55 protein-coding genes, 6 tRNA genes and 2 other annotated features (1 of these 63 only partly in view) are annotated in these 57,420 nt (G+C 51.5%); of the genes, 5 read left to right on the top strand and 56 right to left on the bottom strand.

Features of this window, described 5'->3' with window-relative positions:
- The 40 genes from tuf (PHF27_RS00305) to PHF27_RS00110 form a co-directional block, all read right to left on the bottom strand.
- Positions 1–22: the 5' portion of an elongation factor Tu gene (tuf, locus tag PHF27_RS00305; protein ID WP_300064661.1), read on the bottom strand. It extends 1,166 nt beyond the left edge of the window; only the first 22 of its 1,188 coding nucleotides appear in the window; its start codon is at positions 20–22; its stop codon lies off the left edge, out of view.
- Between the two features lie 39 nt (positions 23–61).
- On the bottom strand, positions 62–2,140 hold the full coding sequence (gene fusA / locus PHF27_RS00300; protein WP_300064697.1) for an elongation factor G: 2,079 nt from the start codon (positions 2,138–2,140) through the stop codon (positions 62–64).
- Between the two features lie 34 nt (positions 2,141–2,174).
- Positions 2,175–2,645 (bottom strand): 30S ribosomal protein S7, encoded by a 471-nt coding sequence (gene rpsG, locus PHF27_RS00295; protein ID WP_018704746.1) that lies wholly within the window; start codon positions 2,643–2,645, stop codon positions 2,175–2,177.
- Between the two features lie 32 nt (positions 2,646–2,677).
- Positions 2,678–3,061: a 30S ribosomal protein S12 gene (gene rpsL, locus PHF27_RS00290; RefSeq protein ID WP_300064692.1), complete on the bottom strand. Its 384-nt coding sequence runs from the start codon at positions 3,059–3,061 to the stop codon at positions 2,678–2,680.
- A gap of 98 nt (positions 3,062–3,159) precedes the next feature.
- Complete coding sequence (locus tag PHF27_RS00285) at positions 3,160–3,411, bottom strand: ribosomal L7Ae/L30e/S12e/Gadd45 family protein (RefSeq protein ID WP_300064689.1); 252 nt, start codon at positions 3,409–3,411, stop codon at positions 3,160–3,162.
- Positions 3,412–3,709: 298 nt separating this feature from the next.
- Positions 3,710–7,741, bottom strand: a complete 4,032-nt coding sequence (gene rpoC / locus PHF27_RS00280) for a DNA-directed RNA polymerase subunit beta' (protein WP_300064686.1) — start codon at positions 7,739–7,741, stop codon at positions 3,710–3,712.
- Positions 7,742–7,764: 23 nt separating this feature from the next.
- Positions 7,765–11,559, bottom strand: a complete 3,795-nt coding sequence (rpoB, locus tag PHF27_RS00275) for a DNA-directed RNA polymerase subunit beta (protein WP_300064683.1) — start codon at positions 11,557–11,559, stop codon at positions 7,765–7,767.
- Between the two features lie 442 nt (positions 11,560–12,001).
- Positions 12,002–12,370, bottom strand: a complete 369-nt coding sequence (gene rplL / locus PHF27_RS00270; protein WP_300064681.1) for a 50S ribosomal protein L7/L12 — start codon at positions 12,368–12,370, stop codon at positions 12,002–12,004.
- 74 nt (positions 12,371–12,444) lie between these two features.
- A complete protein-coding gene (rplJ, locus tag PHF27_RS00265; protein ID WP_300064678.1) occupies positions 12,445–12,975 on the bottom strand; it encodes a 50S ribosomal protein L10 in 531 nt (176 codons plus the stop codon).
- 21 nt (positions 12,976–12,996) lie between these two features.
- Positions 12,997–13,148: a sequence feature (ribosomal protein L10 leader region), on the bottom strand.
- Entirely contained in the window at positions 13,144–13,851 is a 708-nt protein-coding gene (gene rplA, locus PHF27_RS00260; protein ID WP_300064675.1) for a 50S ribosomal protein L1, read from the bottom strand. (Overlaps the previous feature by 5 nt.)
- A gap of 54 nt (positions 13,852–13,905) precedes the next feature.
- Positions 13,906–14,331 (bottom strand): 50S ribosomal protein L11, encoded by a 426-nt coding sequence (gene rplK / locus PHF27_RS00255; protein ID WP_300064672.1) that lies wholly within the window; start codon positions 14,329–14,331, stop codon positions 13,906–13,908.
- Positions 14,332–14,387: 56 nt separating this feature from the next.
- Positions 14,388–14,915 carry a transcription termination/antitermination protein NusG gene (nusG, locus tag PHF27_RS00250; protein WP_300064669.1) on the bottom strand — a complete coding sequence of 176 codons (528 nt, stop codon included), beginning with the start codon at positions 14,913–14,915 and terminating at the stop codon, positions 14,388–14,390.
- A 38-nt stretch (positions 14,916–14,953) separates the two neighbouring features.
- Positions 14,954–15,166, bottom strand: coding sequence for a preprotein translocase subunit SecE (gene secE / locus PHF27_RS00245; protein ID WP_300064666.1), 213 nt, complete (start codon positions 15,164–15,166; stop codon positions 14,954–14,956).
- A 32-nt stretch (positions 15,167–15,198) separates the two neighbouring features.
- Positions 15,199–15,274: transfer RNA gene (locus PHF27_RS00240), tRNA-Trp, on the bottom strand.
- Positions 15,275–15,294: 20 nt separating this feature from the next.
- Positions 15,295–15,444, bottom strand: coding sequence for a 50S ribosomal protein L33 (rpmG, locus tag PHF27_RS00235; RefSeq protein ID WP_018704734.1), 150 nt, complete (start codon positions 15,442–15,444; stop codon positions 15,295–15,297).
- 218 nt (positions 15,445–15,662) lie between these two features.
- Positions 15,663–16,850, bottom strand: coding sequence for an elongation factor Tu (tuf, locus tag PHF27_RS00230; RefSeq protein WP_300064661.1), 1,188 nt, complete (start codon positions 16,848–16,850; stop codon positions 15,663–15,665).
- 142 nt (positions 16,851–16,992) lie between these two features.
- Positions 16,993–17,069 (bottom strand) — tRNA-Met (locus PHF27_RS00225).
- Between the two features lie 8 nt (positions 17,070–17,077).
- A tRNA-Thr gene (locus tag PHF27_RS00220) sits at positions 17,078–17,153 on the bottom strand.
- A 10-nt stretch (positions 17,154–17,163) separates the two neighbouring features.
- Positions 17,164–17,239: transfer RNA gene (locus PHF27_RS00215), tRNA-Met, on the bottom strand.
- A gap of 7 nt (positions 17,240–17,246) precedes the next feature.
- Positions 17,247–17,331: transfer RNA gene (locus PHF27_RS00210), tRNA-Tyr, on the bottom strand.
- Between the two features lie 19 nt (positions 17,332–17,350).
- A tRNA-Thr gene (locus PHF27_RS00205) sits at positions 17,351–17,426 on the bottom strand.
- A 166-nt stretch (positions 17,427–17,592) separates the two neighbouring features.
- Entirely contained in the window at positions 17,593–18,402 is an 810-nt protein-coding gene (locus PHF27_RS00200; RefSeq protein WP_300064658.1) for an undecaprenyl-diphosphate phosphatase, read from the bottom strand.
- Positions 18,403–18,503: 101 nt separating this feature from the next.
- A complete protein-coding gene (gene brxF / locus PHF27_RS00195) occupies positions 18,504–18,965 on the bottom strand; it encodes a BREX-3 system P-loop-containing protein BrxF (protein ID WP_300064654.1) in 462 nt (153 codons plus the stop codon).
- Positions 18,966–19,194: 229 nt separating this feature from the next.
- Entirely contained in the window at positions 19,195–19,923 is a 729-nt protein-coding gene (sigH, locus tag PHF27_RS00190) for an RNA polymerase sporulation sigma factor SigH (protein ID WP_300064651.1), read from the bottom strand.
- A gap of 196 nt (positions 19,924–20,119) precedes the next feature.
- Entirely contained in the window at positions 20,120–20,860 is a 741-nt protein-coding gene (gene rlmB / locus PHF27_RS00185; protein WP_300064648.1) for a 23S rRNA (guanosine(2251)-2'-O)-methyltransferase RlmB, read from the bottom strand.
- Between the two features lie 8 nt (positions 20,861–20,868).
- Positions 20,869–21,804 carry a PfkB family carbohydrate kinase gene (locus PHF27_RS00180; protein WP_300064645.1) on the bottom strand — a complete coding sequence of 312 codons (936 nt, stop codon included), beginning with the start codon at positions 21,802–21,804 and terminating at the stop codon, positions 20,869–20,871.
- 12 nt (positions 21,805–21,816) lie between these two features.
- Positions 21,817–22,497, bottom strand: a complete 681-nt coding sequence (gene thyX, locus PHF27_RS00175; protein WP_300064642.1) for an FAD-dependent thymidylate synthase — start codon at positions 22,495–22,497, stop codon at positions 21,817–21,819.
- The gene (locus tag PHF27_RS00170) at positions 22,494–22,964 is read right to left on the bottom strand and encodes a ribonuclease III domain-containing protein (RefSeq protein WP_300064639.1); all 471 of its coding nucleotides are present in this window, start codon (positions 22,962–22,964) and stop codon (positions 22,494–22,496) included. The genes thyX and PHF27_RS00170 overlap by 4 nt, the downstream gene beginning before the upstream one ends.
- On the bottom strand, positions 22,961–24,403 hold the full coding sequence (gene cysS / locus PHF27_RS00165) for a cysteine--tRNA ligase (RefSeq protein WP_300064636.1): 1,443 nt from the start codon (positions 24,401–24,403) through the stop codon (positions 22,961–22,963). Before cysS ends, PHF27_RS00170 begins: the two co-directional genes overlap by 4 nt.
- Positions 24,400–25,071, bottom strand: coding sequence for a serine O-acetyltransferase (gene cysE / locus PHF27_RS00160; protein ID WP_300064633.1), 672 nt, complete (start codon positions 25,069–25,071; stop codon positions 24,400–24,402). The genes cysS and cysE overlap by 4 nt, the downstream gene beginning before the upstream one ends.
- A 55-nt stretch (positions 25,072–25,126) precedes the next feature.
- Positions 25,127–25,333: a binding site (T-box leader), on the bottom strand.
- Positions 25,334–25,379: 46 nt separating this feature from the next.
- Positions 25,380–26,843 (bottom strand): glutamate--tRNA ligase, encoded by a 1,464-nt coding sequence (gene gltX, locus PHF27_RS00155; RefSeq protein WP_300064630.1) that lies wholly within the window; start codon positions 26,841–26,843, stop codon positions 25,380–25,382.
- 152 nt (positions 26,844–26,995) lie between these two features.
- Positions 26,996–28,165 carry a 2-C-methyl-D-erythritol 4-phosphate cytidylyltransferase gene (gene ispD / locus PHF27_RS00150; protein WP_300064628.1) on the bottom strand — a complete coding sequence of 390 codons (1,170 nt, stop codon included), beginning with the start codon at positions 28,163–28,165 and terminating at the stop codon, positions 26,996–26,998.
- A 3-nt stretch (positions 28,166–28,168) separates the two neighbouring features.
- On the bottom strand, positions 28,169–29,302 hold the full coding sequence (locus tag PHF27_RS00145) for a PIN/TRAM domain-containing protein (RefSeq protein WP_300064625.1): 1,134 nt from the start codon (positions 29,300–29,302) through the stop codon (positions 28,169–28,171).
- Positions 29,303–29,403: 101 nt separating this feature from the next.
- Complete coding sequence (gene radA / locus PHF27_RS00140) at positions 29,404–30,774, bottom strand: DNA repair protein RadA (protein WP_300064622.1); 1,371 nt, start codon at positions 30,772–30,774, stop codon at positions 29,404–29,406.
- Between the two features lie 125 nt (positions 30,775–30,899).
- On the bottom strand, positions 30,900–33,341 hold the full coding sequence (locus PHF27_RS00135; RefSeq protein ID WP_300064619.1) for an ATP-dependent Clp protease ATP-binding subunit: 2,442 nt from the start codon (positions 33,339–33,341) through the stop codon (positions 30,900–30,902).
- A gap of 33 nt (positions 33,342–33,374) precedes the next feature.
- Positions 33,375–34,454: a protein arginine kinase gene (locus PHF27_RS00130; protein ID WP_300064616.1), complete on the bottom strand. Its 1,080-nt coding sequence runs from the start codon at positions 34,452–34,454 to the stop codon at positions 33,375–33,377.
- A 13-nt stretch (positions 34,455–34,467) separates the two neighbouring features.
- Positions 34,468–34,977, bottom strand: a complete 510-nt coding sequence (locus tag PHF27_RS00125; RefSeq protein ID WP_300064613.1) for a UvrB/UvrC motif-containing protein — start codon at positions 34,975–34,977, stop codon at positions 34,468–34,470.
- Positions 34,977–35,432, bottom strand: a complete 456-nt coding sequence (locus PHF27_RS00120; protein WP_300064610.1) for a CtsR family transcriptional regulator — start codon at positions 35,430–35,432, stop codon at positions 34,977–34,979. The genes PHF27_RS00125 and PHF27_RS00120 overlap by 1 nt, the downstream gene beginning before the upstream one ends.
- A gap of 396 nt (positions 35,433–35,828) precedes the next feature.
- Complete coding sequence (locus PHF27_RS00115; RefSeq protein ID WP_300064607.1) at positions 35,829–37,025, bottom strand: FprA family A-type flavoprotein; 1,197 nt, start codon at positions 37,023–37,025, stop codon at positions 35,829–35,831.
- Between the two features lie 36 nt (positions 37,026–37,061).
- Entirely contained in the window at positions 37,062–38,000 is a 939-nt protein-coding gene (locus PHF27_RS00110) for a nitronate monooxygenase (RefSeq protein ID WP_300064604.1), read from the bottom strand.
- Positions 38,001–38,281: 281 nt separating this feature from the next.
- Between PHF27_RS00110 and speD the strand changes: the two genes are divergently transcribed.
- On the top strand, positions 38,282–38,737 hold the full coding sequence (gene speD, locus PHF27_RS00105) for an adenosylmethionine decarboxylase (RefSeq protein ID WP_300064601.1): 456 nt from the start codon (positions 38,282–38,284) through the stop codon (positions 38,735–38,737).
- A 44-nt stretch (positions 38,738–38,781) separates the two neighbouring features.
- Here speD and PHF27_RS00100 read toward each other — a convergent pair whose 3' ends face one another.
- From PHF27_RS00100 to metG, 3 genes are all read right to left on the bottom strand, one after another.
- The gene (locus PHF27_RS00100; protein WP_300064598.1) at positions 38,782–39,387 is read right to left on the bottom strand and encodes a carbonic anhydrase; all 606 of its coding nucleotides are present in this window, start codon (positions 39,385–39,387) and stop codon (positions 38,782–38,784) included.
- A 149-nt stretch (positions 39,388–39,536) separates the two neighbouring features.
- Complete coding sequence (locus PHF27_RS00095) at positions 39,537–40,304, bottom strand: TatD family hydrolase (protein ID WP_300064595.1); 768 nt, start codon at positions 40,302–40,304, stop codon at positions 39,537–39,539.
- A gap of 2 nt (positions 40,305–40,306) precedes the next feature.
- Entirely contained in the window at positions 40,307–42,247 is a 1,941-nt protein-coding gene (metG, locus tag PHF27_RS00090) for a methionine--tRNA ligase (protein ID WP_300064592.1), read from the bottom strand.
- 347 nt (positions 42,248–42,594) lie between these two features.
- Here metG and PHF27_RS00085 point away from each other — a divergent pair, with 347 nt between their 5' ends.
- Positions 42,595–42,840: an AbrB/MazE/SpoVT family DNA-binding domain-containing protein gene (locus tag PHF27_RS00085; protein WP_018704391.1), complete on the top strand. Its 246-nt coding sequence runs from the start codon at positions 42,595–42,597 to the stop codon at positions 42,838–42,840.
- On the opposite strand, the gene rsmI is transcribed toward PHF27_RS00085, so the two are convergent.
- The 5 genes from rsmI to PHF27_RS00060 are packed head-to-tail and all read right to left on the bottom strand — an operon-like array spanning position 42,837 to position 46,696.
- Positions 42,837–43,700: a 16S rRNA (cytidine(1402)-2'-O)-methyltransferase gene (gene rsmI, locus PHF27_RS00080; protein ID WP_300064588.1), complete on the bottom strand. Its 864-nt coding sequence runs from the start codon at positions 43,698–43,700 to the stop codon at positions 42,837–42,839. The genes PHF27_RS00085 and rsmI overlap by 4 nt on opposite strands.
- A 21-nt stretch (positions 43,701–43,721) precedes the next feature.
- A complete protein-coding gene (locus PHF27_RS00075; protein ID WP_300064585.1) occupies positions 43,722–44,468 on the bottom strand; it encodes a methyltransferase in 747 nt (248 codons plus the stop codon).
- On the bottom strand, positions 44,465–45,274 hold the full coding sequence (locus PHF27_RS00070; protein ID WP_018704388.1) for a stage 0 sporulation family protein: 810 nt from the start codon (positions 45,272–45,274) through the stop codon (positions 44,465–44,467). The genes PHF27_RS00075 and PHF27_RS00070 overlap by 4 nt, the downstream gene beginning before the upstream one ends.
- Positions 45,246–46,253, bottom strand: coding sequence for a DNA polymerase III subunit delta' C-terminal domain-containing protein (locus PHF27_RS00065; RefSeq protein ID WP_300064577.1), 1,008 nt, complete (start codon positions 46,251–46,253; stop codon positions 45,246–45,248). Before PHF27_RS00065 ends, PHF27_RS00070 begins: the two co-directional genes overlap by 29 nt.
- A complete protein-coding gene (locus tag PHF27_RS00060; RefSeq protein ID WP_300064574.1) occupies positions 46,250–46,696 on the bottom strand; it encodes a YaaR family protein in 447 nt (148 codons plus the stop codon). Before PHF27_RS00060 ends, PHF27_RS00065 begins: the two co-directional genes overlap by 4 nt.
- Before the next feature lie 159 nt (positions 46,697–46,855).
- Here PHF27_RS00060 and PHF27_RS00055 point away from each other — a divergent pair, with 159 nt between their 5' ends.
- Entirely contained in the window at positions 46,856–47,086 is a 231-nt protein-coding gene (locus PHF27_RS00055) for a hypothetical protein (protein WP_300064570.1), read from the top strand.
- Here PHF27_RS00055 and PHF27_RS00050 read toward each other — a convergent pair.
- Both PHF27_RS00050 and PHF27_RS00045 read right to left on the bottom strand, forming a co-directional pair.
- Entirely contained in the window at positions 47,083–47,763 is a 681-nt protein-coding gene (locus tag PHF27_RS00050) for a thymidylate kinase (protein ID WP_300064567.1), read from the bottom strand. The genes PHF27_RS00055 and PHF27_RS00050 overlap by 4 nt on opposite strands.
- Positions 47,760–49,208 carry an aminotransferase class I/II-fold pyridoxal phosphate-dependent enzyme gene (locus PHF27_RS00045; RefSeq protein ID WP_300064564.1) on the bottom strand — a complete coding sequence of 483 codons (1,449 nt, stop codon included), beginning with the start codon at positions 49,206–49,208 and terminating at the stop codon, positions 47,760–47,762. Before PHF27_RS00045 ends, PHF27_RS00050 begins: the two co-directional genes overlap by 4 nt.
- 99 nt (positions 49,209–49,307) lie before the next feature.
- Here PHF27_RS00045 and PHF27_RS00040 point away from each other — a divergent pair, with 99 nt between their 5' ends.
- Entirely contained in the window at positions 49,308–50,387 is a 1,080-nt protein-coding gene (locus PHF27_RS00040; RefSeq protein ID WP_300064561.1) for an ATP-dependent 6-phosphofructokinase, read from the top strand.
- Between the two features lie 77 nt (positions 50,388–50,464).
- Here PHF27_RS00040 and PHF27_RS00035 read toward each other — a convergent pair whose 3' ends face one another.
- The 4 genes from PHF27_RS00035 to PHF27_RS00020 all read right to left on the bottom strand — a co-directional run bounded on the left by PHF27_RS00035 (position 50,465) and on the right by PHF27_RS00020 (position 54,538).
- Positions 50,465–51,625 carry a sensor histidine kinase gene (locus PHF27_RS00035; RefSeq protein ID WP_300064558.1) on the bottom strand — a complete coding sequence of 387 codons (1,161 nt, stop codon included), beginning with the start codon at positions 51,623–51,625 and terminating at the stop codon, positions 50,465–50,467.
- A gap of 343 nt (positions 51,626–51,968) precedes the next feature.
- Positions 51,969–52,388: a hypothetical protein gene (locus tag PHF27_RS00030; RefSeq protein ID WP_300064555.1), complete on the bottom strand. Its 420-nt coding sequence runs from the start codon at positions 52,386–52,388 to the stop codon at positions 51,969–51,971.
- The gene (locus tag PHF27_RS00025; protein WP_300064831.1) at positions 52,385–53,008 is read right to left on the bottom strand and encodes a YqaA family protein; all 624 of its coding nucleotides are present in this window, start codon (positions 53,006–53,008) and stop codon (positions 52,385–52,387) included. The genes PHF27_RS00030 and PHF27_RS00025 overlap by 4 nt, the downstream gene beginning before the upstream one ends.
- An 87-nt stretch (positions 53,009–53,095) precedes the next feature.
- Complete coding sequence (locus PHF27_RS00020) at positions 53,096–54,538, bottom strand: HD domain-containing protein (RefSeq protein ID WP_300064552.1); 1,443 nt, start codon at positions 54,536–54,538, stop codon at positions 53,096–53,098.
- 262 nt (positions 54,539–54,800) lie between these two features.
- Here PHF27_RS00020 and PHF27_RS00015 point away from each other — a divergent pair, with 262 nt between their 5' ends.
- Positions 54,801–55,784, top strand: a complete 984-nt coding sequence (locus PHF27_RS00015) for an efflux RND transporter periplasmic adaptor subunit (protein ID WP_300064549.1) — start codon at positions 54,801–54,803, stop codon at positions 55,782–55,784.
- Here the strand turns inward: PHF27_RS00015 and PHF27_RS00010 are convergent.
- Both PHF27_RS00010 and hemL read right to left on the bottom strand, forming a co-directional pair.
- Positions 55,774–56,196: a gamma-glutamylcyclotransferase family protein gene (locus PHF27_RS00010; RefSeq protein WP_300064546.1), complete on the bottom strand. Its 423-nt coding sequence runs from the start codon at positions 56,194–56,196 to the stop codon at positions 55,774–55,776. The two genes, PHF27_RS00015 and PHF27_RS00010, sit on opposite strands and share 11 nt — an antisense overlap.
- A 74-nt stretch (positions 56,197–56,270) precedes the next feature.
- A partial coding sequence (gene hemL / locus PHF27_RS00005) for a glutamate-1-semialdehyde 2,1-aminomutase (RefSeq protein ID WP_300064543.1) occupies positions 56,271–57,420 on the bottom strand: 1,150 nt, incomplete at its 5' end.

The following is a 57,420-nucleotide window of genomic DNA, read 5'->3' as shown; positions in this document are numbered from 1 at the left end:
TTTCAAACTTCTGTTTTGCCATTTGTGATTTGCCTCCTTGCTATAAGCTAATATGGCTCGCTTAGACGCCGCGCACTTTGGCGACAATCGCTTCGGCGATATTTTTCGGCACGTCTTCGTAATGGTCGAATTCCATAGAGTAGTTACCACGTCCTTGCGTCTTAGAACGCAAGTCAGTAGCGTAACCGAACATTTCCGCCAGCGGCACGAAGGCGCGAATGGATTGAGCGCCGTTGCGGGCTTCCATACCTTCAATGCGTCCGCGGCGAGAGTTCAAGTCGCCAATGACGTCTCCCATGTAATCTTCCGGTACGATGACTTCCACTTTCATATATGGTTCAAGCAATGCAGGCTGAGCTTTCGCCGCCCCTGCTTTAAAGCCCATGGATCCGGCAATTTTGAAAGCCATTTCCGAGGAGTCAACATCATGGTAAGAACCGTCAAAGACAGTAACCTGAATGTCTACCATCGGATAGCCAGCAATAACACCATTTTCCATAGCTTCCTTGATACCATTTTCAATCGGCTGAATATATTCGCGAGGAACTACGCCGCCGACGATTTTGTTGACAAAAGTAAAACCAGCACCAGGTTCTTGCGGGTCCAATTTGAGCCAGCAATGACCATATTGGCCGCGGCCGCCGGACTGACGCACAAACTTGCCTTCCGCTTCGACACTCTTGCGAATGGTCTCGCGGTAAGCAACCTGCGGTTTGCCCACGCTGCAATCGACTTTGAACTCGCGCAGCATACGGTCAACGATAATTTCCAAGTGCAGTTCGCCCATGCCGGAAATAATGGTCTGCCCTGTTTCAGCATCCGTAAAGGTCCGGAAAGTCGGATCTTCTTCCGCCAAACGCGATAAAGCAATACCCATTTTTTCCTGGTCAGCCTTGGTCTTTGGTTCTACCGCTACGGAAATAACCGGCTCGGGGAAAACCATCGTCTCAAGGATAATGCTTGCTTTCTCATCACAGAGAGTATCACCAGTCGTTGTGTCTTTCAGTCCCACCGCAGCAGCGATGTCGCCAGTGTAGGCGATTTCGATTTCTTCACGACGGTTAGCATGCATTTGCAGGATGCGGCCAATGCGCTCCTTTTTGCCTTTCGTCGAGTTGAAAACGTAAGAACCGGAAGCCAGCGCGCCGGAGTAAACCCGGAAGAAAGAAAGACGGCCCACGAAGGGGTCTGCCATGATTTTGAACGCCAATGCGGAGAAAGGCAGTTCGTCGCTGGCAGCGCGCTCATCTTCTTCGCCGGTATCGGGGTCAACGCCTTTGATCGCCGGAATATCCAGCGGCGAAGGCATGTAATCCACAACGCCGTCCAAAAGAGGCTGTACGCCTTTGTTCTTGTAAGAAGAACCGCAGAAAACCGGAGTCATTTTGCAAGCAATGGTCGCTTTACGAATGCCTGCTTTGATTTCTTCCTTGGTCAGCTCTTCGCCTTCCAAGTATTTCATCATCAGCTCGTCATCGTTTTCAGCCACTGCATCCAGAAGCGCCTGGCGATATTCTTCCGCCTGCTCCTGCATGTCTTCGGGGATCTCGCTAGCTTCACTGGTCTTGCCCAGGTCGTCCGTATAAAAGACGGCCTTCATGTCGACGAGGTCTACAAAGCCCTTAAAGGTATCTTCATAGCCAATCGGCAGTTGCAACGGCACCGGATGGGCGCCGAGGCGGCTTTTCATCATATCCACAACACGGAAGAAATCCGCGCCGAGAATATCCATTTTGTTAACATAGGCCATACGAGGCACGCTGTACTTGTCAGCTTGCCGCCACACCGTTTCCGACTGCGGCTCAACGCCACCCTTTGCGCAGAAAACGGCTACCGAGCCGTCCAGCACGCGCAAGGAACGCTCCACTTCTACCGTGAAGTCCACGTGACCAGGTGTGTCAATGATGTTGATGCGATGATCATTCCACTGGCAGGTAGTAGCAGCCGAGGTAATGGTAATCCCACGCTCTTGCTCCTGTACCATCCAGTCCATGGTCGCAGCGCCATCATGCACTTCGCCGATTTTGTGTACCCGACCGGTATAGAAAAGGATGCGTTCAGTAGTAGTGGTTTTGCCGGCGTCGATATGTGCCATGATGCCGATGTTCCGTGTTTTCTCAAGAGGAAACTTACGGGCCACTGTTTTCACTCCTTATCTTGAACACAACCCTGTTTTACCAGCGATAATGTGCAAACGCTTTATTGGCTTCCGCCATTTTATGCGTATCTTCTTTTTTCTTGATCGTAGCGCCAGTGCTGTTCGCTGCATCCATCAGCTCGGCAGCCAAACGCTCCATCATGGTTTTTTCGCCGCGCAGACGCGCGTAGTTTACCAACCAGCGAATTCCCAGGGACAGGCGACGGTCAGGACGCACTTCCACAGGAACTTGGTAGTTCGCACCGCCAACACGACGAGCGCGTACTTCCAGGACCGGCATGGCATTTTTTAGAGCCGCTTCGAATACTTCCATCGGATCTTTGCCAGTTTTGGCGCGCATTACTTCGAATGCATCATATACAATGCCTTCGGCAACGCCTTTTTTGCCATCCAACATAACTTTGTTGATGAACCGGGTTACAAGCTTGGAGTTGTATACCGGATCTGCCAACACGTCACGCTTCGGCACAGGACCTTTTCTCGGCATAATACCCCTCCTAAACCTTACTCATGCGAAATTTATTTTTTCGCAGCCTTCGGACGTTTTGCACCGTATTTAGAACGGCTCTGGTTGCGATTGGCCACACCGGCGGAATCAAGAGCTCCGCGCACAATATGGTAACGCACACCCGGCAAGTCCTTAACACGGCCACCACGAATCAGGACCACGCTATGCTCCTGCAGGTTATGACCAATGCCAGGAATGTACGCTGTTACTTCGATCGAGTTGGTCAGACGCACCCTTGCTACTTTCCGAAGAGCAGAGTTCGGTTTTTTCGGAGTTGTCGTATATACTCTCGTGCAAACGCCACGCTTTTGCGGGCATTCCTTCATGGCGGGAGCAGTCGATTTCTTCACCATTTGTTCTCTGCTTTTACGAACCAATTGGTTAATTGTCGGCATTACTGTTGCACCTCCTTCCCCATCACTGGGATTTAGAATTTAAAACATCCCGCGTCGGCAAGCCGCCACGGAAGGTTTAACAAAAAAAGAACGCCCTCTCACATATCGCGGAGAAGCGCCACAGCCGAAGCGCCGACTTCAATTCCACACGCTCGACCCAGCTCTTGCATCGTTGCCGATTCGTCCAGGGATACATTGTGCTTTTCCACAAGAGCCAATAGCCCTTGTACTAGCCGCGGTTCCGCATCAGCCGCCACATATACCGTGACCGCCTCATCCCGCTCTACCGCTTTGCTTACCTGTTTAATCCCGACAACCTTGCGGTTTACCTTGAAAGCATCCGGTTTCATCTCACTCACCTCGCTTGAAAGACTTCTTTCAAAAGGCAGATTTACACTTCCATTTCAAGGCACTACCTAATATTATCACTCGCCTTGTGGAGTGTCAATAAAAAACAACGAAGAAAATGCCATTTTTCTCATGTTTTTCGCCTTGTTTTATTCCCACGGTTCCAGGTGTTTCTTTTTGTTGTTTTTTGCCGCTAATTTTCAGGCAAATAACTCCATTATGCAAAACACGCACGTCTTTTTTCGACGTGCGTGTTTTATACACAACTAGCTTTTTTTAGGGTAAATGAAGTTTTTTTGTTTACTCTTCGCCATTGTCCAGCAAATTAGCCACTGCATCATCCGCCATTTCGTCCGCTGACGCCATAACAGGACGCTCGCGATCAATGACGCGAATATTGCGGTAGCGGCTCATGCCGGTACCGGCAGGGATTAATTTACCGATAATCACGTTTTCCTTAAGACCCAGCAAGGGATCAATTTTACCCTTGATGGCAGCTTCCGTCAACACGCGAGTCGTTTCCTGGAAGGACGCAGCCGACAAGAACGAATCCGTAGCCAAGGAAGCTTTAGTAATGCCCAGCAAAATGGGACGACCCACGGCCGGTTCGCCGCCGGTTTCCACAACCAACGCATTATCCTCTTCCAAGGTGTTAACATCCACATATTCACCCGGCAGTACTTCCGTATCGCCGGACTCTTCGATTTTGACCTTGTGCATCATTTGGCGCACCATAACTTCAATATGCTTGTCGTTAATTTCAACGCCCTGGGATTTGTAAACTTTCTGCACTTCATACACCAAGTAGCGCTGGGTAGCGCCGACGCCGCAAATACGCAAAATATCATGCGGATTGGCGGAGCCTTCGGTCAGATGAGTCCCCGGCTCCACTGCTTGTCCGGTTTGCACGATAATACGCGCACCATAAGGAATGGGATAGATGTGCTCTTCCCCTTCGGGCGTAATGATAGTAACCTTGCGAGCGCCCTTGACGTCTTTGACATCCGCTGCGCCGGTCACTTCACTCAAAATCGCCTGACGTTTCGGTTTACGCGCTTCAAACAATTCCTCAACACGCGGCAGACCCTGGGTAATATCATCGCCAGCTACGCCGCCAGTATGGAAGGTACGCATGGTCAGCTGCGTGCCAGGTTCGCCGATGGACTGCGCAGCAATAATGCCTACTGCTTCGCCGACATCGACAATATGCCCAGTCGCCAGGTTACGGCCATAGCAGTGAATACATACGCCATAACGAGAGCGGCAAGTCAATACCGAGCGAATCTTAACGGTTTTGCGCACCTTGACTACTTCATCCGCCAAAGCCTCATCAATCATCGTATTCAAAGGCACAATGACGCGACCGGTTTCCGGATCCGCAATCTCTTCAGCCACAATACGGCCGACAATGCGGTCTTTCAACGGTTCAATAACACTGTTGCCTTCGGTAATCGCCGATACTTCAATACCTCTGATGTCGTTGCAGCGGACTTTAACCTCGCGGACATCGCTGTCCAAAATCGTATCCACCATCGCTTCCGTAAGGATTTCTCCTTTAGGCAGCAGTTCTTCACCTTCGGTCGTACGTACCGCTTCTTCCGTAGGCCGTCCCGCCATATCGCGAATCATCGAAGTCCGAATGGCGCTTCGGATGTTAACATCGGTCTCGCCTACGGTAGTGGTTACATACTCGTCTTCTTCACCTTCATTGATGCTCCAGACGGTAACATCCAGAATATCGCTTTCATAAATAAGCTGCAGTTGCTCGTCTTCCAGCAGCGTTTCCGCTTCCACAACCGCTTCGCCTGTTTTATAATCCAGCACATCCTGCGCCGTTACACGGCCGCTAAGCTTTTCTTTTAATTCAATGAGATTCAGACGTCCTTGCTTAGCCAGACGCGCCCGTTCACGCACCAAGTTAATGCCGACTACGTCGCAGTCGTCTTCGCGGACGATGACATCCTGCGCCACATCGACCAGCCGGCGGGTCAAATAGCCGGAGTCCGCCGTACGAAGCGCCGTATCGGCCAAGCCTTTACGAGCGCCATGGGTAGAAATAAAGTACTCCAACACGGTAAGGCCTTCACGGAAGTTAGCTTTGATCGGCAAGTCGATGATCCGACCGGACGGATCCGCCATCAGACCACGCATACCAGCCAGCTGACGAATCTGCTGGATGTTACCGCGCGCACCAGAGTTAGCCATCATATAGACCGGATTATTAAAGCGGTCCAAGTTTTCCATCATGGCTTTAGTAATATCATCGGTCGCTTTCGTCCACAGTTTAATCACTTTTTGATACCGCTCGTCATCAGTAATCAAGCCGCGGCGGAACAGCAAGTCAATCTTGTCGACCTGCGTTTCCGCTTCGGCCAAGATTTCCTTTTTCTTCGGCGGGATTATAATATCCGAAATGGCAACAGTTACGCCAGCCAAGCAGGCATAATGATAGCCAAGACGCTTGACGCTGTCCAAAATGGAAGCGGTGCGCGAATTGCCGAACATGCGATAGGACTCAGTCACCAGCTTGCCTAGTTCCTTTTTGTCCATGAGCTTGCCCAGGTGAATAAAGCCGTCTTCCAGATAGTAGTGACGGATCTCTTCGGGCAGCTCTTCATTAAAGAGCAACCGCCCAAGAGTCGTAACAACCAGGAGCTCTTTCTCGGTCACTTCCATGCCTAGCTTTTCCCGAACAAACGCCGGGACCTGCATACGCACTTTAACTTCCGCTTGCAAGGAAAGTTCCTCATGCTGATAGGCCAACAGGGCTTCGTTAATATCAGTCAGCACTTTGCCTTCGCCTTTTTGGTTTTCCTTGACAATGGTCAAGTAATAGGCGCCCAAAACCATATCCTGCGTCGGTACGGCTACCGGCTTGCCATCTTTCGTCGAAAGAATATTATGAGCCGACAGCATCAGAAGACGAGCTTCTGCTTGCGCTTCCGCGGACAACGGCACGTGGACAGCCATTTGGTCACCGTCAAAGTCAGCATTATAAGCAGTACATACCAAGGGATGCAGCTTAATAGCGCGGCCTTCAGTCAAGACAGGTTCAAAGGCCTGGATGCCTAATCTATGCAACGTCGGGGCGCGGTTCAAAAGAACAGGATGTTCCTTAATAACTTCTTCCAATACATCCCATACTTCCGGTTTCACCCGTTCCACCATGCGTTTGGCGCTTTTAATATTGTGAGCATGGCCAGCATTGACCAGCTTTTTCATCACAAAAGGCTTAAACAGCTCCAGGGCCATTTCTTTAGGCAAACCGCACTGATGCAGCTTGAGCTCCGGACCGACAACAATAACGGAACGGCCCGAATAGTCAACACGTTTACCCAGAAGGTTCTGACGGAAGCGGCCCTGCTTGCCTTTGAGCATATCGCTCAACGACTTAAGCGGCCGATTTCCCGGACCGGTAACTGGACGGCCGCGACGCCCATTGTCAATCAAGGCGTCTACGGCTTCCTGCAGCATACGTTTCTCATTGCGTACAATAATATCGGGAGCGCCCAAATCCAGCAGACGCTTCAATCGATTATTACGGTTAATAACGCGACGATACAGATCGTTCAAATCCGATGTGGCAAAACGTCCGCCGTCAAGCTGCACCATCGGGCGCAGTTCCGGCGGAATTACCGGCACCACGTCCATAATCATCCACGAAGGACGATTACCGGATTTACGGAATGCCTCTACCACTTCCAAACGGCGAATGGCGCGCACTCGCCGCTGGCCGCTGACTTCTTTCAGCTCCCGGCGCAGTTCTGTGCTCATGGATTCCAGGTCCAGCTCATCCAGTAATTGTTTGACCGCTTCCGCGCCCATACCCACTTTGAAAGCTGCCCCATATTTGTCCCTGGCTTCGCGGTACTCATTTTCGCTGAGCAGCTGCTGCTTCATCAGCGATGTTTCACCCGCATCCAACACCAGGTAGGAAGCAAAGTACAATACTTTTTCCAAAGAGCGGGGAGAAATGTCCAAAATCAACCCCATACGGCTAGGGATGCCTTTAAAATACCAAATATGCGAAACCGGCGCTGCCAGTTCGATATGTCCCATCCGTTCGCGGCGCACTTTAGAGCGGGTCACTTCGACGCCGCAGCGATCGCAGACAATTCCTTTGTAACGAATGCGCTTGTATTTTCCGCAGTGGCATTCCCAATCGCGCGTAGGTCCGAAGATTTTTTCACAAAAGAGACCGTCCCGTTCCGGTTTTAAGGTCCGGTAGTTGATTGTCTCTGGTTTCTTCACTTCCCCATAGGACCACTTGCGGATTTGCTCCGGCGAAGCCAATCCAATACGCATGGAGTCAAAATTATTCACGTCCAACAAAGGGTGGTCACTCCCTTCCCAAATTACTCGTCGTAATTTTCTAGATCAGCCAGAAAATCTTTTTGACTGAGCTTTTTTTCTTTTAATTTCAGTTTTTTGGAGGCACCCTTTTGGCCATCTTCATCCGACTCGCCGTGTTCTGGTTCGGCAGAAGAAAGATCTCCCAATTCGGCAATAATATCAAAGCCCTCCAGCACGTCCGGCTCATCGCTTGCTTCTTCCGCTTCCTCGCTGGGCGAATCGGCGTAATGACTTTCCGGGTGGGCCGGGGCATGCGGCGCTTCGCCCGCCAGGTTCAGCTCCAACTCTTTGGCCGTTTCCTGAATATCTTCGTCGGTATCACGAATCAAAATTTCCTGTGCGTCTTCTGTCAAAATTTTGATATCGAGACCGATGCTCTGTAATTCTTTGATCAAAACCTTGAACGATTCCGGCACGCCAGGCTCCGGCACATTTTCGCCTTTGACAATGGCTTCGTACGTCTTAACACGGCCAACCACGTCATCGGACTTAACCGTAAGCAATTCTTGTAAGGTATAGGCTGCGCCATATGCTTCAAGCGCCCACACTTCCATCTCGCCAAAACGCTGGCCGCCAAACTGAGCCTTGCCGCCCAGAGGCTGCTGCGTCACCAGTGAATACGGACCGGTGGAACGAGCGTGGATTTTGTCGTCAACCAAGTGAGCCAGTTTCAGCATGTACACAAAACCAACCGTAACCGGATTGTCGAAGGGTTCCCCGGTACGTCCGTCATACAACACCGTTTTGCCGTTGTCAGGCAGACCCGCCGCACGCAACGTTTGGAAGATTTCGCTTTCCCCTGCGCCGTCAAAAACCGGCGTTGCTAAATGCAAACCAGCAACATCCGGCTGCGGCATGCCTTTGGCTTTGACATCATATCCCAAACCTTCAAGACGTTCGGCAATATCCGGCGCTCCTTGCTTAATCTGCATGCCCAGCGCGTGCGCCGCCATCCCTAAATGCGTCTCTAGAATCTGGCCGATATTCATACGCGATGGTACGCCCAAGGGGTTAAGCACAATTTGCACCGGCGTGCCGTCCGGCAGGAAAGGCATGTCTTCTTCGCGCATAATGCGTGAAACAACACCCTTGTTACCATGACGGCCAGCCATTTTATCACCCACGGAAATTTTCCGCTTTTGAGCGATATAGACGCGCACCAATTGGTTGACGCCTGGCGGCAGCTCGTCGCCATTTTCACGGGTAAACACCTTCACGTCGACAATTTTACCGGCTTCGCCATGAGGCACTTTCAAAGACGTATCGCGAACTTCGCGGGCTTTTTCACCGAAAATGGCCCGCAGCAGGCGTTCTTCCGCGGTCAGCTCTGTCTCACCCTTAGGGGTAACTTTACCGACAAGAATATCTCCGGGCCGTACTTCGGCGCCGATGCGGATAATACCGCGTTCGTCGATATCCTTCAACGCTTCTTCCGCCACATTGGGAATATCGCGGGTGATTTCTTCCGGCCCCAGTTTGGTATCCCGAGCCTCGCACTCATACTCTTCAATATGAATGGATGTATAGACGTCCTCTTTCACCAGCTTTTCGCTCAAAAGGATGGCATCCTCGTAGTTGTAGCCTTCCCAGGGCATATATGCCACCAGAACGTTAAAGCCCAAGGCCAGTTCGCCCCGGTCAGTAGCGGGTCCGTCCGCCAGTACCTGGCCGCGCACCACGCGCTCATCTTTGCGCACAATGGGTTTTTGGTTAATGCAAGTTCCCTGATTGGAACGCATAAATTTGGTCATCCGGTAGCTTTCCAGACGTCCGTCATCACAGCGCAGACCAATCTCCAAGGCGCTAACCCGTTCAATCACGCCGTCGCTTTTCGCTAGAATTACAACGCCCGAATCGCAGGCAGCCCGATATTCCATGCCAGTTCCGACCAGCGGAGCCTGAGTCCGCAAAAGCGGTACTGCCTGACGTTGCATGTTCGCGCCCATGAGAGCACGGTTGGCGTCATCGTTTTCCAAGAACGGAATCATCGCCGTAGCAATGGACACAACCTGTTTCGGAGACACGTCAACATAGTCGACCTGCTCGGCAGGGACAACCAGCGTATCATGGCGATAACGAACCGTTACGCGCGGATGGGCAAACCAGCCTTCGGGCGTAATTTCCTCGTTCGCCTGAGCGCAAATGCCCTCGTCTTCTTCATCGGCAGTCAAATAGACCACTTCTTCGGTAACAATGCGATTAACTTTGTCGATTTTCCGATAAGGAGTTTCGATAAAGCCAAAAGCGTTGATACGGCCAAAAGTAGACAACGAGCCGATCAAACCGATATTCGGACCTTCCGGCGTCTCAATCGGACACATGCGGCCATAGTGAGAATGGTGAACGTCGCGGACTTCAAAGCCAGCGCGCTCACGACTCAAACCGCCAGGTCCCAAGGCGCTGAGACGACGTTTATGCGTCAATTCCGCCAAAGGATTGGTTTGGTCCATAAACTGAGAAAGCTGACTGGAGCCGAAAAATTCTTTAATTGCCGCTACAACAGGGCGAATATTAATCAAAGCCTGCGGATAAATGCCTTCGACCTCTTGAATGGTCATACGTTCTTTAACAACCCGTTCCATACGAGAAAGACCGATACGGAACTGGTTTTGCAAAAGCTCGCCGACGGAACGCAGACGACGGTTGCCTAAATGGTCAATATCATCGGTATTACCGAATCCATCCATCAAGTTCAATAAATAGTTAATAGCAGCAATAATATCCTGGCGAGTAATCGTCCGGTGCTGATACGGCAAATTCGGGTTGGCAATGACTTTAATAGCCTGGCCTTCCTTATTGCGAATATAAGCCACATTCAGACGATCGCCTTCAAACAAACCGGAAGCCTCTACGGCATTCAGAGCCTGCTCGTCAAGAACAGTCCCCTCTTCCGCTACAATTTCCCCGGTAGACTCGTCAACCAGCGGCTGGGCCAAGGTCTTGCCCATCAAGCGCCGCCGCCAGCCGAGCTTCTTGCCTAGCTTGTAACGACCAACTGTTGCCAAATCATACCGTTTAGGATCGAAAAACAGCGATTCCAACAACTGCTGCGCATTTTCCACTGTAGGCGGTTCACCCGGACGCAGACGTTTATAAATTTCCACCAGCGCTTCTTCTTTGGAGCTGGTGCTGTCACGTTCCAAAGTGGCTTGAATGCGCGTATCTTCAGCAAAAAGTTCTGCTATTACACTATTCGATGCATAGCCTAAAGCACGCACCAAAATAGTCGCCGGCAATTTTCTAGTCCGGTCAACGCGCACGGAAATCACGTCATTGGCATCTGTTTCCAGTTCCAACCACGCGCCACGATTCGGAATGACTGTTGCATGATACAGTTTTTTGCCGCTGGTATCGATCGTTTCCCCGTAATAAGCACCAGGAGAACGCACCAACTGACTAACAATAACACGTTCTGCACCATTAATAATGAACGTGCCGGTTTCCGTCATCAACGGAAACTCGCCCATAAACACTTCTTGCTCCTTAATCTCGCCGGTTTCCCGGTTGATTAAACGAACATTCACCTTGAGCGGCGCCGCAAAGGTAACGTCCCGCTCTTTGCATTCCTCAACGGAATACTTTGGTTCTCCCAGGGAGAAGCCTTCAAAGGAAAGCTGCAAATTGCCCGTAAAATCCTGAATGGGCGAGATATCCTGGAAGATTTCCTGCAATCCTTCTTCCAAAAACCAGTCATACGACCTCTTCTGAATCTCGATCAGGTTGGGCATGTCAAGTACTTCGTCAATCTTTGCGTAGCTGTACCTGACTCTCTTTCCTACAGGAACAGGTTTGAACATGAACCCCTTCACCCCTTACACGAAATGAATAAATTCCAAGGCACCAGGCGTCGCTGCAGTCCTAAGACCGGCATAGCACAACAAAGCCGCCAAAGACATGTGGTAATGGAAAACGAAAAAAGACAAGGTATCGTTCTTTTCTACATACCTTGCTTTTTCAAACGCAAGGAGTTGCTCCTCGCGCATGTCGTTCTGCTTTGTTAATCTCCATTCCATTTAGCTTGGCGACGCCAATCCCAGATACTGCTATTCTTTATTGCTTGGTAAAAGATATCGCGTTTTATTATGCTACCATCATTTCTTTAATTTGTCAATCATTTTTGCAAAAAACATCTATTCATTGCCGAAAGCACGAACTCTGCAACACGACTTAGCAAACCGAACTTTCCTCAAAAAAGCAAAAAAGGCCATCCTGTTAAACAGGATGGCCTTTTTAAAAAGCTTACTTTACTTCAACAGTAGCGCCGGCTTCTTCCAGCTTAGCTTTCAGAGCGTCAGCGTCAGCTTTGGCAACTTTTTCTTTGATAGCTTTCGGAGCGCCATCAACCAATTCTTTGGCTTCTTTCAAGCCCAGGCCGGTAGCTTCGCGAACTACTTTGATAACGTTGATTTTGCTAGCGCCAGCGCTGGCCAAAATCACGTCAAACTCGGTTTTTTCTTCAGCAGCGGCAGCGCCGGCAGCCGGAGCAGCAGCTACAGCTACAGGAGCAGCAGCGCTAACACCGAATTTTTCTTCCAGAGCTTTCACCAGCTCGGACAGTTCGAGAACGCTCATGTTCTCAATAGCTTGCATAATTTCTTCTTTAGTCATTTAATATACCTCCAAACATAATGTTTAAATTTTTGCTAACAGAAACTTGGAAGACCATAGGCCTTCTTTATGCCTTACGCCGACTCTTTTTGTTGGCGAACTGCATCCAATGCATAGACCAAATTGCGGACGCTTCCTTGGAGCACGTTGACCAGGCCCGTGATCGGGGACTGCATGCTGCCGAGCATCTTGGCAATAAGGACCTCCCGGGACGGCAAGCTGGCAAGGGCTTTGACACCGTTTTCATCGATGACATTACCTTCCACCAAGCCCGCTTTGACTTCCAATACCTGCAGTTTATGCTCTTTGACAAAATCAGTAATGATTTTAGCAGGAGCTACAGGATCGGTCGTGGAAATCGCCATGGCGGTCGGACCTTCCAGATAGACGTCCAACCCTTCCAGGCCTGCTTCCTGAGCAGCAATGCGGGTCATCGTGTTTTTAACAACACGGTAGTCCACGCCAGCTTCGCGCAGTTGACGACGCAATTTAGTGTCTTGAGCAACAGTCAGACCACGATAGTTTACCAATACAGCGCCTTTGGCACCGGTCAGTTTTTCTTTCAGTTCTGCTACTATTGCCTGTTTTGCAGCGGTTATGGCCATTTCATCCACCTCCTTTAGATTGCTGAAATAGAAACGACCTCTCGGCTGAAGCCGAGAGGTCGTAAAATACGAAATTACTTTCATACCTATACAACCGCCTCAACCTCTGCAGGCGGACTAACGTCCTTACGCGCAAAAGCGCCTGCCATCTACAGCCGAGATAGTCAATTATTCTTTTTTGCCTGCTACAGCACGGGTAGGATTGATTTTAATTCCAGGTCCCATGGTCGTGCTGACAGTAATGGCCCGCATGTACTGTCCTTTAGCAGCAGAAGGTTTCGCCTTGTTCAAGGTGTCAATAAGAGTCTGGAAGTTTTCCTGCAGCTTAGCGCTTTCGAAAGAACCTTTGCCGATCGGAGCATGGATATTACCAGCTTTATCGGTACGGTATTCGATTTTACCAGCTTTAATCTCATTGATAGCACGAGTCACGTCAAGCGTAACCGTACCAACCTTAGGATTCGGCATCAAACCGCGAGGTCCCAAAACTTTACCCAAGCGACCTACAAGGCCCATCATATCAGGCGTAGCAACAGCTACGTCGAAATCGGTCCAGCCACCTTGGATTTTTTGCACCAATTCCTCAGCACCAACAATGTCAGCGCCAGCGGCTTCGGCTTCTTTAGCTTTTTCGCCTTTAGCAAAAACCAAAACATTTTTGGTTTTGCCTGTGCCGTGCGGCAATACTACTGCACCGCGCACCTGTTGATCCGCATGTTTAGGATCAACACCTAATTTTACAGCCACTTCAACGGTTTCGTCAAACTTGGCAGTAACAATTTTTTTGACAAGTTCAAAAGCTTCTGCAACTTCATACAGCTTGTCAACTTCCACCAATTTGGCGGCTTCTTGATACTTCTTACCGAATTTAGCCATTTAAAATTCCTCCTGTGTGGTACTTACGGAATGATCCTCCCACAAGACACCTTCTTAGTCGACGATGTCAATGCCCATGCTGCGAGCAGTACCTTCAATCATACGCATTGCAGCATCCACATTAGCGGCGTTCAAATCCGCCATTTTGCTCTCTGCAATCTCGCGTACTTTATCGCGCTGCAGTTTCGCAACTTTCTTTTTGTTCGGCTCACCAGACGCCTTTTCAAGACCAGCCGCTTTTTTGAGTAATACAGCAGCCGGAGGAGTCTTAGTAATGAAGGTAAAGGAACGATCTTCAAAAACAGTGATTTCAACTGGAATGATCAGGCCCGCTTGCGCGGCTGTTCTTTCATTGAAGTCCTTTACAAACGCCATGATGTTCACACCAGCTTGACCTAACGCAGGGCCTACCGGAGGCGCCGGAGTGGCTTTCGCTGCGGGAACTTGCAATTTTACGAGTTTGATTACTTTTTTTGCCATTTTTTCCACCTCCTCATTGTGGTTACAACGATCTATCTAAAGGATAATTTCAAAGATTATATTTTTTCAACTTGAGTGAAATCAAGCTCTACAGGGGTTTCCCTGCCAAACATATCGACAAGCACGCGCAATTTCCCCTTCTCAGGGTCAATATGCACAACTTTAGCTTCCCAACCTTCAAATGCTCCGGATTTGATCCGAACCATCTGCGAAAGTTCCAAGTCCACCTTGGGCTTTTCTTCCATTCCCATAGAACGAAGAATCTGACGCGTTTCCGCTTCACTCAAAGGAATCGGCTTAGTCCCCGAGCCAACAAAGCCTGTCACTCCCGGTGTGTTGCGCACAACATACCAAGAACGATCGTTTACGATCATTTCCACCAGGACATAGCCTGGAAAGACTTTGCGCTTGATTACTTTTTTACGGCCGTCCTTGATTTCCACTTCATCTTCCATCGGCACAAGAATATTGAAAATCTCATTCTCCATGCCCATGGACTGCACTTTGCGCTCCAAGTTGGCTTTCACTTTGTTTTCATAACCAGAATAGGTATGGATTACATACCACATCTTTTCAGAATCCATCGCCTTTTCACACAGGGGGCCTTCCCCCTATCTCCTAGTTACTTGATCACCGCACGCAACAACCCGCTGAAGCCGGCATCGATGATCCAAATCAGCATGGCTACTGCCACGGTGGCAACAAACACTACGCTTGTATACGAAAGCAGTTCCTTGCGAGTCGGCCAAGTTACTTTTTTAAGTTCTGCCCGAACTTCGCGGATAAAGCGTTTCCACTGCGCAGTTCCTTGCGCCGCAGTCTCCTGAGCAGCCATCGTTTCACATCCTCGTCTTCCAAGCAATAGGTTGGCAGGGGCGGCAGGAATCGAACCCGCAACCAACGGTTTTGGAGACCGCTACTCTACCAATTGAGCTACACCCCTATCCAATTACGAGCCTGACCTTACTTTGTTTCTTTGTGTACGGTATGTTTCTTGCAAAACTTGCAATACTTGCTCAGTTCAATACGATCAGGATCGTTTTTCTTGTTCTTATTGGACTGATAGTTGCGTTGTTTGCATTCCGTACAAGCCAACGTAATCGCGTTACGCATCGTCTGTACCTCTCTTACCTGCAAAAATCATTATATTGCAAACGTTACTAATACAATTTAGCACACTTCCCCTGGGCTGTCAACAACATTCCATACGTCTTTACGCCCGGCAAAGAACAACCCAGGGAGTTGACACTCCCCGGGTTGGCGCTTGCCGCAACGCAGTAACCACGCTCAGGCAAAGCATGCGTTTATTGCACTGTAACAACTCACCAAAGTTACGCGTTGATTGCGGTAACTACGCCGGCGCCGACGGTGCGGCCGCCTTCGCGGATAGCAAAACGCAGACCTTCTTCAACGGCGATGGGGGTAATCAGTTCGATGGCCATCTGCACGTTGTCGCCAGGCATAACCATTTCCGTGCCTTCAGGCAAGGTGATCACGCCGGTTACGTCGGTCGTACGGAAGTAGAACTGCGGACGATAGCCGTTAAAGAACGGAGTGTGACGGCCGCCTTCTTCTTTGGACAGTACGTATACTTCGCCCATGAATTTCGTGTGAGGCTTAATGGAACCCGGCTTAGCCAAAACCTGGCCGCGCTGGATGTCTTTGCGCTCAACGCCGCGCAGCAGCGCGCCGATGTTGTCGCCAGCTACAGCGGAGTCCAGCAATTTGCGGAACATTTCCACGCCTGTGCAGACCGTTTGTTTCGCTTCTTCCATCATGCCTACGATTTCAATCGTGTCGCCCACTTTGACAACGCCACGTTCCACACGGCCCGTAGCCACGGTGCCGCGGCCGGTAATCGTGAAGACGTCCTCGACAGGCATCAGGAATGCTTTGTCGGTATCGCGTTCAGGAGTAGGGATGTAGCTGTCAACAGCTGCCATCAAATCAAGGATTTTCTGCTCATACTCGGCGTCGCCTTCCAGCGCTTTCAAGGCCGAGCCGCTGATGACCGGGATGTCGTCGCCGGGGAATTCGTAGCTCGAGAGCAATTCGCGAACTTCCATTTCCACCAGTTCCATCAATTCCGGATCGTCAACCATGTCCGCTTTGTTCAAGAATACAACCAGAGCCGGCACGCCAACCTGGCGGCTCAGCAGGATGTGCTCGCGGGTCTGGGGCATCGGGCCGTCAGCGGCGCTTACCACCAGAATGCCGCCGTCCATCTGCGCAGCACCGGTAATCATGTTTTTAACATAGTCAGCATGACCAGGGCAGTCCACGTGAGCATAGTGACGGTTAGCCGTCTCGTACTCAACGTGGGCGGTGTTGATGGTGATGCCGCGTTCGCGCTCTTCCGGCGCCTTGTCGATCATGTCGTAACCCATAAACTGAGCGCCACCTGTTTTGGATAATACTTTCGTGATGGCTGCGGTCAGAGTCGTTTTGCCATGGTCAACGTGACCGATGGTACCAATGTTCACATGGGGCTTGTTTCTTTCAAACTTCTGTTTTGCCATTCTTCTACTTCTCTCCTTTAAAAAGAGTTTTCGCCAGCTTGCTTAGCGAATGTACGATTATTCTTTTCGCTCTGGCGGTGGAAAATCCTGCTGCCTTTGAGAAAAAAGAAAAAACCGCGTAATCGCGGTTTCATGCCAATACTGGTGGCGGCGCAGGGACTCGAACCCCGGACACTGCGGGTATGAACCGCATGCTCTAGCCAACTGAGCTACGCCGCCTAATATTATGGAGCTGATGACCGGATTTGAACCGGTGACCTTATCCTTACCAAGGATACGCTCTACCGACTGAGCTACATCAGCATCAAACCATTGGTTGCGGGGGCAGGACTTGAACCTGCGGCCTTCGGGTTATGAGCCCGACGAGCTACCAACTGCTCCACCCCGCGTCATTAGTGGTGGAGAGGGAAGGATTCGAACCTTCGAAGGCAGAGCCGGCAGATTTACAGTCTGCTCCCTTTAACCACTCGGGAACCTCTCCACGGTACGATATTGAGTTTTGGAGCTGGCGAGAGGAATCGAACCCCCAACCTGCTGATTACAAATCAGCTGCTCTGCCAATTGAGCTACGCCAGCGTTTCTGCCGCGCCCCTCAGTGACGAAATTGATTGTACATCATTTCCTTTTCCCTGTCAACCGCTTTTTTTGCTGCGGTTTCAAAGTTCAGGAGTGTCACCTGCTCGACGCTTATGTATATTATCACGTCCTCCGCAACTTGTAAAGACTTAATTTCGCACTAATTTTAAATACCGTAAAAGAAGTAGTAACTGACTGCCGCCAAGACAAACCGATAATACGCAAACGAAGCCAAGGTAGATTGATTCAAGAAGCGCAAAAACCAGATCACCGAGGCATACGCTACAATAAAAGCGGTAACAAACCCGACGCCAATCATAAACAAATGGTCAGCGTTTAATTGTCCCCACACTTTTAGCAAGTCATAAAAACACGCTACAAACATCAACGGCACGGAAATAATAAAAGAAAAGTCGGCCGCAGCTTTGCGGCTAAGTCCGACGAACAAGCCTCCTGAAATAGTAGAGCCAGAACGTGAAAAGCCTGGCCACAAAGATAAAATTTGGAACAACCCTACCCAAAATGCCTGTTTTAAGGTTATTTCATCCACGTCGCACGTTCTGGGGCGTCGCATTTGGGCCCACTTTTCTGCAGCCAACATCAAAACAGCGCCTATTACTAACCCAACAATAACCGTAAAGGGAGAAAACAAGTACGTCTTAATCGCTTTGTGCAACAAATACCCCACGCCCATAACCGGAATAATACCTACCGCTACGTGCTGCCACTGCAAGGCCGAGCGAAAACCTGTCTTCCGACCATTTCGCGGCATCATAGCTGCAAACTTATCCCGATAGAGGAACAATACCGACAAAATAGCGCCCAATTGGATAAACACTTCAAATACGCTGGCAACTTCCCCTTCAAACCCCATTAGATGCCCGGCTAAAATCATATGTCCAGTCGATGAAACCGGTAAAAATTCAGTAACTCCTTCCACCACGCCAATAATTACTGCAATAAGCAAGTTCTCCACAAAAAGGCCTCCTCGTTGTAAGAATACCTCCTTATATTACCCTTCATCGCCTAGACCGTCAACGAAGCATAATAAAAAAGCGCGGCTTACGCCGCGTTTTTTTAGTCGATTTGAATAACCGTAATATCGGTCAATGGATATTCCAGCCGCTCGCCAGTCGCTCCCCGCAAGTGTGAAATTACGCCCTCGTGATATTCTCCGGGCCAAGCCACCAACAGCGTCTGTTTTTTGCTAATAGTCCGCAGCAATTCTACCGGTTGCAATTCCAGCTCGGCTGCGAAAAAATTCCGCATATTATCCAGCAGCACTACGTCGGCGCCTAGCGCCGCCAACGCCTTGGTTATCGCCCGAGCCGCTTCCGCCTGCCGTGACACATGAGCCGTCGGCCGCCATTCCTTCGGCAATACCTCTTTACCTTCAACATATTTCCAACCGCGCATGCTGGCTAACTCTCGCAAAATCTTGCTTTTCCCGCTTCCAGGGGCGCCGATGAGCAACACCATTTTATCCGTGGTTTGGGCTGCATCATGAACACATTCCACAATTTGCTGTACAATGGCCATCTTATTTCCCCCTTTTTTTAAATCCGCCGACCTATTCAACGATTCTTTACTACACTGCTCTTTCGATTCGGTCTTCTCTTGCCGCTAAAAATCTCTAGCGTGAATTTTCCGGAATGAAAAATTGCCGTTTATACTTTCAAGGATTTAGATTCGACAACTTCGTCAGAAAACCCTTTCCTCCCTGCCGGAAGAAGTGCAAAGCAAAAGCTCCCCTACGGGGGAGCCAGTTTCATGTCTTATCTCGAAAATCAGGTCCCAAAAATTCCACGCCCAACTCCCGCGTCGGAAGGGTGCGGCTTATGGCATCCCCGTCTTCACCTCGATTGTCCAAATATCGTTCCAGTTTCCGTTTGACCCGCTGCAAGGCGTTGTCGATCGATTTCACATGACGGTCCAGCTCCACGGCGATTTCCTGATAGGACTTGCCGTCCAAGTACGCCATGAGAACCTTCCATTCCAAGTCACTGAGAATTTGTCCCATTTTTTCTTCAATGTCGCTGAACTCTTCCCGGCTGATTACAAGTTCTTCCGGATCTGAAATTTTCGAACCCGAAAGCACATCCAGCAGCGTCCGGTCGGAATCTTCGTCATAGATTGGTTTATTTAGGGAAACATAGGAGTTCAATGGAATATGCTTTTGCCGCGTAGCCGTCTTAATCGCCGTAATAATTTGGCGAGTAACGCAAAGCTCTGCAAAAGCCCGGAACGAAGATAGCTTATCACCGCGAAAATCACGAATGGCCTTATATAGACCAATCATGCCTTCCTGAATAATATCCTCGCGGTCTGCGCCAATCAGAAAATAGGATCTAGCCTTGGCTCTTACGAAGTTCCGGTATTTATTGATTAGAAAGTCAAGTGCAATGGAATTTTCTTTTTCTTTTGCATCGGTGACGATTTCTTCGTCGGTCATATTTTCGAATACGCCGTACAAATCATTTTGCGAATGAAACCGCATGCGATCGCCCCCCAGTTTTTCCTTGTTCCTTCATTCGAGCCTTCCCATCTAACCTAACGGTATTTCTGGCGACGACTGCTCAAGGTGTTTCGAGGGCGTGTCAGACAATAATCCCTCATCAATAACCGAACTTCTACCAGTAAAAAAATTATACCGTATTCCTGCGGCCAGCGTCAAGCAAGACTGCATTTGTGATTCAGACGTTTTGCAGACGCTGCCGCACAGCTTCATACAAAACAAGAGAGCAGGCTACCGACGCATTTAGTGAATTAACATGTCCCTGCATGGGAATACGTACTAAAAAATCGCAATGTTCTTTCACGAGACGCCCCAGCCCTCTTCCTTCGCCCCCGATTACCAAGGCCAACGGCCCCTTAAGAGATGCTTCAAAATAATTTTCCGTGCCGTCCATGTCGCAGCCCGCTACCCAAATGCCGGCTTTTTTCAATTTATCCAGAGTCTGCGCTAAATTAGACACCCTGGCAACAGGCACATATTCCACCGCACCGGCGGACGTTTTGGCTACCGTCGTCGACAAAGGACAGCTGCGCCGTTTGGGAATAATGACGCCATGGGCTCCAGCGGCGTCGACGCTGCGCAAAACAGCCCCTAAATTATGGGGGTCCTCTAGTTCATCCAGCACCACAAGCAAGGGCGCTTCTCCCTTTGCTTCAGCCGCTGCTAAAATGTCCTCCACTTCCGCATACTCTACTGGCGAGGCCATCGCCACTACGCCTTGATGCCGTTGTCCGGGAGCCAGTTGAGCCAGCCGCTGCGGCTCGACTTCCTGTACCAGAATGCCTTTATCTTTGGCAATTCCCGCCAATTCTCTAAGAGAACCCTGCCGCTCGCCTTTGGCGATGAACAGTTTATTTAAGGGGCGGCCGCTTTTTAGCGCTTCGCCAACGCTGTTACGTCCGGCAATCACATCTTCCATCGTACTCCTCACTTTCTAAAAAGCGCCGAATATCCTTTTCTTTTCGGCAAATCAGGGCAGGTATTTTCTGCACACGCAATGGTCCAAGCCGCAACCTGGGTGCCGCAGACAACCGCCTGTCCTAGTGTTTTTCCTGCAGCCAAGCCATAGACGGCGCCGGAAAAAAAGGCGTCTCCTGCGCCGGTTGAATCAACCACATCGGTCTTAAATACCGGCTGATACCCCATTTCTTGATGAACCGCATCATAATAGACGGCCCCGCGAGCGCCCAGCGTGATGACCATAGACCGCAGGCCCTGGGCATCTGCGTATATCCGAAGCGCTTCGGCAATCTCTTCCGGCGCCAACACAGATAATTCGCGTTTCAACAACCGGCCTGCTTCCACATCATTGCAGATAAACGAGGCTAAGCGCGGTAAAATATCGGGCTTTTCCAAAATCACAGACAGATTTCCCGGTATGCCATGTACCGGCACCCCCTGCTCTGCCGCCAATTCCAGCACGCGCAGCGTCAAGGCTGCATTCAAATCCAATTCCAAAACCACATGCTGCGTCTTTTCCAGCAGCGCCGTTCCCTGCTCCTGTACCAGTTCGCTCAAAGCAGTTAGGTCCGGCATCTGCGAAATAGAACCCAAAAGTTCGCCGTCCGCACCAAGAACAGCCAGCCACATCCCCATGCCCCGGCCTACTGCCGGCACGCACTGCATGTCCACCCCCGCCTCTCGCAGACGGCTGCAAACGTCTTCCGCCAGAGCGCTTTCGTCAACAGTACTGACAAAACGTACGCCCACTCCCAAATGCGCTAAGTTTTCCGCGACATTGCGCGCCACGCCGCCATGAAAAAACTCTATGTGTCCCAAATTGCGCCCTTGGGGATTATAAGCTTTTTGCGCAAAGCCTTTACAGTCAACAAATACGGTACCAAATACAGCCACAGTTCCCATTGCTCATCCCCCTCAGCTTTGCGTCGGCAACGGTTGGGCCCGGCCGCAGCTCATTTTGCCCTCACTGCAATAACCGGCAGACAGGCAGGTAGGACCTGCTTTAGCAAAAAGCAGCGGCGCCGCCTGACGCGCTTCTTTCAGCATGGCTTCCGCCATCGCCCGAATCTCCCACTGCGCCCGCATACAGCAGCGCAGCGAAAAAAAATGCAACAACGTACGAGCGTTCATGGTAATAACCACTTTGGTTTCCGTCGCATTGGCCAGCACATACCGTGCGTCCTCTTTAGGAATCCCCAAGTCGGTCAATTCTTCATAAGCCGTGCGTATCTGCGCCATCAAGGCCGCAAACTTCGCCGCCGCTTCCGGACGCGCAGCAATCGACGGCGGTACAATGGCCTCAAAGTCATGTTCGCCCACATAACGCTGCGACTGCTGCGAATACGAGGCAATGCGGTGCCGCACCAGCTGGTGGCTCAAGACCCTTGAGATCCCCTCCACTGCAAAGGTAAAGTTTACGTGTTCCAACGTCGACAAATGTCCCAGCTCGACAATCTTGCTCACAAGGCCTGCCACTTGAGACTGGCTCATTTTCTCCGCAAGTTCCTCCGCACCGACAGCCGAGTAGCACAAGCGGGCCGCCATGGCCACCGTTCGCTCCGGTTCCGGCGTATATTGCATCAATTTTACTTTCATTCGCCTTTTCCTTTCTTCCCTGCCTGCAAGGCGGCAAAAGCAATCGCAAAAGACTGCTCCGCCAATTGCTCCAGACGTTCCTCCTGCCCGGAAAGCAGCAAATAACCAAATAAGGCCTCTAACGCCGTGCTTTGGCGGTATTCCTTGACACTGGCGCTTTTCGGCACGGAGGCTTTCGTGTTCCGCCCTCGTCTTGCCACGGCGCCTTCCGCTTCTGTTAAGTCCTCTTTCAGCGCCTCGTAGGCTTTAGACTGATATACAGCCGAAACCAGCCGCATGCCTGCTTCGTGAACCACCCGCACCTGGCGCTGCTCTTTTTCCAACAGACGCAGTCTTACATAAAGAGTGTAATACGCGTCCCCCACATACGCCAAGACCAAAGGATGGGCCGCCTCAGTCAATGTCGGTTCCCCCCCGGCGTCTTGAAGCAAGCGCTCTTTTAAAAACTGAAACTGCGAAAATCTCATTTGCGCTTCCACCGCGTTCCCTGCGGAGAATCTTCAATGACAACCTCCAAGGCCTGCAAAGCGTCCCGAATTCGATCAGCCGTACCCCAATCCTTATTCTGCCGGGCCTGCTGGCGCAGTTCCAGCACCAATTCCATCAAGCCGTCTACCAGACCGTTATCTTCGGCCGCGCTTTCCGTCGCCGCAGGCACAATGCCCAACACGTCCTCCAGCAGAGCAAACAGAGCCACTGCTTCGTTTACTGCTTTGACGGAAGCCGCTTCCTTGCCGGACGCCACCAGCGCCTGATAGGAATTGACCTCTTTACCGAAGGTAAAAAACGTACTAATGGCCAAAGCCGTATTAAAATCATCATCCATGGCCGCGTAAAACTCTTCGCTGGCTTTCTGCGCCGCCGCCAACAGCTGCTCAGCGCCAGCGCCGCCACAGTCCGTCGCAGCAGCCGCCGCCAGCTCCGCCAGGTTTCGTTTCACTGTAGCTAGTCGCTCCAAGGCCCGCTCCGCTTCAGTCAGACGTTCATCGCTGAAATCCAAGGGACTGCGGTAATGAGTGGACAGAATGAAGAAGCGCAGCACTTCCGGGGCATAATGCGCCAAAATATCCTGAACCAAAAAGAAGTTCCCCAGGGACTTGCTCATTTTTTCCTGATTTACCGTAATAAAGCCGTTATGAAGCCAGTAGCGCACAAAAGGGGTTACCCCCGTAAAGGCCTCCGACTGGGCCACTTCATTTTCATGATGTGGGAAAATCAAATCACTGCCGCCGCCATGAAAATCAAACTGTTCACCCAAGTATTTATGCGACATGGCCGAGCATTCAATATGCCAACCAGGCCGTCCTGCGCCCCAGGGGCTTTCCCATGAAGGTTCTCCTGGCTTGGCGCTTTTCCACAAAGCAAAGTCCATAGGATGGTTTTTGCGCTCGTCCACTTCTACCCTTGCGCCGGCTTTCATGTCGTCCAGCGAGCGTCCGCTCAGCTTGCCATAGTCTGCAAACTTTTCCACCGCATAATACACATCGCCGTCAACGACATAGGCAAAGCCGTCTTTGACCAGCTTAGCCACCATATCGATGATTTCCTGCATATGTGTAGATACTTTGGGGTAGATCGCCGCCCGGCGCACATTCAGCTTGTCCATCACTTCAAAATAGCTGGCAATATAGCGCTCGGAAATAGCATGCCACGGCACTTGCTCCTCATTGGCAGTCCGAATAATTTTATCATCCACATCGGTGAAGTTTTGCACATGCATCACTTCCCAGCCTTGCTGCTCCAAATAGCGGCGAATGACATCCCAGGTCACAAACGGCCTGGCGTTGCCGATATGGGGATGATTGTACGGAGTAACGCCGCAAACATACATTTTAACTTTTCCTTCTTCTAATGGAACAAAGGCCTCTTTTTGTTTAGTCAACGTATTGTATACACGCAAATTCATTTTTTCTTCAACTCCTCTTCTAATTCACCAATGCGTTTTTCCATGCGATGCATATTGCGCTGCATGCACATCATCATTTCTACAATCGGGTCCGGCAAGTCGTTATGGTCCAAATCGATGAGGTCTACGGTCTGAGTATTATCAATGCGACGCCCTTCATGCCAAACAATGCGGCCGGGAATGCCCACCACTGTTGAATTGGGCGGCACTTCCTTGAGCACGACCGAACCGGCGCCGATTTTAGAATTGTCTCCCACCTTGAACGATCCCAGCACTTTAGCGCCGCTGGCAATAACTACATTATTCCCTACCGTAGGATGGCGCTTTCCCTTCTCCTTGCCTGTCCCGCCAAGAGTAACGCCTTGATACAAGGTGACATTGTCGCCGATTTCGGCGGTTTCGCCAATTACAATGCCTGTGCCGTGGTCAATGAACAAGCCTTCGCCAAGAGTCGCCCCCGGATGAATTTCTATGCCTGTCAAAAACCGGGCCAAATTGGAAATCAGACGCGCCGCCAAAATCCAGCCGCTCAAAAACAAGCGATGCGAAATTCGATGCATCCAAATCGCATGCAAACCGGAGTAGCAAAGAAGCACCTCTAGCACGCTCCGCGCCGCCGGATCGCGTTCAAAAACAACCTGGATATCTTGCTTGATGCGTTTGAACATGAACACTCTTCCTTTCTTTACTCTAAAAAACAACGTAAAAAAACCACCATCTCCTGACAGAGACGGTGGTTCCGTGGTTCCACTCTGCTTGGACAGCACTTGCCATCCCTCTAGGCGCAATAACGGGCGCACCCGTGAAGAGTTTAGCTCTCCCCAGCTCCCGGACGCATTTCCGCTGACCGCTGCCTGCAGATGCTCTCAACCTAGGCATCCACTCTCTGTAAGGACGTTTCTGCGTACTTTTTCCGTTCTTCGCCGTCATCTATTCGTATTGCCTGCAGTATATCCCGTTCCGGCATCGCTGTCAATCAGATTTTTGCCAGCATGCGCTCCATCCGGGCCAGTGTACGTTCCCGCCCAATCAGCGGCACAATATGAATGAGCTCCGGTCCGTGCATACACCCGGTCAAGGCTACGCGCACCGGCATAAATACCTTTTTACCGCCCAGCTTCAATTCTTTCGTAATGCTTTTCAGCAAGGCTTTTATGGCAGGGGCATCTACGGTCTCCAACGCCAGCAGTTTCGTCTTAAACAAATCCATCACCGGCGGCACATCGGCATCACGCAAAATTTCGTGAGCGTCTTCGTTTTCAAAGTCAATCTCATCTTGAAAGAAAACACCCGCATGATCGACAATTTCCGCGCCATAACTGATATAGTCCCGCAGCGCTTCCACCATCTGCTCGACCCAGGCTCGCTGCTCCTCATTCAGTGACTCCGGTACATAACCAGCCTTCACCAAGTGCGGCAGCACCAAGTCGGTAAGCTCCGCCAAGGTCAGCTTCTTCAAGTAGCAAGCATTAATATAATTTAGCTTGTCCACATCGAACACAGCCGGATTTTTCGCCACTCGATCCATAGAGAATTTTTCAATCAGTTCCTGGCTGGTAAAAAGTTCTTCCTCTCCAGGAGGCGCCCAGCCCAGAAGAGCCAAGAAATTCACAATCGCTTCCGGCAAATAGCCTAACTGGCGATACTGTTCCACGGAAGTCGCGCCATGACGCTTACTCATTTTCGAGCGATCCTTACCCAAAATCAAGGAAATATGTCCAAACTGCGGCGCTTCAAACCCAAGAGCTTTGTAAAGAAGCCATTGGCGCGGCGTATTGGATAGATGCTCTTCCGCTCGAATAACATGGGTGATTTTCATCAGCATGTCATCAATTACCACGGCATAGTTATATACAGGAATGCCATCCGATTTCACAATAACAAAATCGCCTACGCCAGCCGACTCAAAACGCACCGTTTCACGAACCATGTCTTGAAAAACAATATCCTGACCTTCTGGAACGCGAAAACGAACCACTGGCTTGCGGCCAGCTGCTTCCAGCGCCGCTTTTTCTTCTTCCGAAAGATTACGACAGCGTCCGCCGTAACGAGGTGTTTCGCCCTTAGCCAGCAACGCTTGACGTTCTGTTTCCAGCTCTTCTTCCGTACAATAGCAATGGTACGCTTGCCCGGAAGCCAAAAGCTGCTCCGTATACTGGCGATAAATATCCAAACGCTGCGTCTGATAGTAGGGTCCGTAAGGACCGCCTACTTCCGGCCCTTCATCCCAATCCATACCCAGCCAGCGCAAAGCTGCTTTGATGTTTTCTTCCGATTCTTTGGAGGACCGTTCCAGATCCGTATCCTCAATACGCAACACCAGCTTACCGCCGTGTTTGCGGGCCAATAGCCAATTAAATAACGCCGAACGGGCGCCGCCGATATGAAACGGTCCCGTAGGACTCGGCGCAAAGCGCAACCGCATTTCTTTCTCTACCATCAATATTCCCTCCAACAACGTCCATTTTAAGGCCAAATTATTCTTTTATGATAGCAGATTCCTCTCGTTTGTGCAAAAGTCATTCCTGCTCAGGATCCAAGACTACGTTTCCTCACCTTTTTCCCTGCAATTCCTGAGGAGCATCTATTTTTCTATTTTCTAAGCATTGCCACCGCATACGCGGACATGCCTTCCTCGGTTCCTACAAAGCCCAATTTTTCTGTTGTTGTGGCTTTGATATTGACACGCTCCTCGGACACCTTCAATGCCGCCGCTACGTTTTTAACCATTTGCGGAATATGCGGCGCCAGCTTGGGCCGCTGCGCCGCCACCGTCACGTCTACGTTATTGACGATCCAGCCTGCCTGTTCCAGCAAGGCCTGCACCTTATCCAGCAGCAGCAGACTGGAAATACCGCGATATTGTTCTTCTGTATCTGGAAAATGACGGCCAATATCGCCCAAGCCCGCCGCGCCCAACAGTGCGTCCTTCAAGGCATGCAGCAACACATCCGCATCAGAGTGACCCTCTAAGCCCAACGAATGGGGAATGTCTACGCCGCCCAAAATCAGCTTGCGCCCCGGCGTCAGTCGGTGCACGTCATAGCCCATGCCTGTTCTCCACTCCACTTGCCGTTCCTCCCCTCGCTGCTGCAAGATAGCTTCCGCCACGATCAAATCCTCTGGTGTCGTGACCTTTAGGTTGCTGTACTCGCCCTGAACCAAATGCACAGGCACGCCCAAGCGTTCCACCAAGGAAGCGTCGTCGGTCCCTAAAAAGCCCTCCGCGGCGGCCTGATCGTAGGCTTGACGCAACAGCGCCGCTTCAAATACTTGGGGCGTCTGTATGGCCCAGAGGCGTTCCCTCGGCGGAGTAGCCACTACACAACCATCTGCATTGCTTTCTTTGATCGTGTCCTTGACCGGCACCGCCAAGCCGGCCGCCCGCTGTCGCTGCGCCACTTCCACCACGGCCGTGACCGATTCCGGCAGTACCAGCGGCCGCGCCGCGTCATGCACCGCCACATAGTCAGTTCCAGCCGGAAGAGCCTTGAGGGCATTGGCAATGGAGTATTGCCTTTCGCTGCCGCCAGCCACTACCTGCCAAGGCTTTAACGTTCCATCCTGCGACAGAATGCGTCTGACCTCAGCTGCTTCTTCCGGCGCTGCTACGATAATCATTTCATCAATTTTATTGCTGGCCGACAAAGCCTGGGCGCTGCGCAAAAGCATGGGACGTGAAAGAAGCGGGAGAAAAGCCTTATTGCTCCCCCCGCCCATGCGCCGTCCCTGTCCTGCCGCAGCCAAAACAGCTATATTCATGCCTTAAGCGCCTCTTTCTCCATTCTTCAACTTAGCAAAAATCATGCGTCCCGCCGCAGTTTGCAGCACCGACGTTACCAAGACTTCCAGGTGCTCGCCTACATACTTTTTCCCGCCGTCGACAACAATCATCGTACCGTCGTCGAGATACGCCACTCCCTGGCCGAATTCTTTGCCGTCCTTCACCAAATGCACATGCATTTCCTCGCCAGGCAGCACCACCGGCTTGACTGCATTGGCCAGTTCATTAATGTTCAAGACGGCAACGCCGTGCAGCACAGCCACCTTGTTCAAATTAAAGTCATTGGTCAAAATCTTGCCGCTTGTTTCCTTAGCCAGTTGAATTAGCCGTGAATCCACTTCTGCAATTTCTTCATAATTGCGGTTGTCAATCTGCACAGCCAGGCCCAGTTCCTTCTGCATGCGATTTAAAATATCAAGTCCTCTGCGCCCCCGATTGCGTTTCAGGGGATCTGAAGAATCCGCAATATGCTGCAGCTCTTCCAAGACAAAAATCGGTACCACTAGCCGACCTTCTACAAAGCCGCTTTGACAGATATCTGCAATACGTCCGTCAATAATAACACTTGTATCGAGAATCTTCGGCGCGCAGACATCCGCTTGCGGCACCTGCTGCTTGGACGCCTTTTCTCCTTTACTCAGCCACGGCAGATAGGACACCAAAAAACCAAGCTCATCCCGCTTGCGCACGGCAATATTCATCCCTAAATAGCCCAGAAAAATACTCAAAACAATAGGAATGTATTTCCCAATAATCGGAATCGGTAAAAAAGAAGAACTAATTAAATTAGAAAGTATAAGTCCGATAGATAAACCAGCCGCTCCCGCCAATACGTCGTTTAACGGCATCTTGTTCAACCGCGCTTCTACCCAGTCATTAATGCGCCACAAATAACGCACAAAAAGCGGAGATAGTAGAAAGCCCAGCAACCCGCCCACAAAAGCGCCCGCAAGCAAGGATAAAATGGTAGCCAGCGTACTGCCGAACAAGCCCATGCGCAGCACTTCCGCGCTCACCAACACCGCCAGCACCTGATTAATCCATTCCGCCATAGTCAAAAGGCCCGCGATCACACCCAAGCCAGTAATTACAAAGCGCAATACCCTATCCAGCATGCTTTCGCCTCCTTTCGCGTTTATTGTATCTATTTCTTATGCCATGTTGCCATAACAATAGAACGCCCTCCTTTGGCTTGTTAAAATACCGCCATACCGGTTTATTGTAACACAGCGGCCAACGCTTCCGCTACCTGCCTAACGCCAATATACTCCGCTTCCGCTTTGCGCTGCTTTAGCGCCGTCAGATTGCCTGCAGGCAAAACAAAGCGGCGAAATCCCATTTTCCAAGCCTCTTGAATACGCAATTCCGCCCGGGGGACCATACGTATTTCTCCGGTTAAACCAACTTCACCCATGACCACCGTATGAGGATCAACCGGTCGATTGCGAAAGCTTGAAGCAATGGCCACCGCTACCGCCAAGTCCGCCGCAGGCTCCGCCATGCGGATGCCTCCGATCGTGTTAACATATACATCCTGATCGCCCAGCACCAAACCGACTCGTTTTTCCAGCACTGCCAACAAAAGCAGCGTTCGATTGTAATCAAAGCCCGCCGCTGTCCGCCTCGGCATACCGAAGCAGGTAGTGCTGACAAGAGCCTGCACTTCAAGCAACAAGGGCCGTACTCCCTCCAGATGCGCCAAGACGACGGACCCCGGCGAATTCACCGGCCGTTCCGCCAGCAGCACCGCTGATGGGTTTTCCACTTCGACCAGCCCGTCTTCTTCCATGGCAAAAAGACCGCTTTCCTGGGTAGAGCCAAAACGATTTTTAATGGCTCGCAGCACGCGGAAGGTGTAACTGCGCTCCCCTTCAAAATACAAAACCACATCCACCATATGCTCCAATAAACGCGGCCCGGCAATTTGACCGTCCTTGGTTACATGGCCAATAATAGCGATGGAAATGCCTTCCTCTTTAGCCAGCCGCAGCAGCCTGCCTGTGCATTCGCGCACTTGTCCGACGCTGCCGGGCGCGCTGGGCAGTTCCGGACAATACATGGTCTGAATGGAGTCTATCACCAACAAAGCCGGTTTGCACTCCTGCGCTGTGCGCAAAATATCATCCAGCCGAGTCTCGTTCTGCACCCATAAGCGCGGCTGCAGACGCCCCAAGCGCTCGGCCCGCATGCGGGTTTGCGCCGCCGACTCCTCGCCGGAAACATAGAGCACCGGCGCCTGACCTTGGCTTAAATGCGAGGCCACCTGCAACAGCAGCGTCGATTTGCCGATTCCCGGATCGCCGCCCACAAGCAGCAGCGAACCAGGCACCAAACCACCGCCTAAAACCCGATCCATTTCACCGCTGCCTGTAGACATGCGAGGCAGCGCGCTAATATCAACTTCGGTAATGGGACATGGCCTAGATACTGCCGCTGTGGCGCTCCCCAAGCCAGGACGACTGGCCTCTTTGCGAAGCACTTCTTCGCTAAAGGAGTTCCATGCGCCGCATTCTGGACATTTCCCCAGCCACTTGCTTGAATCATAGCCGCAAGACTGGCATACATAACGAATTTTATCTTTTGCCATTACTTTCAATTGCCTCCCTGACGCCTGCCCCAAAATGCCGAAAGCACTTTGGATAAGGCATACCCAAAGTGCTTTCGCGCCGCCCGGCGTCATTTCCTGCTACAAAACCCGAGTAAATACCTTTTTTAGTTTTTTTTCGCGAAAGTCAGCTTCCCTGCTTCGTCGGCGTCAATAGACACCGTATCTCCCGCCCCGATACCCCGGCGCAGCATCATCTCCGCGATTTCATCCTCGACCAGTTTCTGAATAGCCCGCCGCAGCGGCCTGGCTCCGTAGGTGATGTCCAGGCCTTCCTTGATGAGCTCCTCTTTCGCCTTTTCGCTGACTTCCAAGGCGATCTCATTTTCTCCCAAGCGTTTAGACACATCGGCAAGCATGATTGCAACAATCTGCTTAAGCTCTTCATCGTTCAGGCTGGAGAATACAATCAACTCGTCGATGCGGTTCAAAAATTCCGGTCGGAATAGTTTTTTCACTTCTTCCAGCACGCGTTTCTTGCCTTCGCTATCGTCTTTCTTTTTCTCATTGCCTGTAATAAAGCCCATCGTCCCGCCGCCTTGGCGCTGCAAATGTTTAGCGCCTACATTGGAGGTCATGATAATCACGGTATTCTTAAAATCAACCGTCCGCCCCTGACCATCGGTCAGTCGGCCGTCTTCCAGTACTTGCAGCAACATGTTAAACACATCCGGGTGGGCTTTTTCGATCTCATCCAGCAGCAGCACGGCATAGGGTTTACGCCGTATTTTTTCCGTCACCTGACCGCCTTCTTCATAGCCCACATAGCCAGGAGGCGCTCCCACCAGACGGGACACCGTGTGTTTTTCCATGTATTCGGACATGTCCAGGCGAATCATGGCGTTTTCATCGCCAAAAAGCGCTTCCGCCAAAGCCCGAGCCAACTCGGTTTTGCCCACGCCGGTAGGCCCCAGGAAAACAAAAGAGCCAATAGGACGCTTCGGATCCTTCAACCCCGCCCGGGCGCGGCGCACGGCACGAGCCACAGCCTGTACCGCCTCGTTCTGACCGATAACTCGTTTATGCAAAATTTCTTCCAGCTTCAACAGCCGCTCGGACTCTTCTTCCGCTAGCTTTCTGACGGGAATGCCAGTCCAGCCTGCCACAACTTGGGCGATATCATCCGCTGAAACCACAATTCGCTCGCCACCGCCCTGCTTCCACGTGCGCTGTTTTTCTTCCAGCTGCATTTTTAAAGTTTGTTCTTGGTCCCGCAGCTTGGCGGCCTGCTCGAATTCTTGGGCAATAATGGCCGCTTCTTTTTCCGCTTGAATGCACCCTAGTTCCTTCTCTAAGCCTTTCACATCTTCCGGCTTGGAAAACGCTCCTAAGCGCACCCGCGAGGCCGCCTCGTCCATCAAATCAATCGCCTTATCCGGCAGATATCGGTCAGAGATATAACGATGAGACAGTTTTACCGCCGCCTCAATGGCTTCATCCGTAATTTTAGCTCGATGAAACGCTTCATACCGATCCCGAATTCCCTTCAAAATGGCAATGGCGTCCTCTACGCTGGGTTCGCCGACATTCACCGGCTGAAAGCGCCGTTCCAACGCTGCATCCTTCTCAATATGCTTTTTATATTCCGACAAGGTTGTCGCACCGATCACCTGAATCTCGCCGCGAGCCAAAGCTGGTTTTAAAATATTAGCGGCGTCAATGGCGCCTTCAGCGCCGCCAGCGCCTACCAACGTATGCAATTCGTCAATAAACAAAAGAACATTGCCGGCTTCGCGGACTTCGTCCACCACTTTGCGCACCCGGTCTTCAAATTCACCGCGATATTTCGTACCGGCCACCATGGCCGCCATATCCAAAGAGATGAGCCGTTTGGCCCGCAACGTCTCCGGCACCTTGGCGTCAACAATCCGCTGCGCCAAGCCTTCCGCCACCGCTGTCTTGCCTACGCCAGGCTCGCCAATCAACACGGGGTTGTTTTTAGTGCGCCGACTAAGAATCTGCAAAACCCGCTCAATCTCACCGCTGCGACCAATAACGGGGTCAATCTTCCCGTTTTTCGCCAGTTGATTTAAATCCCGCCCGAATTCATCAAGCAGCGGCGTATCTGTTTCCTCGTCTTCCACCGCCTGGGCATGAGCGTTGCCGGAAGCGTAAAAACCGCCGCCCAAAAGTTCCATCACCCGCTGCCGAACCTGTCCCAAATCCGCTCCTAAAGCGGTAAGAACCTGAGCCGCCACGCCTTCGCCTTCGCGAATCAGGCCTAAAAGAATATGTTCGGTGCCGACATACTGATGTCCCAGACGCAAGGCCTCTTCCACCGATAGCTCGATAACTTTTTTGGCGCGCGGCGTATAGCTGATATCCCGGCTCGTACCGTCGCCGCGCCCTATGGTTTCTTCCACCTGGCGGCGAATGCGCTCCAAATTGATATTTAGGGAGGTCAATGCTCGTGAAGCCACGCCTTCCCCTTCATGCAGCAGACCCAACAGCAAATGCTCTGTGCCAATGTAATCGTGGCCCAAGCGAATGGCTTCCTGCTGCGCCAGCATCAGTACCCGCCTGGCGCGCTCTGTAAAACGACTCAACATTGTAAATACCTCCTTAAAAATAAACTCCTTTTTCTACTGCCCGCTCTCCGGCTCCTGCGCCAGCGTATGACGGATAACTTCCGCCCGCAGCACCGCTCGTTCCTGAGCCGTCATCGTTTCCTTTCCTGCCAAAGAGTGAAGGAATCCCGGACGAGTCTTAACAAGCAAACTGTGCAGCACCGCTTTTTCCACACCGGTTACGATGCCCAGATCTACGCCTAGCGATACATCACTGAGCAACCGCAACGCTTCTTCGCCCTTCATACTGCGCGCATGACACATAACGCCATAGGCCCTCCAAACGCGATCAGCCAAAGAATCTTCCGCCTGCTCTAAGAGCCGCAAACGAGCCTGACGCTCATGGTGCACCATATGCTGCACCACGCCGTTCAAATTAGCGATAATCTCTTCTTCTTTCGGTCCCAGCGTCAGTTGATTGGAAACTTGAAACAAATTCCCAGCCGCTTCCGTTCCTTCGCCGTAAAGGCCGCGCACCGCCAGTCCCAACTGCGTAGCCGCCGAAATCACCCGGCTGGCCTGCTTCGTCATAACCAATGCCGGCAGATGCAGCATAACTGAAGCACGCAAGCCAGTGCCTAAATTGGTCGGGCAGGAAGACAGATAGCCCAGATCTTCACGAAACGCTACCTCTTCACGACTTTCCAGCAGATCATCTACCTCGTTAGCCTGAGCTAGGCACTGTTCCAAATCCAACCCCGGCGCCACCGCTTGAATGCGCAAATGATCCTCTTCATTCACCATAATACTTACGGCGCCTTCTCGTCCTACCACCAAGGCTCGCCCTACAGGACACTGGGCAAAATCCGGACTTGCCAGATGCTTTTCCACTAAAATTTTCCGCTCCAGCTTTGACAAATTCTCCAGCGGCACAAACACATACGCTGCCTCGTCCGCCTGATTCAGCTGCGGCAGCGCTTCTTTTACCACGTTTAACACCTGCTGCAGTATCGCCTCATCGGCGCGGGTAGGAAACGCAAAGCGCTGAAAATTCCTCGCCAGCCGTACCCGGCTGGATAAAGCGATATCGCCCTCCGGCCCTGCAAGGGTCCCCCAGGCGCTGCGAGGACTGCGCAATAATTCCTGCCAATTCATGCCTTGCACCACCTTATCCACGCTGGCTCTGCATCTCAAGACTGCGTATTTCATCCCGTAAGCGAGCCGCTTCTTCATATTCTTCCTGTCGCACATGCTGTTCCAGTTGCTGCCTCAGTCCCTGAATACGCCGTCGCATTTGCACGGCAGCTCCTGTATGCCTAGGCACTTTGCCGTTATGCTGGGCCGTGCCGTGAATGCGTCGCACCATTGGCCCCAGCTTTTCTTCAAAAGCTTCAAAGCAGCCGCTGCAGCCAAAGGTCCCCTTGTGGCTAAATTCTTCATACGTCAAACCGCAGGCAAGACAGCGCAATGTTTCTTCCTGCACTTCCTCCGGTTGTGACGCCGCCAAGAGCAGCTTGAGAAAATCCTCCGCCCCCGCCGGGTCGTTTAAAGCCAAAACCGAAAGAGCCGGCTGTCCCTGGGCGCAAATTTCACAAAAATGATGCTCTTCTTTTTCCGACCCCATCATCTGCACAATGCGAATTGTTGCCGGACGTTTGCCGCAATTCTCGCACAACATCACATTCCCTCCTCACGAGGCAAATCCGCCAAGCGTTGCAGCACATTCCGCAGCAGACGGCCTCGCTCTTCATCCTCTAATCGATCGGCAAATTGCATCATAAAATAGCGTACAATAGCCGCTTCCCGTTCACTCAAAAGCTGATGCTGTTCCCATTGACGAATACGCCACTGCACTTCCTCTTGGGACCAAGCCTCTTCCGGCGGCGCCGGCAACTCCGCCAGTACCGGCAGAGCTAATTTAGCAATACGCACAAACCCCCCGGAACCGCGGCGAGATTCTACAATAAAGCCTCGTTCCATGGTAAAGCGAGTGCCCAGCACATACGTAACCTGCGAAGGAGCGCAAGCAATTTCTTCCGCTATTTCACTGCGCCGCACGACAATGATACCGCCGCTGCCCGCAGCCAATTTCCGCAAAATAAAACGTTCAATAGCATCTGCCAAATTCCCCATGCTGCAGCGCCTCCTTTTTCCTAAAACATGCGCTTCTTTTCACAAAAGTGCCGTTTCATCTTTTGACTTTATTGTATTTGACTTTTTGACTTTGCGCAAGTAATTTTTGAGCTGCTGCTACCTTGGAGAACGAACGCAGAGAGTTTACGAAGATTGAACAGGAGTAATCGGAGTAGAGGGAGGGCACGAAGGAGGGCTGCCATTATCAGCTGCAACTTCGTTTTTTATAAAACCCTTTCGCGTCTTTCGTGTATTTCGCGGTTCGGTATCAATATCGCTCCATTTTTCCAACCGCAAAAAGCGCGAAAAGCACGAACATCTATTTGTAGTTCCGATTCAAACTACGCAACGCAAAACTGAGCAAATAAAAAAGAGGGCTTGCGCCCTCTTTTACACTCAGTCTTTGCGGTTAGCTTCTTTCACTTTTTCACCGAATTGTTGTCCAAACTCAAAGCACTGCTGCAGCTCCGCCTTATCAGCAGTCCATTTCAAGAAAAGGCTAGGTAAAGCCGCTGTAATGCCGCTGGCAGCCAAACCTGCTTCCAGTCGTTCCTGGGCGCCGCCATTCCAGCCAAAAGCGCCGAATGCACCGCCCAGCTTGTTTTGAGGCTTCAAGCCTTGCAGATAGGACGAAGCAGCTGCCATCGTCGCCAAAGGTCCGCTGTTATGCGCAGAAGAACCCAAAAGAATGCCCCCAGCCTCTAAGACAGCCAACGCAACATCGCTTAATTCCGTAGTAGAAATGCGCATCAGCCGCACTTCCACGCCAGTCGACGCCACGCCGTCCAAAATGCGCCGGGCCATTTGCTCCGTACTGCCCCACATTGTATCATACACAATTACTACGCGTTCGCGGTTTTCACCGCTGCCCCAGCGCTTATATGCCGCCAAAATATCCTTGATGTGACTGCGCCAAATCAAGCCATGACTAGGAGCAATCATGCTCAAAGGCAAGCTGCTCACTTTGTCCAGCGCCCGCACGACCAATTTGCCGAAAGGCATCAGAATATTAGCGTAGTATTTGGCCGCCTCATACAAAGCCACAGGCAATTCGTTTTCGTCATCAAAACGTTTGCTTGTGCAAAAATGCTGCCCAAAGGCATCATTGGAAAAAAGGATATTCTCCCCTTCCATGAAGGTAGCCATGGAATCTGGCCAATGCAGCATCGGCAGCGGCACGAAATGCAGCTTATTGCGGCCAATATCCAGCACATCGCCTTGCTTGACCGTCATAAAGTCGTATTCCTTGCCATAGTATTTAATGACTTCGTCCCGCCCTTGATTGGTAAGCACCACTTTTGCCTGAGGCGCCCGCTCCATCAGCTTAGGGAGTGAACCGGAATGGTCTGGTTCCACATGATTGGTAATCACATAATCAATCTTAGCAGGATCAACGATTTGACTGACACGTTCCAGCAATTCTTCACTATAGGGAGCTTTGACATTGTCAATCAGGCAAATCTTTTCATCCACAATCAAGTAGGAGTTGTATGTTACGCCCCGCGGCGTGTTATAGCCATGAAAATCACGCAAATTCCAGTCTACAGCACCCACATAATATACGCCACGAGCAATTTCGATTTGATTTAACATTCCCTTTTCCTCCTTGCAGCACAGCAGCTAAATAACTTACAGCAGCGACGGAGCCTGCTGCAAGGCTGCTTTAGCGTCTTCCATAATTTCATTGACAATTTCCGCGGCAGGCTGAACCCTCTTCAAGGGCAACAGGCTCTGGCCAGCTTGGACCATACCCTGTTCCACATCGCCGTCTACCGCCGCTTTACGGTTAGTGCCTGTGGCCAGTTTTTCCAGTTCTTCTTTCGGATGATGTTTATATTCCATCGAAATAAACATATCTGTAAACTGATTACGAACGCCTCGCACCGCATGGCCAATCGTTTGTCCCGTTACTACCGAATCCGTATCAGCCGCTTCGATCAAGCGCTGTTTGAAATTCGGATGCACCGCGCATTCTTCCGCCAACATAAAGCGAGTGCCAATCTGTACGCCCGCAGCGCCCATCACTAAAGCCGCCGCCAAGCCCCGCCCGTCGGCAAAGCCGCCGGCTACGATTACCGGCAAAGAAACCTCAGGAATAACCTGCGTCATTAAAGCCATCGTCGTCAGCACGCCGATATGACCGCCAGCTTCCATACCTTCTACAACAATAGCATCAGCGCCAGCCGCTTCCACGCGTTTAGCCAATTTCACATTCGGCACTACAGGAATCTTCTTAACGCCAGCTTCTTTCAGGCGCTCAAAGAAAGGTACCGGATTGCCGGCGCCAAGAGTCACAAAAGCAACTTTTTCCCGGCAGACAACCTCTACTAACTCATCTTTATTGGCAGCCATAAGCTGCACATTTACGCCGAAGGGCTTATTAGTCAACCGCCTAGCTTCGCTAATCTGCTCCTCCAACCACTCGGCTGAACGACCTCCAGAAGCAATAATTCCCGCTCCGCCAGCTTCCGAAACGGCAGCCGCCAAACGAGCTTCCGAAACCCAAGCCATACCGCCTTGTAAAATCGGGTATTGGATACCTAATAGTTGCGTCAATCTTGTTGTCATCTTCAGACTCTCCTTTGGCTCATGGAACCATTATTTTAATATTTTCTTACTTCAATTTCACGATTGATTGCAAAATTCCTGCATACTAAGCAGCAAATCAACAAACATGTTAAAAAATTATTTACCCTTTGAAAAAAGCTTTACAAGCGCATATATCGTCTCTATAATGAAAAATCATGCATAGGTGCATACTAACGCTATTTTCTCGGATATCTTTTCAGCAGGTCTTGTTTTTTCAGTGGCAAAGCCAAACGTTGCAAAGGGAAAGTGAGTGAAGTCGAATGACTGTCATCGGTAAGCACATCACAGCCGATATGTACGGCTGCAAATTTGAGTTGCTTGATGATCGGGACTATATCAAGCAAGCCGTTTTAGCCGCTATTGCCGAAGGCCAATTAACACTTCTGCAATACACCGATCATCCTCTGACGCCTCAGGGAGTCGCAGCCATTGCGCTTTTGACGGAAAGCCACATCAGCGTACATACCTATCCGCATTTAGGCTACGCGGCTGTCGACATTTTCACCTTCAGTGAAGCAGCCTTGCCAACCAAAGCGCTGCAAACATTGCGCCGACAGTTTAAACCGACCAAACTCAAAACCACCAATATCCGCCGCGGCGATTTCGGCTCGATCAGCGACATGAAACCGAAAACGCGCACGTTAGGCAATCCGCTGCGCCGGGTCAAAGATACCAGTACAAAGTTCATCAAATTTCTCAGCCGCTCGAGAAAGTAACTCCTAAGCTGCCAAGCGCCTCGCCAGAGGCGCTTTTTTCTTGCTTATTTGCTTATTTCCTCGTAACCGTCTACTAGAACCGCCACTTTGCCGGTCTTCGGATCAAAAAGCAGGCCGTGAATCGGCACATCGACAGGCACCAATGGATTACTGCGGATCGCAGCAACCGTCTGCTTTACATTCTCCACCGGATGATGAAATTGATCCACCCAATGTTCCAAATCGCCTTCAATCATCTTGATTGCGCTGGGATGAACGCCTCTGGCAATCATCTTAGCCTTTAAGTCTTGTGACGTACTATGAGCCATACCACAGTCCTCATGACCAATCACCATGATTTCCTGCACACCCAGTTCATAAATAGCAATCAACAAGCTGCGCACAACGGCCCCAAAAGGTCCTGTCACTGTATTGCCAGCAGTTTTAATTACCTTAGCTTGACCACGTTCGATGCCCAAGGCCGGTTCTAAAAAATCCACCAGACGCGTATCCATGCAAGTAAAAATCGCTAATTGCCGATTTGGATATTTACTGACCTCTCCGGCACCGCAGGGACAGCCTACTTCATTGGTATGACACTCGCAATACGCCTGCGGCAGGCTATGTATAAACTGTTCATTAGCCGCCAGAACCTGTTCCAGCATTGTCATAAGAATTCCTCCTGCGAATTATCTTCCACTCACATTGTCTCTTACCTAGAAGGACATCGTCAAGAGCGTTGAAAAAAGTTGCATTATACTGACAAAAAGAGGGCGCAGCCTCAAGGCGCGCCCTCTTTTCCATTCATACAGCAGCACTCTTATTGAGCAATGCCAAAACATCGATAGGTATTGGCCGTCGTCTGCCTGGCCACTTCTTCCACGCTCAGTCCCCGCAGTTCCGCCACTTTCTCCGCTACCAGCCGCACATGCAGCGGTTCATTGCGCCGTCCGCGATAAGGCGCCGGCGTCAAATACGGGCTGTCCGTTTCGAGCAATAATCGCTCAAAAGGAACTTCTTTAACAACCTCCGGCAGTTTAGCTGCATTTTTAAAAGTCAGTGTCCCGCCCACGGAAAGATAAAAACCCAGCTTTAGCACTTCTCTTGCCATCTCCAGGCTGCCGGAAAAGCAGTGGAACACGCCGCGCACGCCGCGGCCCGCTTCTTTGACCAAACGCAATATATCGCCATGCGCCTCCCGGTCATGAAGAATCACCGGCAAATCACATTCCTTGGCCAAGGCCAGCTGTTTGACAAATACCTCTTGCTGCACCGAACGAGGCGAAAAGTCATAATGATAATCCAACCCAATCTCGCCAATCGCAACTACTTTAGGATGCCGCGACCATTGAAGCAATTGTTCGTAAGCCGCCTCATCCGCCGAATCAGCGTCATGCGGATGAATGCCGACGGCTGCGTAAATCGCCGCATGCTGCTCCGCCAGCGCCAAAGCGGCGGCGGAGCTTTTCATGCAAGACCCTGGATTTACCATGCCGGCCAGGCCATTCGACAGCGCCCTGGCTATTACTTCGTCACGGTCAGCATCAAAGGCTTCATCATCCAAATGAGCATGCGAGTCAAAAAGCATGCTTACTTCACCTTGCTTCCAGGAGCCATGCCGGGAACTTCTACAACCTGCAGCACGCCATCGCAAGACGCAGCCAACACCATGCCTCTAGATTCAACGCCGCGAATTTTAGCGGCTTTCAAGTTGGCCACCAACACCACTTGCTTGCCCACAAGCGCTTCCGGCTCATAATGCTGGGCAATACCCGAAACTACCGTACGGGTTTCCTCTCCCAAATCCACCGTCAGTTTGAGCAATTTGTCCGCCTTGGGTACTTTTTCTGCGGCAATGACTTTGGCTACCCGCAAATCCATGCGGCCAAAGTCATCAATGGAAATTTCACCGTTCTCCGCAGCAGAAGCCGCCTTCTGCGGCGCTGCCGCCTGCTTTGCCTTGGCAGGGATTTCTGCAGCCGCAGTTTCTTCCTTCTCGATTTCAATACGCGGGAACAATGGTTCCGCCGCTGCTACCTGCGTTCCCTCCGGCAGTCCGCCCCAGGCCATATCCGCCATTTGAACAGAAGCCCAGTCCCAGGTCAACCCCAGCTGCGCCCAAATGCGCGGCGCCGTGTGCGGCAGGAAAGGAGCAATCAAGACTGCCGTCTGACGCAAGGTCTCCGCTAAATGATATAATACCGCCGCCAGCCGATCCGCCTGCTCCGGCTTCTTCGCCAGCGCCCACGGAGCCGTCTCGTCAATGTATTTATTGCTGCGGCCAATTAAAGCCCAAACACATTTCAAAGCTTCGGTTAAATCCATTTTTTCCATGGCGACGCGATAATCCGCCAGTGTTTTCTCGGTCAGTTGCCGCAAGGAAGCATCTACAGCCTCTTCTGTACGCCCCTGCAAGATCTTGCCGCCCTGAAAGCGTTCGATCATGCTGAGCGTGCGGTGAAGTAAATTTCCCAAGTCATTGGCCAAATCGGCGTTAATCCGTCCAATAAGAGCGTCTCTTGAAAAATTCCCGTCATTACCCAGGGCAATTTCCCGCAACAAGAAGTAACGGATGGCATCAGGGCCAAATTCATCAATCAATGCCACCGGATCAATGACATTTCCTTTAGACTTGGACATTTTATCTCCGTCCACCACCAGCCAGCCATGACCATAGACTTTCTTCGGCAAGGGCAAATCCAAGGCCATGAGAATAATCGGCCAAATAATCGAATGAAAACGGACAATTTCCTTGCCGACCAAATGAACATCCGCCGGCCAAAACTTCGCAAATTTCTCCGGATTATCCAGATAACCGGCTGCGGTCAAATAGTTGGACAAAGCGTCAAACCAAACGTAAACCACATGTTTTTTGTCAAAAGGCACCGGAATGCCCCAGTCAAAGGTTGTCCGAGATACGCACAAGTCTTCCAGACCGCTTTTGATGAAATTAATCATTTCATTGCGCCTAGAAGCAGGTTGAATAAAGTCTGGATTCTCTTCAATATGCTTTAAAAGACGGTCCTGGTATTTGGACATACGGAAGAAATAGCTTTCCTCCTGCACGACCTCCACCGGTCGTCCGCAATCCGGGCATTTGCCGTCCTGCAATTGCCGCTCCAGCCAGAACGTTTCGCAAGGCGTGCAATACCAGCCCTCATAGGCGGACTTATAAATATCGCCCTGTTCGTAAATGGTCTGGAAAATGTGCTGTACAACTTTATAGTGGCGCTCCTGGGTCGTGCGGATGAAATCGTCGTTAGAAATGCCTAATTTGCGCCACAGCTGTTGAAAAGAAGCAACAATGCCGTCAACATAACCAATAGGTGTTACGCCTTTTTCTTCTGCTTTACGCTGGATTTTCTGACCATGCTCGTCAGAACCTGTCAGAAAAAATACTTCTTTGCCTTCCAAGCGCTGGTATCTTGCTAAGCTGTCCGCAATGGTCGTGCAGTAAGCATGACCAATATGCAACCGATCACTCGGGTAATAAATGGGAGTAGAAATATAATACTTAGAACTGTTTCCCATGGTAATCCAACCTTTCTCTTTTGTAATCTTCTTCCTTTTTTCGCAGCAACCAACTTTGCCATATTCTCCCACAGAAGTACTCTAGACCTACTTTTCCAGTATATTTCCATATTACTTGCCGTTTTCAAAACACTTTTTCTCTATTTTTAAGAATTTAGACGTCATTTCGTACATATAAGAAAAGAAGAAAAATAACTCTTGACAAGCCTTTTGTGACATTTCCCTTATTTGACAGGATTTTTCATTTTTGTTACGCTGATTCCAGGTTGAGAGAATGACCTTTTCTATTATAAAAGACATTCTCCCATTTGTCGATTTTCTCAGATTAAGCAAGGAGGATTTATCTCATGAAATCTACAGGTATCGTTCGTAAGGTGGATGAACTCGGTCGCGTGGTTCTGCCCATCGAATTGCGCAGAACCCTCGACATCGCCGAAAAAGACGCTTTGGAAATTTACGTTGACAGTGACCGCATTGTTTTGCGCAAATACGAACCAGCTTGCATCTTTTGCGGCAGCGCGGATGGCATTACTAATTTCCGCGGTAAAAATGTCTGCAAACAGTGTGCCCTTTCCGTAGGAGAGGCCATTTAAGATTCTACAGCCTCTTTGATGACGGCTTGGTACAAATCACGACGGCCCAGTTTTTTTTGAGACGCTATCTTACGGATAGCGTCTTTTTTATGTTCTCCTGCCGCCACCAAGCGCTCCACTTCCGCCACAGCCTCCGCGATTTGGGCGGAGGGGTCCGCCTCAAGCGCCGCATCTGCTACTTTAGGTTCTGCGCCAGCGCAAAGCAAAGTAAACTCACCCCGCGGCGCAACGGTCTGAAAATGCGCCTCTATGGAAGCTAAGTCGCCTCGTACAAATTCCTCAAATTTTTTGGTCAGCTCCCGCACCGCTACCGCCTGGCGATTACCAAAGGCGCTTTGCAGTTCCTTCAAGGTAGCCAACAACCGGTGGGGCGCTTCGTAAAAGATCAGCGTCCCAGGATACGAGGCGGCTTCTTCCAAAAGAGCTCTTCTTTTTTTAGTTGTTTTGGGCAAAAAACCCAAAAACTGAAACTGCTCGCTTGGCAGCCCGGACGCAATCAACGAGGTCAACGCCGCATTGGCGCCTGGCAACGGCACCACCGGCACACCTGCATCAAGCGCCAGCCTGACAAGATCCGCTCCTGGATCAGCAATACCCGGCATACCTGCATCACTAACAAGAGCAATGCTTTCGCCAGCCAGCAGACGCTGCAGCAGTTCCGGACCGCGCTCCGCTTTATTGTGTTCGTGATAACTTACCAGCGGTTTATGAATTTCAAAATGAGTGAGCAGCTTACGGGAATGGCGCGTATCTTCCGCCGCTACCACATCCGCTTCCCGCAACACGCGCAACACGCGCAAAGTAATATCTTCCAGATTGCCAATAGGAGTCGGGCATAAATACAACATTCCCGGATGCATGACTAATCCTCCTCATTCTCATTAAAGCTGCGCCGGCGCAGCCTCATAGCAGATCCGCAATTGCGCCGTATAGGAGCCGTCGGCTTCATATACCACCAGAGGCGGCATTACCTCCAGCCCCGGCTTCCCGCCATGTATGCCTTCTACCAACAGCAAGTTAGCCGGCGCTCCCTCTCGGGGCTGCACTAGCTGTAAGCGTTTAGGCTCCAAATTCACTTCCCGCATCACAGCCAGTACATCCACCATTCGGTCCGCCCGATGCACCAAGGCCACACGGCCCCGAAACCGCACCAAACGCCGCGCCGCTTTCAGCACATCCGCCAACGTCGCCGTTACTTCCTGACGGGCCAGACCCTTTTGTACGCTGCCCCGCCCTCTTGCGGGCTGAAAATAAGGAGGATTGGCAACAACAACATCCCAAATACCGCCCGGCAGCTGTGGCAGCGCCTGGCGATAATCGCCGCAATGCACTTGAATTTGACCGTTGCGCCGGCTCAGTTGAATGCTCCGCGCCGCCCGGCTGGCCGCAGCCTCATCTAATTCCACCGCGGCTACCGCTCTGGCGCCTCGCGCAGCCAGCAACAAAGAAATAGCGCCGTTTCCCGCTCCCAGATCCACTACCTGATCTTGCGGACGCAGCCGTACAAAATGAGCCAGCAACACCGCATCCAGGGAAAAGCAAAAAGACCTGGGATGCTGAATAATGCGCAGCCCTCCCAGGCCTAAGTCGTCTACCCGCTCTGGGCGGCGCAGACGTACTCCGATCATGCTTTTTCCGCCACTTCTTCCCAGGACAGCTGCACGGTACCGCCCTGATCCGCCAATTCCACCGTCGCCATATGCTTGTTATTGCTGACAATGGTCACTTTGCCTTCTCCTTGCGGCGTCATCACAGTACTGCCTATCTTCGGCGGCTGAGCCTTCTTGCAGCATTTGCGATATCCATCGCTCTCATACTTCAAGCAACACATCAATCGTCCGCAAATGCCGGAAATTTTCGTAGGATTTAAAGAAAGATTCTGTTCCTTAGCCATGCGAATAGATACCGGCTCAAAATCACCCAAGAACGTAGCGCAGCACAAGGGCCGCCCGCAGCAGCCTATACCGCCCATCATTTTGGCTTCATCCCGAACACCAATCTGACGTAGTTCGATCCGCGTGCGGAATACGGCCGCCAAATCCTTAACAAGCTCCCGGAAATCAATCCGTCCGTCGGCGGTAAAATAGAAGATAATCTTATTAACATCAAAAGTATATTCTACATCCACCAATTTCATTGGCAGTTTGTGCTCTTCAATCTTTTTTTCACAAACCTTGAAGGCTTCCTCTTCCTTCGCCTTGTTTTGTTTGACTTTTTCCTTATCCTTGTGGTTGGCTTTGCGCAGCACCGACTTCAACGGCTGCACTACGCTTTCGTCTTCCACGTCCCGTACCGGTATGACCACCTCGCCAAATTCCAGTCCTCTGGCTGTTTCCACAATGACAGCGTCACCTAACGCCAATGTTCCCTCGCTAGGAGCAAAATAATAAATCTTGCCCGCTTTTTTAAAACGAACGCCTATTACCTTCGGCATAAAAACCCGAACCCTCCTTCGCTTCACTCACGGCAAGCCACAATGCCTCTAAGGCCAGCCGCAGCACGGCGTGAAACCGTATATTTCTGCGTGTTTCCTCAACGGCATGCAAGGCCTGCGTCAATCCCTTATCAGTCCACTGCTGAGACTCCTGATGCAACTCTTGCTCCAGGTCCGGATGAAATAATGGTATCGCCGCCTGTTGCCGCAGTACCAGCATATCACGTAACAGCAAGGAAAGATAGCGTAATCGCAGTTGAACCTGCGGCCGCTCCTCCTTGCCCCAAAGCTCACCAAGACGCCAAGCCGCCCTACCGCCGGCCTGCAGCGCCTGCCATACCTCATCCCGCAAGGTCTGCCGGCCTTCTTCTAAAAAGAGCAAGGCCTCCCCCAGGCTGCCAGCAGCTACGCTAGAAGCCAAGGCGGCTGCTTCCGGCGCAAAGCCCCTGCTCTGCAGCATATCCTTAAGAAGCGGCGCCGCTAACTTTTGCAACGGCACCAGGCAACAACGCGATCGCACTGTCGGCAGCAATTGTTCCACCCGTTGCGCCAATAGCATAAAATAAACTCCTGCCGGAGGTTCTTCCAACATTTTCAGCAAGCTATTGGCGGCTTCCTGATTCATCAGTTCGGCGCCGTCAATAAGCACAAAAAAACGCGCCTGGCCGCCGCTCAGCAACAAACGCGGCAACAGGGCGCGTATTTGGCTGATTTTTATGGCTGTTCCTTCCGGCCGCAGCACCTGCATTTGGGCGTGCTCCTCCAGTTCCACCTGCCGACAGGAGGAACAAACGCCGCAAGGGTGGTCTTGCTCCTGGCACAATAATGCCGCGATGAGCGTCTTGGCCGCCAACCGTTTGCCGACTCCGTCAATACCAGTGAATAAAAAAGCATGGGGCGATTGTTCCTGACGCAGCATCTGCTGCAAGGCTGTAACGGCAGCATCTTGTCCCTTTAAGGATTCCCAGCGCAGCATCATGTATAAAGATCTACCAGCATGCCGCGGATGGCATCCAGTTTCCCCATGATCTCCAATTGCTGCGACTGCCCCTGCCGCACATCTTCCGTCAAACCGGACAAGCTTTCGTCAATCTGCTTTACCAGCGTGTATACTTTCCGGCGTCCAAAACGGTCCCACCCTGTCTGCGATTGCAGGTTGTACATACGTCCTACGGCTTCGCCCACAAAGCGCTGCACCAATTGACGGTACTTTTTTAGTTCCCCGTAGGTCGGCACTTGCCCTAACTGCTCTCCTTGCGCCGTGATATCGTCCAGCAGTTTTCCCATGCGTTCCATATAGCCATCATCATTGGCTTTGCTCAAACTGGCGGAAAAACTCCGCCCGCTTTTTTCGGCGCGCTGGCCGCTTTCTTTTTCTTTGGGCAAGGGAATGGAGGAAATGCCTCTCGGATCAATTTTCATCGTTCATCCTCCTTATGGAACCACTGGCAAGCGATTCCATGAACAGCAGCCAGTTTGTTACACTTTTATATTATATCGGATGATCTCGCCGGAGAAAATATGCCTACTAAACAAGTTATGCTATAATTAGTCCGATTATGCAAAAAAAGGAGGCTTTTTATGAGCCGCATGATTGCCGGCGAACTCTTGGCCGGCATTATTTATGGAGATACGACGAATCAAGAATACGTTTATTTGCCCGCGGGAGAAGTAGGCAGCGAACCTGGCGTCTGCATTTTTGAATCTCACGAATCTTACCAGGACCTTTCTTTAGAAGAAGCAGCCCGTTTGGCAGCCCGCCTTTCTTTACGTCCGGTGCAGCATCCCCGGATGGGCCCTCGCTCTTTTTAGCCGTCCCAAGCGCAGAGCTCTAAGGCTCTATTGAGAATGTCCTTGTGAATCTCTTCAATGCAGCGCAGTTTTCCTTGGGGCGCACAGTTCACTTGCTGCCAACCGTATTGTACGGCCAATTGCCGGTATAAGGAGTAGCAGGCGTCCAAATACGCCGTATCTTGCTCATGAATGTCCCGCTTGCGCTGTTCACTTTCTCGAGCGGCGATCAATGCTGCACTGAGCGCAGGGGGAACATCCAAAAAGAAAACCGCATCCGGCACAGGGAGGGAAAATTTTTCAAATTCCAATTCCCACAGCCACTTTAAAAAAGCCTCTCTTTGCTCCCCTGGCTGCACTTTGACCGCTTGATGCACCATATTGGACGTTGCGTAACGATCGGCGATAACAATACCGCCTTGCCGATAAAATTCGCCCCAATCCGTATGATAGGAAGCAAAGCGGTCAACGGCATAAAACGAAGCAGCCGCATATGGATTGACATCAGCCGCACGTTGTCCGAACTCCCCTGCCAGATACATCTTGATGGCCCCAGCCGCAGGACTGTCATAATTAGGGAAAGACACCTTGCGCACCTTATGCCCCGCTTTGATCAGCGCCTCCACTAATAAGCGCGTCTGCGTAGCTTTACCGCAACCATCGCCTGCTTCTAAAATCAGAAGTTTTCCTTTTCTCATTTCCATACCACCCTTATCGTCTCCAAAGTAGTATCAGCCATACCTGACATATGCTGCCCTTGACGCTTACAGGCTGTAATCCAAGCAAGCACTTCCGCCGTTAATTCTTCCCCCGGTAAAACAAGGGGAATCCCCGGCGGATAAGGAGTGATTGCTTCCCCGGCGATCAGCCCTTGCGCCTCTTGCAGCAACACACTGCGATAGTCCGTCAGAGCCGCCTCTCGCGGCGTCATCCGTTGCGGCGGAACCGGCGGCAACGCCATTGTTTCTTTTGAAAAATATCCGGGAGCCGGCAGCTGCAATAACTGAGGCAGCCCTTGTCCCAAACGCTCCCAGTCCTGTTCGACATCAGCCAGGGACAGCAGCAGCAACAGCCGCGTTTCATCCGCCCATTCCACAGCAATGCCCTGACGTCGCAATTGAGCGGCCGCAGCGTGCCCCGACCAGCCTCGCACGGCCAGCGTAATCTTCGTAATATCCATTTGAAACGGCGCCGCAAGCGTCCCCGCCACGCCGCCAACTATATCTACGCCCGCCAAGGCTTGCCAGCGGCGGCGCAGCTGCTCCGCCTGCTCCCAAAGCTGGCGGAGCCTTTTTTTACCCTCTTGGGCCAGTTGCCAGCGCGCCGCATCTAAAGAGGCCATCAGAAGATAGCTGGGACTGGAAGACTGCAGCCACTGCAAGGCGCTTTTCAGCCGTCCCACATCCAGCGCACTATCTTGCCCCACATGAAGCCAGGAGCTTTGCGTCAGTGATCCGGCCAGTTTATGTGCGCTTTGCACGCAAGCGTCTGCGCCGCAGAGCAAAGCCGTAGGTAAAGAGCCATCCGGCAGCCAAGGAAAATGAACGCCATGGGCTTCATCGACAAGGGCCAGCAGTCCGTGCGTGCGGCAAATTCGAATCAACGCCGCTAAATCGCCGGTCACGCCTTGGTACGTCGGACTGACAAAAAAAGCCGCTTTGGCTTGGGGATGCTTCTTTACAGCTTGTAAAAAATCAGCGGCATCCAGCCCCAGCGGCATGCTGCTGGGTTCGTCTTGACGCACCTGCACAAAGATCGGCTTAGCCCCGGACAAGATCAACCCTGACAATACAGCGCGATGCGCATTGCGCGGCACCAAAATTTCATCTCCCGGCTGCAGACAGGCTAAAAGCAACGCTGCAATTCCAACGCTGCTGCCATTGATCAGAAAAAAAGAAGCCGCCGCTCCGTAAAGATCGGCCAACAGACTTTGCGCTTCGGCAATGCAGCCCTCCGGCTCCTGTAAATCATCCAGACCGGCAATCTCCGTCACATCCGCCTGCCACAGCTTAACGCCCAGCAGATCCTGCGCCGGCTGCGGCGCTCCCAGGCCGCCTTTATGTCCCGGCATATGCTGGCGCAGCGCGTTCTCCCCGATATACTGTTCCAACGCCTTTACCAAAGGCAAGCGACTTTGATCCATGTATTCTCCTTGCACTTCATCAGACTTGACACAAACAGAGGAAATCTGCACAATTATGCAGAACTTCATGTTCAGTATACCACTAAAAGGAGCATCTGTATGAAGCATATAGCGATTCTTACCGGCGGCGGCGATTGCCCTGGCCTTAACGCCGTCATCCGCAGCGTTGTCAAAATGGCCTCACAGCATAACATTAAAGTCACTGGCATAAAAAATGGCTTTTCCGGTTTAATTCATGGCAAAACCCTACGCTTGAATCTCCAAAGCGTCAGCGGTCTTTTACATCGCGGCGGCACCATTTTAGGCACAACCAACCGCGACAACCCGTTTTCCTATGCCTGCAAAAGCGGCGAAGCATGCATCTATGTCGATAAAAGCCAGGACGTTCTGGATCATTTGAAACAATGGGAAATCGACGGCCTTATCGTCGTCGGCGGCGACGGCTCTTTGCATATCGCCAACCAATTTGCCGCTTTAGGGGTCCCCATTGTCGGCGTTCCCAAAACCATTGACAATGATTTATCCGCCACAGACTACACCTTTGGCTTCGAGTCTGCTGTCACTACCGCCGTAGACGCCCTTGATAAATTACATACTACCGCCGAATCCCATCATCGGGTCATGCTTTTGGAAGTAATGGGACGCTACACAGGCTGGATTGCCTTACAGGCCGGCATTGCCGGCGGCGCGGATGTGATTGTGATCCCGGAAATTCCTTATGACATCAAAAAAATCATCACGGCCATCAAAAAACGGCGCTCTTTAGGAAAAAGCTTCAGTATCATTGTCGTTGCGGAAGGAGCCAAAGCGCTGGGCGGCAGCTATACCATCCAACGTTTGGTAGAAGGCAGCCCCGATCCGCAGCGTTTAGGAGGCGTCAGCCACCATCTGGCCAATGATATCGAAGCGCTTACTACCTTGGAAACGCGGGTTACTATCCTAGGCCACCTGCAACGAGGCGGCTCTCCCACTGCTTTTGACCGTCTTTTGGCCTCCCGCTATGGAACAGCGGCCGTCCAATGCCTGCTAGACGGAAAATTCGGCTGCATGACCGCCCTGCACGGCTCCGAGATCGTCTCTGTCCCCTTAGCAAGCGCGGTCGGCGAACTTAAAACCGTCCCCATTCACGGCGAGCTTGTGCAAACTGCTAAAAATCTGGGCATTTCCTTTGGAGACTGATAAAACCAAGTTCTGCAATAGCAAAGGACGGCCTGCAGAAAGAATGCCTCTTCCAGGACCGTCCTGATGCACTACCCTTACTCTAACTCGTCCGTTTCTTCCAAGGGGATTTTCAAAAACAGCTGTGTTCCCGCTCCTGGCTCAGACTGAACACGCAAATCCCCTTTTAAAATGTTAGCGCGCTCTCGCATCCCCAGTAACCCGAAGCATTCGTCGGAAATCTTTTCATCCAAAGAAAAACCTATCCCGTCGTCCTGAATCAAGACCTGCAATGTTTTCGGACGATATTCCATGACCACCTGAACCTGTTTCGCTTTGGCATGTTTTTCCACATTATGCAAGGCCTCCTGTACAATACGAAAAACAGCCGTCTCCCGATAGGCGTCCATGCTTACTTCTTTGCCAATCACACGCAGCTGCGCTTCTATGCCGCTTTGCTCCCGGCAGCTCTGGCAAAGCCCTTTCAAGGTCGCTACCAAGCCTAAATCGTCTAAGGACATCGGGCGTAAGTCGCAGATAATTTTGCGCACCTCCCGCAAACAGCCTCGTACCTGCTCGCGCAAATCCGCCAGCTCCGCTTTTGCTCGCTGACTATCGCGATCTACCATACGTTCGCAAATTTCCGTGCGAAATACCAAATTCGCCATAGTCTGCGCCGGACCGTCGTGAATTTCCCGGGCCACGCGACGCCGTTCCTCTTCCTGGGCGTGAATAATCTGCGCCCCCAGGCGCTGGGTCTGCTGCAAGGATTCGATATGCACCACTACATCATCCATTTGCGTCCCCAGATAGCCCAGAACAGCCCCTACCTGCGAAACCAGACGCTGCGCCTTGTGCGCCGTCAGCTCCAGCGTTCGCAAACGAAGCTCCATTTCATCCCGGCGCAAGCGCAGATTCAGCTCGCATTCTCTGGCTACCGCCAGCTCCACCTGTAAATCTCGCGCCATATCATAGGCTTTGCGAACGTCCTCTTCACTAAACTGACGAAAGCATTTGCTTACCTCCATCAAGTTAATGCGAGCTTGCTTCTCCTTGATTTCCAGCTTGTCTACCCGATCAATGGTAGTTGCCGCCTCTTCTTTCAGGCGCAGCAAATCCCGGCGCAGCTTTTCCACCTCGCCGCAAGCGGCTTCATACACATCATATATCTCGCTTTTGCTTTCCTCAATCGCTTCTACCGTTCGTTTCACGATCGAGTCGAGCATTTTCGCATCCAATTTTGTTGCGCTGACGTCCATTTTTGGCCCCCCCTGTTCTTTCCTTCTCCCTTGCTAAAAAAAAAGCATTCGCAGAACCTCATCTTCTGCGAATGCTTTTTTCGCGACCCCGCACAGCCATGCTAACGTCTCAGTTGCAGTCCTGCCTGGCTCAGGTGCTGCACAACACGTCACTAAGAACAGGTTAACCTGCCAAAACAGCTGCCTTGCGCCGCCTCTTCCTCATTGGTTCGTCTTAAAAACGCCAAGCAAGGAAGGTAGTCTTTCAAGCCGAACCGTCATTAAACCGCCCTGCTTGTCCAACTCTTTCATTTAAACATTAGCAAAAGACTTGAATTGCGTCAATATTCCCTTATTAAATTAATCAGCAACTTTTTAAAAGCAGCGTTAAGCGAGTCAGCGCTTCCGGCCAAGCAGCCGCAAACGCTTCTGCTTCTCCGCAAACAGCAGCCACGCCCGCAGGCATGTTCTTTCTTTCTATCTGCCGCCCTTGTTGCTGCAAAAGAGCGTACAATTTCTCTGCAGCCGCCTCGTCAGTGGAAAAGCAAGGCACTTCTTCCGCATAGTCTTGGCGGTGCTTTAGATCGTCCCATTCTTCTTCGCGCATGGGACGATACATGCCCTTAAAGGCAGCCAGCGTTTCTTTCGCCATCAGCCATTTTACCGCCATTTCCGCACTAAACTGCAAGGTATGCGTGACCCAGCAATAGGCGCCGCTAGCCACTGCTGCCGCCTCATCCAATTCGCGCCCCTGCAGCGTTTTTTCGCCAGCCTCTATCTTCATAGCTCCTGCCTCCTAGCTTCTGCTGATACTGCCACTCGAGCCTGCATTTTATGCCGGCGAAATAGGTAGACTCCAAGGACCATCAAAACGCTTACAAGTACAAAGCCGATAATTGCTTCGGTCTTATACTTTTCAAACATGGCCAACGCTTGGGCGCCGTAATAGTAAATCAACAGCCCTTCCACCAAAAACCGTTTCGCGCGTCCCAAAAAAGAAAAGACAAAGAAAAGGCCCAAATTTACACGAAAAGCGCCAGCGCTAATGGAAACAAACTTATAAGGAATCGGCGACATAGCCGCCAAAAACACCGCCAAGGCGCCATACTTTTCCATCCAACAGCGGATTGTCTCTAAATGCCGCTCTGGAACAATACGCCGCAATGCGGGTTCACCAAAGCGATGGCCGCCGTAATAGCCGATAAAACCGCCCAAAACCGAAGTAAGGGTCGTCCAGACGGCATACCAGATCGCTTGTTCTGGATTAGCCAGCGCCATGGGGATCAGCAGTAAATCCGGTAAAATGGGAGAAATAAAAGACTCCAGGAATGCCACGGCCAGCAGCCCCCATAAACCATATGTTTGAAAAAAGGCGACTCCGTCCTGCAGCCAGGCTGTCTCCATGCTTCGCACCTGTCCTTCCTAAACCTAAACATCACTGTCTTTGTTCTTTGGCAAATCTCATTCTTATATTATAGCAATCTCTGGAGGTCACTGCAATTGCTTTTGCCGTTCCTTGCGCAACAACAAGGCCTGCCGCAAAACGTCTGCTTCATTTTTTAGCATTCCGCTTTGAATGCGCTGCAGCAAATTTTTCTGAAACGCCCCAACTTGCGGCCCTCTGCCCAACTCCGCCGCAATGTCGCCGCCGGAAATGGCCAGCTGCGAGACAAAAAAGGGCGTCTGTTGCAAAATGGGCTCCACCTTCTGCAACAACTGCTCTAACGAATCGTTCGGCTTCGTGCGCGTCGCTGTCGCATCCGCCCAATATAAAGCAAAAAGCTGCATTACTGCTTGCCGTAACTCCTCTACGTCACGGAACGCGACCGCGCGTTTGCGCAGCCAGCGCACCACGGATTTACGCGACAAATCCGGCGCGTGCATATGGTTTCTAACCAGCCACACTGCACGTTTAGCCACTTGCGGATCTACACGCAGGCGGCTTAGTATATTTTCTGCAAGTTCCGTGCCTACCACGTCATGACGATGGTCCGTCCACTCGCCCTGCGCGTTTACCCCCCGCACTCCTGGCAATCCCTTCGCCACATCATGAAGCAGCGCCGCCCAACGCAACGCCAACTGCGGCTCAATCCGTTCCACTGTATCCAACACATGACGCCATGCATTCAAACGATGATGCTTCGGATTTTGCGGCAGTTGATATAGATGCATAAGTTCCGGCAAAATAGGCACGTTCTGCGCCACGCCCTCGTCTTTTGCCCGACAAGTTTCGGCAAGCAGCCCGGTCATGCGCAAAACATGAATTCCCTTCGCTGCATGCCTAGCCAGGAGAGTCTTCTCCAATTCATTGCGCACCCGTTCCACCGATAACCCCCTCACCCGCTCTCGGTTGGCTACAATGGCCGGGAAAATGTCCGTATCGAAAGAAAAACCCAACTGCGCCATAAATCGAGCGGCTCGAAACATGCGCAAACCATCTTCGGCAAAACGAACCGTAGCCTCGCCTACCGCCCGAATACGTCCTAAACGCAAATCGCTCAAACCGCCAAAAGGATCATATAAATCGCCGTTCACATCCAGGCATAAGGTATTAATCGTAAAGTCCCGGCGGCTTAAGTCTTCCAACAAGGAGTCGCCCCACTCCACTTTTTTCGGCCTGTGGCTGTCTTCGCCATATTCTTCCCGGCGGAAAGTAGTGACATCATAAGGAATGCCTGCAATTACAACCAGCACACTGCCGAATCTCGCGCCCACGTCGCTGGTCTTCCAGCCCCGCCTGATAGCCATAGCGCGAATATCGTCCGGCTTGGCATTCGTGCAGATATCAACATCAATATGGTTCACGCCGAGGAACAAATCCCGCACTGCACCGCCTACCATATAGGCTTGCCAACCTTCCTGGGTCAGAGCTTCAAGAATTTTTCGGGCTTGCTTCATAACCGCCTCCACGTCTCCTTGCACTTTCAACCACATGGCAGCTATCGCCTCATTTCCGCATGCACGCCTGCAAAATCAAGCACTGTGTGGTGTACCGCTTACGCTTTCTTTTCCATTTCATTATAGCATGAACCCTGCCAGAGAGCCTCTGCTTTAGCAGACTTTCGCCGCATTGTGTCGAAATGATGACTTTTTTGCTATGCCTGCAGGAACTGACTAAGCTACGCCGAAATCAAAAGACGGGATAGACTGCACTAATCTATATTGATTGAATCAGCATAAGTAAAGGAGCATCTACATGTCAGACACCAATAGCGATGATTTATTATCACCACGCGCCGCTTTCGCTTTGCGGGTGCTTACGGTTGTTCTCTTAGCCATCGGGTTGGCCTTGGGAGTGTATTTCTGGTACCAAAACACCTCTACCCTAAAAAGTTCGGACGCCCGCATTCAAGGAGCTCTCTATAGCCAAACAGCTCGGGCTTCCGGTCAAATTTTAGAAGTTCTCGTAAAAGACGGCGACGTCGTCGAAAAGGGAACCCCCTTGCTCACACTGCACTTTCCTGAGTTAGATAAGCAAAAAGAAGACGCTTCAACCGCGCTTGTCGCTGCCCGGGCGCTTTACGCACAGGTCAGCCAAGGCCGCCGAGGTCAACCGCTGCAAACCGGCGGCAGTATTGACAGCGGCGCCGTAGCGCGCCTGGAGCAAGCCGCCCAGCATTACCAAAAAATGCAAGAATTGTATGCACTAGGCGGCATCAGCGCCGCCGCGCGTGATCGCGCCGCCAGCGCCTACGAACAAGCCCGCCAGGAAGCCAGCGCCGCTCCGACCATGATCACAACCCCTAATCAGCCCCCGGATCCTAACGAAGTTCGCATGGCTCAACAGCAAATCCAGCAAGCGGAACAGAAATTAGCGGCCTTACAGGCTTTAGAACAGCAAAAAATTGTCACTGCTCCAACTAGCGGCACTATTTCCTTACTTAGCGTTCGCGCCGGGGATAATGTTGCCATCGGTCAACCTTTGCTGGCGGTCATCTCCAATACCGAACTTTGGCTCACCGTCCGAGTCGATACAAGCGACGCCCTCAGACTGCAAACCGGTCAAAGCGTAAATTTCGTCCTACGTGATTTGCCGGGGCAAACCTTCACCGGCGAAGTGCTGGAAACCTCCGCTGCCGGAGCAACCGGACAACGCCAGCCAATTAAGGTGTCCCTCCCAAACGAAACTCCTTCTCCCTTCAAGTCCGGCATGTTGGCGGACGCTGAATTTATATTTTAGCCGGCCAACGTCCTTCAGGCAAAACAATCGTCTTTCGGGGCAAGGCCTTCTTCTCAGGCCAGACATACACATAGGCTTCCCATTCCTGGCCGTCGTCGCTGCACACAAGGCAGCGGCGGCGGTCATATTCATTACGTGTATCATCTTCTCCAAAATATTCTTCCAACGCATCTAGCACCTGCAAGGCCTTCTCTGGATTCTTAAGCTGCAGGCATTCTCCCCAAACTACGCCTTCTTCTTCAAGAAGCACCGCCGGATAACCGCGGTCTGCAAGATGGTACAACCTCCCGTTAATGCGCCCTCGCCACTTCTTTTGCACATACGAAGCCGCTACTGCCTCATTAGCTTGCCCAGACTGCAAAGTCCCGTAAACAAATACCAGACAGCCCTCCGACTCTCCTCTTGTTTTCATTACGTTTCCTCCTTAGATAAGAAAAGAACTGTGATGCCTCTTGCGAGGCTTTCACAGTTCTTCTTGCTTTCTTCTTACGGCTGAAAATGATCTTTTACAGCCATCACCGCCGCAAAGGCGTGCTCCGCTGCATTCAGCGTCCGTTCCAGATCGCTTTCGCTGTGAGCCGCTGACACAAAAGCCGCTTCAAACTGCGAAGGCGCCACGTAAATTCCTTGCGCCAACAGAGTGTGGAAGTACGTGCAGAAGGCATCCAAATCAGCCTGCTGGGCAGTCCGATAATCCAAAACCGGTCCTGCATGGAAAAAGAGACCGAACATCCCGCCCAAATGGCAGGTACTCACAGGCAGCGCATATTTGGCAGCCCGACCATAGAGGCCTTGCGCCAAGGTCGCCGTCTTTCGGGACAATTCATCATAAAAGCCTTTTGTCTCCATCAGCAAACGCAGCGTGGCAATGCCGGCGGTCATCGCCAAGGGATTGCCGCTCAGCGTACCAGCCTGATAAACCGGCCCTGCCGGAGCAATGCATTCCATAATATCCTTGCGGCCGCCGTATGCGCCAACAGGCAAGCCGCCGCCAATGATTTTCCCTAAGCAAGTTAAGTCCGGCTTGATTCCATAGACGCTTTGCGCTCCGCCCAGAGCCACCCGGAAACCGGTCATGACTTCGTCGAAAATCAACAAGGCGCCGTATTTGCTGGTTAAATCCCGCACGCCCTGCAAATAGCCGTCGCGCGGCAGCACCATGCCCATATTACCAGCCACTGGCTCAATAATGACAGCTGCAATCTCCTGCGGATTGGCTTCAAAAGCGGCAGTCAGCGCCTGCAGATCATTATATTCTACAGTCAGCGTGTTACCAGCCACTTCGCCAGTCACTCCCGGACTATCAGGAACCCCCAGGGTAGCCGCGCCAGAGCCCGCTTTGACCAACAGGCTGTCATGATGTCCATGATAGCAGCCGGCAAATTTAACTATTTTGCTGCGTCCGGTAAAAGCCCTAGCCAAACGCAGCACGCTCATCGTCGCCTCCGTGCCGGAATTGACCATGCGCACCAGTTCCATCGACGGTACGCAGTGCCGCACCATCTCCGTCAGCTCTGTTTCCAACAGCGTCGGCGCGCCATAGCTGGTGCCTTTCCGAATCGCCTTCTCCAGCGCTTCAGTGACTTGCGGGTGGGCGTGACCCAAAATCATCGGCCCCCAGGAGCCAATGTAGTCA

Origin of the sequence: Anaeromusa sp., assembly GCF_028691475.1 — a bacterium.
GTDB lineage: Bacteria > Bacillota > Negativicutes > Anaeromusales > Anaeromusaceae > Anaeromusa.
Note: the sequence above shows the minus strand (reverse complement) of the source record. Positions and strands in the feature narration are given on the sequence as shown.

Coding starts and splice junctions, on each gene's coding strand:
- tuf (WP_300064661.1), bottom strand. CDS start 16,850: ATGGCAAAACAGAAGTTTGAAAGAAACAAGCCCCATGTGAACATTGGT.
- PHF27_RS00040 (WP_300064561.1), top strand. CDS start 49,308: ATGAAGCATATAGCGATTCTTACCGGCGGCGGCGATTGCCCTGGCCTT.
- PHF27_RS00120 (WP_300064610.1), bottom strand. CDS start 35,432: ATGGGGAATTTGGCAGATGCTATTGAACGTTTTATTTTGCGGAAATTG.
- PHF27_RS00170 (WP_300064639.1), bottom strand. CDS start 22,964: ATGAGATTTTCGCAGTTTCAGTTTTTAAAAGAGCGCTTGCTTCAAGAC.
- secE (WP_300064666.1), bottom strand. CDS start 15,166: ATGGCTGCTCAGGAGACTGCGGCGCAAGGAACTGCGCAGTGGAAACGC.
- rlmB (WP_300064648.1), bottom strand. CDS start 20,860: ATGGAAGATGTGATTGCCGGACGTAACAGCGTTGGCGAAGCGCTAAAA.
- PHF27_RS00285 (WP_300064689.1), bottom strand. CDS start 3,411: ATGAAACCGGATGCTTTCAAGGTAAACCGCAAGGTTGTCGGGATTAAA.
- speD (WP_300064601.1), top strand. CDS start 38,282: ATGACTGTCATCGGTAAGCACATCACAGCCGATATGTACGGCTGCAAA.
- thyX (WP_300064642.1), bottom strand. CDS start 22,497: ATGAAAGTAAAATTGATGCAATATACGCCGGAACCGGAGCGAACGGTG.
- rplL (WP_300064681.1), bottom strand. CDS start 12,370: ATGACTAAAGAAGAAATTATGCAAGCTATTGAGAACATGAGCGTTCTC.
- rpoB (WP_300064683.1), bottom strand. CDS start 11,559: ATGTTCAAACCTGTTCCTGTAGGAAAGAGAGTCAGGTACAGCTACGCA.
- radA (WP_300064622.1), bottom strand. CDS start 30,774: ATGGCAAAAGATAAAATTCGTTATGTATGCCAGTCTTGCGGCTATGAT.
- nusG (WP_300064669.1), bottom strand. CDS start 14,915: ATGGATTCTGAAAAGATGTGGTATGTAATCCATACCTATTCTGGTTAT.
- PHF27_RS00115 (WP_300064607.1), bottom strand. CDS start 37,025: ATGTTAAATCAAATCGAAATTGCTCGTGGCGTATATTATGTGGGTGCT.
- rpsG (WP_018704746.1), bottom strand. CDS start 2,645: ATGCCGAGAAAAGGTCCTGTGCCGAAGCGTGACGTGTTGGCAGATCCG.
- PHF27_RS00180 (WP_300064645.1), bottom strand. CDS start 21,804: ATGGGAACTGTGGCTGTATTTGGTACCGTATTTGTTGACTGTAAAGGC.
- rplK (WP_300064672.1), bottom strand. CDS start 14,331: ATGGCAAAAAAAGTAATCAAACTCGTAAAATTGCAAGTTCCCGCAGCG.
- ispD (WP_300064628.1), bottom strand. CDS start 28,165: ATGAATATAGCTGTTTTGGCTGCGGCAGGACAGGGACGGCGCATGGGC.
- PHF27_RS00145 (WP_300064625.1), bottom strand. CDS start 29,302: ATGCTGGATAGGGTATTGCGCTTTGTAATTACTGGCTTGGGTGTGATC.
- PHF27_RS00110 (WP_300064604.1), bottom strand. CDS start 38,000: ATGACAACAAGATTGACGCAACTATTAGGTATCCAATACCCGATTTTA.
- rpmG (WP_018704734.1), bottom strand. CDS start 15,444: ATGCGTAACGCGATTACGTTGGCTTGTACGGAATGCAAACAACGCAAC.
- PHF27_RS00075 (WP_300064585.1), bottom strand. CDS start 44,468: ATGATCGGAGTACGTCTGCGCCGCCCAGAGCGGGTAGACGACTTAGGC.
- PHF27_RS00035 (WP_300064558.1), bottom strand. CDS start 51,625: ATGGACGTCAGCGCAACAAAATTGGATGCGAAAATGCTCGACTCGATC.
- PHF27_RS00135 (WP_300064619.1), bottom strand. CDS start 33,341: ATGTTGAGTCGTTTTACAGAGCGCGCCAGGCGGGTACTGATGCTGGCG.
- PHF27_RS00055 (WP_300064570.1), top strand. CDS start 46,856: ATGAGCCGCATGATTGCCGGCGAACTCTTGGCCGGCATTATTTATGGA.
- PHF27_RS00060 (WP_300064574.1), bottom strand. CDS start 46,696: ATGAAAATTGATCCGAGAGGCATTTCCTCCATTCCCTTGCCCAAAGAA.
- PHF27_RS00125 (WP_300064613.1), bottom strand. CDS start 34,977: ATGTTGTGCGAGAATTGCGGCAAACGTCCGGCAACAATTCGCATTGTG.
- cysS (WP_300064636.1), bottom strand. CDS start 24,403: ATGAATTTGCGTGTATACAATACGTTGACTAAACAAAAAGAGGCCTTT.
- PHF27_RS00025 (WP_300064831.1), bottom strand. CDS start 53,008: ATGGAGACAGCCTGGCTGCAGGACGGAGTCGCCTTTTTTCAAACATAT.
- rplA (WP_300064675.1), bottom strand. CDS start 13,851: ATGGCTAAATTCGGTAAGAAGTATCAAGAAGCCGCCAAATTGGTGGAA.
- rsmI (WP_300064588.1), bottom strand. CDS start 43,700: ATGCATCCGGGAATGTTGTATTTATGCCCGACTCCTATTGGCAATCTG.
- PHF27_RS00130 (WP_300064616.1), bottom strand. CDS start 34,454: ATGAATTGGCAGGAATTATTGCGCAGTCCTCGCAGCGCCTGGGGGACC.
- PHF27_RS00070 (WP_018704388.1), bottom strand. CDS start 45,274: ATGCCGAAGGTAATAGGCGTTCGTTTTAAAAAAGCGGGCAAGATTTAT.
- rplJ (WP_300064678.1), bottom strand. CDS start 12,975: ATGGCCATAACCGCTGCAAAACAGGCAATAGTAGCAGAACTGAAAGAA.
- PHF27_RS00050 (WP_300064567.1), bottom strand. CDS start 47,763: ATGAGAAAAGGAAAACTTCTGATTTTAGAAGCAGGCGATGGTTGCGGT.
- gltX (WP_300064630.1), bottom strand. CDS start 26,843: ATGGTAGAGAAAGAAATGCGGTTGCGCTTTGCGCCGAGTCCTACGGGA.
- brxF (WP_300064654.1), bottom strand. CDS start 18,965: ATGGCCATTGTACAGCAAATTGTGGAATGTGTTCATGATGCAGCCCAA.
- PHF27_RS00030 (WP_300064555.1), bottom strand. CDS start 52,388: ATGAAGATAGAGGCTGGCGAAAAAACGCTGCAGGGGCGCGAATTGGAT.
- PHF27_RS00020 (WP_300064552.1), bottom strand. CDS start 54,538: ATGTGGTTGAAAGTGCAAGGAGACGTGGAGGCGGTTATGAAGCAAGCC.
- metG (WP_300064592.1), bottom strand. CDS start 42,247: ATGGGAAACAGTTCTAAGTATTATATTTCTACTCCCATTTATTACCCG.
- PHF27_RS00010 (WP_300064546.1), bottom strand. CDS start 56,196: ATGAAAACAAGAGGAGAGTCGGAGGGCTGTCTGGTATTTGTTTACGGG.
- sigH (WP_300064651.1), bottom strand. CDS start 19,923: ATGCGGTTTCATTCGCAAAATGATTTGTACGGCGTATTCGAAAATATG.
- PHF27_RS00085 (WP_018704391.1), top strand. CDS start 42,595: ATGAAATCTACAGGTATCGTTCGTAAGGTGGATGAACTCGGTCGCGTG.
- PHF27_RS00015 (WP_300064549.1), top strand. CDS start 54,801: ATGTCAGACACCAATAGCGATGATTTATTATCACCACGCGCCGCTTTC.
- PHF27_RS00045 (WP_300064564.1), bottom strand. CDS start 49,208: ATGGATCAAAGTCGCTTGCCTTTGGTAAAGGCGTTGGAACAGTATATC.
- PHF27_RS00095 (WP_300064595.1), bottom strand. CDS start 40,304: ATGCTTTTTGACTCGCATGCTCATTTGGATGATGAAGCCTTTGATGCT.
- PHF27_RS00100 (WP_300064598.1), bottom strand. CDS start 39,387: ATGACAATGCTGGAACAGGTTCTGGCGGCTAATGAACAGTTTATACAT.
- PHF27_RS00065 (WP_300064577.1), bottom strand. CDS start 46,253: ATGATGCTGCGCTGGGAATCCTTAAAGGGACAAGATGCTGCCGTTACA.
- rpsL (WP_300064692.1), bottom strand. CDS start 3,061: ATGCCGACAATTAACCAATTGGTTCGTAAAAGCAGAGAACAAATGGTG.
- cysE (WP_300064633.1), bottom strand. CDS start 25,071: ATGTTCAAACGCATCAAGCAAGATATCCAGGTTGTTTTTGAACGCGAT.